The organism is Streptomyces sp. NPDC005752, assembly GCF_040630715.1.
Taxonomy (GTDB): Bacteria; Actinomycetota; Actinomycetes; order Streptomycetales; family Streptomycetaceae; genus Streptomyces.
In genome coordinates, this window is sequence record NZ_JBEXYB010000003.1 from 169,803 (window position 1) to 227,473 (window position 57,671).

The following is a 57,671-nucleotide window of genomic DNA, read 5'->3' on the forward strand; positions in this document are numbered from 1 at the left end:
GAGCAGGAACGGTTCGGTGAAGACCTGCATCGTCGCGATGATCTGCATGAGCAGCAGCAGCGACAGGATGAGCCGGGTCTGCGGGACGGTGACGTGCCAGATCTTGCGGAACAGCCCGGCGCCGTCGAGTTCGGCCGCCTCGTAGAGCTCCCCCGGGATGCCCTGGAGGGCGGCGAGGTAGATCAGCGTGGCCCCTCCCATGTTCATCCAGGTGGAGGCGATGACGACGGAGAGCATGGAGGTGCCGGGGTCCTGGAGCCATTGCTGGGCGGGCAGATGGAGGAATTCCAGGATGCGGTTGAAGAGTCCGTAGCCGGGGTCGTAGAAGTACTTGAAGAGCAGGACCGAGGCGACCGGCGGCAGCATGACGGGCAGGTAGACCAGCAGGCGGAGGTATCCCTGCGCGTGCCGGAACTCGTTGAGCACGACGGCGACGACGAACGGGACCGCGAAGCCCAGCAGGAGCGCCAGGACGGTGAACAGCGCGGTGTTGCGCCATGCCTGCCAGAAGGCCGGGTCGTTGAAGACGTAGCTCAGGTTGGACCAGCCGGCCCAGGTCGTCCTGCCGTCCTCGGTCTTCTGGAAGGCCAGGACGAATTCCCTGACCATGGGATACCAGGAGAAGAAGGAGAAGCAGAGGACGGCTCCGATCAGGAAGCCGTGCGCCGTGATGTTGCGGCGCAGTGCGCGCACGAACTCCTCGCGGGCGGAGCCCGGCCCGGTGGAGTGTGGGGGGTGCCCGGGTGGCGGTGCGCTCGCCTTCCCGGTGGACAGGGTGGGGGCCGACATGGCTTCTCCTCGGTGCCGGTGCGGTCGCTCGCAGACGGACGGGGTGCGGGGCCGGGCGCCCGCCCGGCCCGGCCTCCGCGCGTCCGTTACTGGTTGGCCAGGACCTGGTTGACCTGCTGCTCCGCGGTGTCGAGCAGCTTGTCGATGTCGGCGTCCTTGTTGGTCAGGACCCCGGACATCGCGTTGTCGAGGATCTTGTAGATCTCCTGGGCCTTCGGCGGCTCGGCCTTGCCCTGGACGGGGTTGTCCATGAAGGCCTTGAAGTTCTCGACGGGCATGGTGGCGTTGGCGGCGCGGTCGGCGTCGTCCTTCGTCTTGCTCTCGCCGGTGAAGAAGTTGGGCTGCGGGAGGCCGACGGGCAGCTGGTCGGCCTTGGTGCGCGCCCACTCGAACTGCCCCTTGCCGGGGGTCAGGTTCTTGAAGTTCAGCCAGGCGACGGCCGCCTTGATCATGTCGGGCGAGCTGCCCTTCTTGATCATGTAGTTGTTGCCGCCGAACAGGGTGCCCTGGGCACCGGGAATCGGACCGAGTCCGAAGTTCTCGTACTTCGCCCCGAGCTGCTGCACCATGTAGGCGATGTCGTCGGGCGCGGCCAGGAACATGCCGAGCTTGTCCGTGGCTATCTGCTTCTGCAGGTCGCCCCACTTCAGCAGCTGGGTCCTGCCCATGCTGTCGTCCTCCCAGCGCATGTCGTGCAGCTGCTGGAGGACCTGCTTGCCCTTGTCGTCGTTGAACGCGGCCTTCTTGCCGCTCGCGTCCACGACGTCCCCGCCCAGGGCGTACTGCGTGGCGGTGAAGTGCCAGCCGCCGTTGTTGCCGGCGCTGTACTCGCCGAAGCCCGCGATGCCCTTGCCCAGCCCGGCGATCTTCTTGCTCGCCGTACGGACCTCGTCCCAGCTCGCCGGCGGGGTGTCGGGGTCCAGACCGGCCTGCGTGAACAGCTTCCGGTTGATCATGAGGCCCATGGTGTAGTTGCTCGTCGGCAGCGCGTAGAGCTTGCCGTCCTTGCGGGCGACGTCGAGCACCTGGGGCTGGATGTCCTTCAGCGCCGGGACGGAGGTGTCGTCGACGTACGCGGAGATGTCCTCGGCGCCATCGTTGTCCAGCACCTGCTGCAGGTCGGTGAAGTACGCGTAGAACACGTCCGGCTGCGACTTGCCCTTGAGCATGGCCGTGAAGCGCGGCGGCTCGAGGCACTGACCGGGCGTCGACTTCCCGTCGATCCTGACGTTCGGGTACTTCTTGTTGAAACTCTTGATGTCCTCGTTCCACTCCCGCAGTTCCGCCGCCTTCGCGGCCGGCGGCATGCAGTCGATCGTCAGCGTCACCTTGGTCTTCGGATCGAGCGGCGCCGACGGATCGGACGATCCGCTGCCGGAGTCGTCGTTCCCGTCGCCGCTGCTGCTCGTGCCGCAGGAGGCAAGGGCGGTCAGGGCGAGCGCGGCGACGACGGCGGCAGCGGAGGCACGGCGGGTACGGCGAAACCCAGCACTTCTCATCGGTGGTCCCCTTCGGGCATGAGCGCGGAAGGCCTCGGCCGACTGTCTGCCGGGGCGCGGCACACTCAACCACCGGCAACAAGAGAGCGCAATATCTCGCGCAGTTATCGAAAATGTTTGACAGCGTTCCGTATGTGATGAAGCGCCGAGCCGTTCCGACCCAACACCCCCAAGGAACATCCCTGCGCGGCCCGTACGGAGCGTCGAGGCATGCCACCCCGCCCGGGCCGCCACCGGCGACCCCGCACGGACAGAAGGGCCATCGACGATCCCGTGGGGGAGCTCGGCGCAAGAGTCGAACTTATCGATGCAAGTGGTTACGCGCGGCGGGGTGCCTCCCGGCGCCCTCCCGGGCCACGGGAGGCACCCCGCCGTACAGCCTCCGGGCTCCTCTACGGATTGATCTCGATCTTGAAGGTCGAGGTGGTGTTCTTCACGTCCTGCGCGTTGCCACTGAGCTTCAGACCGTTGAACGTGACCTCACCGACGGCAGGGCCTTGCCCCGACTCCGGCATCTCGTTGGCCCAGAGCCCGAAGCCCGACTTCGCGTCGAAGGCGTCACCGCTCCTGCGCGCGCCCGTGATCGAGATGTCGGTGAGCACCGTGTCCTTGATCGGGAACTGCGGCCGGCCTCCCACGTAGTTCGTCTGGAACATGATCCCGCTGTACGTCGGGTCGACGATGTCCACGTGCGAGATCCTGATGCCCTGGAAGACCTTGGAGGCCGAGAACAGCCAGATCCCGGGGAAGGTCTGCGTTCCCCAGAAGTGACCGCCGGACCGGATGACCGACACGTTCTCGATCTCCGTGGGCCCGGTCCCGAATCCGTTCATCGGATAGCCGAAGTCCAGCGAGCTGACCGTGATCCCGGCGTACACCAGGGTGTCGGCGATGAGGATGTTGCGGAAGGTGTTGTCGTAGCCGCCGTACACAGCCACACCCGCGGCCCGCCAGGTGAGGATGGACGTGAGGTTCTCGTACACGTTGTTCTTCATGTCCGAGCCCCCGGCGTCGATCGCCGAGAACAGCGCGAAGCTGTCGTCGCCCGTGGCCCGTGCCTCGTTGTTGGTCACGTGGTTGTCCGTGGAGCCGTTGGTCATGTTGACGCCGTCGGCGAACATGTTCCGGATCCGGGAGTTCTTGATCGTGACGTTGTCGGTGTTGGCGCCCCAGTAGAGGCACACCATGTGCTCGTTCCAGATGTTGTCGATCACGATGTCGGAGACGTTCGAGAAGTCGAACACCTTGCCCGGCCCGTCGATTCGGGACGTGTAGTTGCCGAAGTACGCGAAGTTCGAGAACGACGAACCCTTCGCACCGGCCTCCGCACGGAACCCGATGTCGGTGTTGTCCTGCGTGGACGGGGCCCGGAACCGGGTGAACCAGGGCCCGGCACCGACGACCTTCACGGCCTTGCCGTAGACCTGGAACTTGCTGGAGGTGGAGTAGTCACCGGCCGGCAGGTAGACACCCACGAGGGCTCCCGTGGTGTCCATACGGACCTTGTCCAGGGCGTTCTGGACGTCCTGGTGGGTGAAACCGGTGGGCACGGTGTAGGCGGCCGGGTCCGGGTTCGCCACCTGGGAGACCTGCTCGAGGCTGACGAAGTCGATGGCGTAGGTGCTGGTGTTGGCCGCGTCCTTCTGCAACCGGATCCTGCTGCCCGCCGGGACGGTCCTGCCCAGCATGACGTTCGCCTCGTCGTAGATGTGCCGCGGCGCTCCGGAGCCCGGGTCGTTGCCCGGTCCGGTCTCGTTCCCGTACAGCCAGGCGTACTTCGAGGTGAGGTCGATCGCCTTGAGGAAGGTGCCGTCCACGTAGACGTTCAGCTTCGACTCGATGCCGCCGCCGCCCGCCGAGTCCGGGATCGAGAACCGGGTGACCAGGGTGTTGGTGGTCGCTCTGGTGGTGAACTCCACGTAGTCGCCGGTGCTGTCGAGGGTGACCGCCTTGCGGCCCGACGCCTCGCCCGCGACGTCGCCGACGGTCCGGTTGGGGCCGACGACCTTCGCGCCGCCGCCGGCGACGCCGTCCTCCGCCTCGTACATGTCGTACGGCATGTTGGCGCCGCGTCCGACGAAGAGCGACTCGGTGCTGGTGTTGTTCGCGCGCTTCACCGGGAGTTCGTTGGCGTCGTCGGCGACCACCAGCTTCACCGTGTACGAGCCGTTGGCTGCCGTCCAGGTCCCGAGGGAGACGGGGGCCGTCGTCGCACCGGCGGCGATGGCTCCGTTGTGCGCTCCCGTGAGGGTCTTCACCGTGGCCCCCTTGGAGTCGAGCAGGCTCAGGGTGACGCCGTGGCCGCCGCCCGACGAGGCCACGGAGCCCTGGTTCCTGATCGCGACCGAGAAGGTGACCGTGTCGCCGTTCGACGGGGCCGACGGTGAGGTCGAGACCGCGCCCGCCACCAGGTCCGAGCTGGAGACCGGCTTCACGACCAGCGGGGAGCCGGCGGTGAAGCGGTTGTCGGTCTCGTTCTGCTCGATGATCTCGTTCCCCGGGTCGACGACCGCGCCCAGCGTGTAGCTGCCCGCGTCGCGGGCTCCGATGGACGCGGTGACCTGGGAGGAGGAGCCCGCGGCGAGAGCGCCCACCGAGGCGGTGGCCACCTTGGAGCCGCCGAGCTCGAAGTCGAGCTTGCCGGCGGGAGAGGCGACGGCGCCGGAGTTCCGTACGGTGGCCGACAGGGTGACGGCGTCCGATTCCACCGGTGCCGCGGGTGAGGCGGCGACCCCCGTGACCTGGAGGTCGGGGTTCGGGGCCGGAGCACCCAGCACCTGGAACTCGGCGACCTGACCGGCGCCGGATCCGGAGTTGGACGTGAACTTCAGCTGGACGTCGGCCACCCGCGCGGTGACCGGGATCGTCACCGTGTTGCCCGTCGCGGGGCTGAACGCGTAGTCCTTGGCGGCGGCCAGACCCGTGAAGGAGGTGGCGTCCTGCTCACGTCCGAGCACCTGGATGTTCTGGGTGCGCGCGCCCCAGATGCTGTCGGGGTTGAGCTTGACGACGACGCTCTCGGTGTCGGCGTTGGCACCCAGCTTGACGGTCAGGGTGTTCGGGTAGCTGCCGCCTGCGCCCTCCCAGTAGGTGGTGAGCGAGTTGTCGTTGGCGTTGGCCGCGACGAACGTGTGGACCACGGAGGAGGCGGTGATCGGCTTGGAGACCGCCAGGTTGGAGGCGGCGCCCGTGGATCCGTTACGCGTCACGGTGTTGCTGGAACCGGATATGTTGCCCGCCGCGTCCCTCGCACGCACCACATAGCTGACGGTGGTGGCGGCGGACTGGGTGTCGGTGTAGGTGGTGAGATCGCCTGCGACGGTCTTGCGGAGCACGTTGTCGGCGTAGACGTCGTAGCCGGTGACGCCCTTGTTGTCGGACGAGGCCGTCCAGGTCAGCTTGATCCGGCCCGTCGACGGCTCGGTGAACGCCAGGGCCGAAGGGGCCGTGGGCGCCTGGGTGTCACCGGAGTCGCCCTCGCGGGTGACCGTGTTGCTGTTGCCGGACACGTTGCCCGCCGCGTCCTTCGCCCGGACGTGGTACGAGACACTCTCGTCGGAGGGCCGGGTGTCGGTGTACGTGGTGACGTTCCCCGCCACGGTGGTCAGCAGTCTGTTCCCGGCGTAGATGTCGTAGCCGGTGACGCCCGTGTCGTCCGACGACGCCTTCCACGTCAGCTTGACCTGTCCGGTGGCCGGTTCGGTGAACGCCAGGCCGGAGGGCGCGGTGGGCGCCTGCATGTCACCGGTCGTGGGACCGTAGACCTCCAGCTCCGACAGCTGGGCCGCGGGCTGGACGGAGTTGGCGGTGACGAGCACCCGGACGTGGCGGGTGGTGGCCGGGTCGAAGGAGATCGTCGTCGACTGGCCGCCCGCGGCGCTGAAGGCGTACGCCTTGGAAGCCGTCAGATCCTGGAACTCCGAGCCGTCGGCACTGCCCTGGATCTTCAGCGTCTGGGTCCGCTGCTCCCAGCCGTCCGGCAACCGGAGCACCACACGGTCGACCCGCACCGAGGAACCCAGATCGGCCTGGAGCCACTGCGGGAGCGCGTTGTTCCTGCTCTCCCAGTAGCTGGCGCGGTTGCCGTCGTTGCCGTGGGCGGCGACATAGGTCTCGGTGAAGCTGCTCGCGGTGAGCGTCCTGCCCGCGGCGAGGTTCACCGACGACTCCCCCGCGGCGCGGACCTCCAGCTCGGACAGCTGAGCGTTCCGCCCACCCGTGTTGGCCGTGATGTCGACCCGCACGAACCGGGTCCGCGCGGCCGGGAAGGCAATCCGCACCTCGTTGGCGGATCCGGGGCCGAAGGTGTACGCGGCGGAGGTCCTGAGGGTGGAGAAGCTGGTGCCGTCGGCGCTTCCCTGGAGCGAGAGGGTCTGCTGCCTGCTCTCCCAGCCCGCGGGAAGCCTCAGCCTCACCTCGTCGACCCGGGCGGTGGAGCCGAGGTCGGTCTGCACCCACTGCGGCAGCTCGTCCCCCGCTCCCTCCCAGTACGTGCCCTGGTTGCCGTCCGTCACGTTGCGGGCGGCGTACTCCCCGTGGGCGCTGCTCGCCGTCGCGGTCCGGCCGACGGCGATGTTGGGGCCGTCGGCCGCCGAGGCGGTGAGCGACGGCCATCCGATCATCAGAAGACTGGTCGTGACCACGGCGGAAAGGGCTCGCCATCTCCAGCGTTGGGCTCTCATAGGTCCCCGATCCTGGGCCTCGGCGCGGCAAGCGCCGAGGACACGGCTCTGTCGGTGCAGCCCTGTGGCACAGCATTCTGCGCACGTCGGGCTGAGATTTGCGCTTGGCCGTCAGAGAGTTGCAGAGAAGATGGAGAGCGTCCACGGTTCCGACAGAAACCGGAACACGACTGAGTGAAACGAGAGAGACGCAAGAAGGCCGCCGGGGAGGCCTTTCGGCACGGAAGGCCGCCCGGCACCGCACCCACGAAGGTGTCGTCACGTGACGCAAGAATTTTGCGTACCGTTGCAAGCGGCCGGAAAGCACCTGCTCCACGGCACGACGAAGAGCGGGGCCCGCAGAACGCGGGCCCCGCTCCGACGAAACCGACCGGGTCAGAGACCGCCGGTGTACAGGAGCCGGTCGGGCGAACCGGAGCCGAGACCCGTCAGGACGTCGGGGGTCGCCTCCCCGGCGAGCCAGTCCGCGACCTCCTGCGGTGCCGCGTCAGGGTTCTGCTCCTTGTAGAGGGCAGCGGCACCGGCGACGTGCGGACTGGCCATGGAGGTTCCGCTCAGCGTCGTGGAGCCGCCACCGAGATGCGCGGACACGATGTCCACACCGGGGGCGTACAGCGACACGCAGGTGCCCCAGTTGCTGAACGCGGCCTGCCGGTCCTGGTCGTCACTGGCCCCTGCGGCAAGCACGCCGTCGGCGCGCGCCGGGGAGACGTCACAGGCGTCCTGGTCCTCGTTGCCCGCCGCGACCACGGGCAGGGTGCCCTCCGCCGCGAGCGCGTCGAACGCGTCGTCGACCGCCGATGACGCGGGCCCGCCGAGGGAGGCGTTGACCACGGCCGGCTGCTCGGCGTTCTGAGCGATCCAGTCGAGGCCGGCGATGATCCCGGCCCACGTGCCCGAACCCTCGCAGTTGAGCACCCGCACCGGCACGAGGGATGCGGCGGGGGCGACACCGTACGTCACGCCCGCCACGGTTCCGGCCACATGCGTCCCGTGACCGTTGCAGTCCTCACCGTCGCGGCCGTCACCGATCGCGTCGTATCCGGCGCCCACCCGGCCCCCGAACTCGCTGTGGGCGGATTCGATGCCGGTGTCGAGGATGTAGGCGGTCACCCCCTGGCCCGTGCCGTCCACGTCATACGTGCCGTCCAGTGGCAGATTCCGCTGGTCGATGCGGTCCTGACCCCAACTCCCGGCCACGGCACGCTTCCCCGCCGACCCGGCGGCGGGCGGGGAGACGGAGGCCTCACTGTTCTCCTCGACGGCCTGGACCCCCGCCGCACCGCGCACCTGGTCCAGCTGCGCGGAGGTGAGCGAGGCCGCGAAGCCGTGCAGGACCTTGCTGTACGTGAAGAGCGTACTGACCCCGAGCTGCTCGGCCATGGCGGCCGGCTTCTGCTCGGGGGCGAGGGTGACGATGTACTGACCGGGCACGGCCCGGGCCGACTTCTGCACCGGCACAAGAGTTTCGCCGGTGTCGGCCGTGGCCGTGGTGGTGCCGATCAGGGGGGCGATCAGCAGCAGGGCGGCCGGTGCCCAGTGGGCGCGCAGGCGCATGCGTTCTCCCTTGAGACGGAGGAGCGGGTCGCGGACCCGTCAGGTCCGCGACGTGCGAACACCTGACCTTTCGTCCACATCCCCGGCGGGCCTGAGCCGCGTCAGCCGGACAGCGCAACGATCGGTACCCGGCACAGGCCCATTCGGCCCAAGTCGTGAAAGGTTTCAACCCCGCCTGCGGGGACGGTAGACCCGCTTCGACAACGGCGTCAATGCCTCGCACCGCAGGCTTGCGAATGGCTTGCCGGAAAGAGCCCATCACGACAGAAACCTTGACAGGGACTGGTCACAACTCTAGCTTCACGAGAACTGAAACGATTCACCCCCACGTCGTTACGGAGCCGCGTTGTGATCAGCAGAAGACGACTGCTCAGCACCACCGCCGCCGGCGCCGCGCTCGCCGCGGTGTCCGCTCCCGCCTCCGCCGCGACCCGCCCGGTGCAGTCGGCAGCGGCAGGGGCCCGCGTCACCGGGCCGACCGTCGAGTACGTACACCGTCCGCTGGGCCTGGACACCCCACGTCCACGGCTGAGCTGGCCCGTAGCGTCGGACAGTCCCGGCACGGCCCAGGCCGCCTACCAGGTGCGTGTGGCCACGGCAGCCGGCGGCCTCGGGAACCCGGACGTCTGGGACAGCGGAAAGATCGAGTCCGCGCAGTCCGTCCTGGTTCCGTACGCGGGGCCCGCGCTGGTCTCCCGCACACGCTACTTCTGGTCCGTGCGGGTCTGGGCCACGGACGGACGGGCGTCCGCGTGGAGCGAGCCGTCCTGGTGGGAGACCGGGCTGCTGGAGGCATCGGACTGGTCGGCGGGATGGATCAAGGCCCCCTCGGCACTGACCGGCACGCCCGCCCTGGACGACGCCTCGTGGATATGGTTCCCCGAAGGTGATCCCACCGTCGAGGCGCCTGCCGCCACTCGGTGGTTCCGCGGCCGGGTGGACGTCCCGGAGGACGTCACACGGGCCCGCCTGGTCATGAGCGCCGACGACGGGTTCACCGCCCGGGTGAACGGCGCGCGGGTGGCACACACGGAGGCTGACGGCCCGGCCGAGAACTGGAAGCGCCCCGTCCTCGTGGATGTGACGGACCGTCTCTCCCCCGGCACCCAGGTGATCGCCGTTTCGGCGACCAATGCCGTCGCCGGTCCGGCCGGGCTCCTCGGAGCGCTGGAGCTGACGACCGCGGACGGTACGACCACCGTCGTCACCGGCGCCGGCTGGCGGACCACCGACACGGAACCCCCGGAAGACTGGCATTCAGCCGCCTACGACGACACCGCCTGGCCCGCCGCGAAGGTGCTGGCCCGGTGGGGCTCCGGCCCCTGGGGCAAGGTGGTCACGGCGTACTCCCCCGCGACCCAGCTGCGCCGGGAGTTCCGGCTGGGCCGCAAACGCGTAGCGCGGGCCAGGCTGTACTCGACGGCCCTCGGCCTGTACGAGGTGTTCCTCAACGGCAAGCGCGTCGGCGAGGACCGGCTGGCCCCGGGCTGGACCGACTACGACAAACGGGTCCAGTACCAGACGTACGACGTGACCGGTCTGCTGGCGCCGGGCGGGAACGCACTCGGGATCACGCTGGCGTCCGGCTGGTACGCGGGGAACATCGCCTGGTTCGGACCGCATCAGTACGGCGAACAGCCCGCCGCTTTGGCCCAGTTGGAGGTGACCTACTCCGACGGTTCGACCGAGCGCGTGGTGTCGGGGGCCGACTGGCGGGCGGCGTCCGGGCCGGTCACCTCGGCGGATCTCATGGCCGGTGAGGACTACGACGCCCGGCTGGAGACCGACGGGTGGACACGCGGCGGCTTCGACGCGTCCGGCTGGCTCACGGCCGACCGCGTGGACGGGGTCAAGGCGGAGCTCGTTGCCGAAGTGGACGGCGCCTGCCGTGTCGAGCGCGAGCTGACGGTCCGCGAGGTGACCGAACCGGAGCCCGGTGTGTTCGTGTTCGACCTCGGCCAGAACATGGTGGGCACCGCGCGCCTCACGGTGTCCGGACCGGCCGGGACGACGGTGCGGCTGCGGCACGCCGAGGTACTCGATCCGGACGGCACCATCTACACGGACAATCTGCGCACGGCCCGCGCGACGGACACGTACACGCTCCGGGGCGGCGGCCGCGAGACCTACGAGCCCCGCTTCACGTTCCACGGGTTCCGCTACGTCGAGGTGACGGGTTACCCGGGCACGCCGGGACCCGACGCGATCGTGGGCCGGGTCATCCATACCTCGGCGCCCTTCACCATGGACTTCACGACCGATGTCCCCATGCTCAACCAGTTGCACAGCAACATCACGTGGGGGCAGCGCGGCAACTTCCTCTCCGTCCCGACGGACACCCCGGCGCGTGACGAGCGCCTCGGATGGACCGGTGACATCAACGTCTTCGCGCCCACCGCCGCGTACACGATGGAGTCGGCGCGCTTCCTCACCAAGTGGCTGTACGACCTGCGCGACGCCCAGACCCCCGATGGCGCCTTCACGCACGTCGCACCCGACCTGCCGAACGTGGGTCACGGCGCGGCCGGCTGGGGGGATGCCGGAGTGACCGTGCCGTGGGCCCTCTACCAGGCGTACGGCGATGTCCGGGTACTGGAGCAGTCCTGGACCCCGATGCTCGACTGGCTGGAGTACCTGGAAGCCCACAGCACCGGGCTGCTGCGCCCGGCCGACGGGTTCGGCGACTGGCTCAACATCGAGGACGAGACGCCCAAGGACGTCATCGCCACGGCCTACTTCGCCCACAGCGCCGATCTCGTGGCGCGGACGGCCGAGGTCCTGGGCAAGGACCCCGGGCCGTACCGCACGCTCTTCGGCCGGGTGCGCGACGCCTTCCGCGGTGCGTACGTCTCGGCGGGCGGACGGGTGAAGGGCGATACGCAGACGGCCTATGTGCTGGCCCTGTCCATGGACCTGCTGGAACAGGACGACCGCGGGCCGGCGGCGGACCGCCTGGTGGCGCTCATCGAGGCGAAGGACTGGCATCTGTCGACGGGGTTCCTCGGCACACCACGGCTGCTGCCCGTGCTGACGGACACCGGACACACGGATGTCGCCTACCGGCTGCTGCTGCGGCGGACGTTCCCGAGCTGGGGCTATCAGATCGACCGCGGGGCCACCACGATGTGGGAACGCTGGGACTCGGTCAGGCCCGACGGCAGCTTCCAGGACGCGGGGATGAACTCCTTCAACCACTACGCGTACGGCTCGGTCGGGGAATGGATGTACGCGAACATCGCGGGCATCGCCCCGGGCGCCCCCGGGTTCCGGAAGGTCGTCGTGCGGCCGCGGCCGGGCGGCGGGGTGACACAGGCCGAGGGCCGGTTCGACTCGCGCTACGGGCCCGTCTCCACCCGCTGGAAGAAAGACGCGGACGGCTTCGCGCTCAGGGTCGCACTGCCCCCGAACACGACCGCCGAGGTCTGGGTGCCGGGCGGTGACGAGCGGAGTTCCGGCCGGGGCCCTGCGGCCTTCCTGCGGCAGGACGACGGGTACGCGGTCTTCACCGTCGGGTCGGGCACCCACCGGTTCACGGCCTCCGCCTGACATGTACGACCCAGGTGCTCCGGGGGACCTCCCGTCCCCCGGAGCGCTGCGCGGCCGGCTACCCGATCGCCCCGGGAACGGCGGTGCGAGCGAAGGGCGTGGCCCCGGACGCCACGCGGAGCACGGCGACCCCACGCGGCGGAAGGACCAGACCGCCCCCGGTGGCCGGCGAGGGCCCTGTGAGAACCTCTCCGTCGACCGCGTCGAACGCGACGGGCTCGTCCGTGCGGTTGACGAGGAACCAGTAGGCCTGCGAGCCGTCGGTCCGTACGGTCAGCTCCACCTGCCCCCGCACAGCTGCGGGCAGTTCGCTGAGCACGCCGGCGCCGGACAGCAGGGACCCGAGCACGTCGGGCAGCCCGTGGCTGCCCAGCCGGGTGGAGACGTAGGCGGCCGAGCCACCCTCCGCCAGGGCACGCCGGGTGACCGCGGGGCGCCCTGCCTGGTCCCCGTCCTCGTAACGTGCGAGCACCGCGACCTCGGGATCGGTCAGGTCGATCCGGTCGGTCCACAGCGTGCCGGTCAGGCCGTTGTCGAGCCGTACCTCCACGTCCTCCAGCAGGGGGCCGAACTCCTCGATGCGGATGCCCAGCAGATCCCGCAGCGCTCCGGGGTATCCGCCGAGGTGGACATGGTCGTTCTCGTCGACGACACCCGAGTAGTAGGTGGTGGCGAGATGACCGCCGCCGCGCACGTAGGCGTCCAGCCGGCCGGCGAGGGCCAGGGGGACGACGTTGAGGATCGGGGCCGCGACGAAGTCGTAGCCGGTGAGGTCGGTCGCGGTCGTGACGACGTCCACCCGGACGCCGAGGGCCAGGAAGGCCGAGTACCAGTCGAGCGCCTCCTGCCGGTAGCGCAGCAGGGAGGACGGCTGGGAGTCGCGTTCGACGGCCCACCAGGATTCCCAGTCGTACACCAGTGCCGCGCGAGCCGGCTGCCGCACGGAGCCGGTCACCGGGGTGAGCGTCTCCAGCGTGCGCCCGAGGGCCGTCACCGCACGGAACAGCTCGCTGTCCGGGCCGGCGTGGGGCACCATCGCGGAGTGGTGCTTCTCGGCGCCCGCCGCCGACTGGCGCCATTGGAAGAAGCAGACCGCGTCGGCTCCGTGGGCGACGTGGACGAGCGAGTCGCGGGCGAGTTCACCCTCGCGCTTGGCGACGTTGACGGGCTGCCAGTTGACCGCGCTCGTCGAGTGCTCCATGAGGAACCACGGCTTGCCCTGAGCGATGGAGTGCGTGAGGGCGGCGGAGAAGGAGAGCTCGTCGAGGCGCTGAGGACCGGGGTGGGCGTAGTGGTCGTTGGAGACGAAGTCGATCTCCTGCGCCCAGTCGGGGTAGTTCATGCCCTTGGTGTCCCCCATCACCATGAAGTTGGTGGTGACGGGGATCTGGGGGGTGATGCGACGCAGGACCTCACGTTCGGCCCGGAGGTAGTCCTTCAGCGCGTCGGAGGAGAAGCGCTTGAAGTCGAGCTGCTGGGTCGGATTGGCGTGGCTCGCGGCCAGTCGCGGCGGCTGGATCTGTGCCCAGTCCCCGTAGTACTGCGACCAGAAGGACGTCGCCCAGGCCCGGTTGAGCTCGTCCAGGGTGCCGTAGCGGCTGCGCAGCCAGTCGCGGAAGGCCTGGGCGGCGTCGTCGGAGTAGTCGTAGATGTTGTGGCAGCCGAGCTCGTTGGAGATGTGCCAGGCGACCACGGCGGGGTGGTCCGCGTAGCGGGTGGCCATGACCTCGACCAGTTTCAGCGCGTATCCGCGGAAGACGGGCGAGGTGGGCCGCCAGTGCTGTCGCGCGCCCTGGGAGAGGGTCTCACCGGTGCGGGTGACCGGAAGGATCTCGGGGTGCAGGGTCGTGAGCCAGGGCGGCGGCGAGGCGGTGGCGGTGGCGAGGTCCACCGCGATCCCGTTGTCGTGCAGCAGATCGAGCACCTCGTCCAGCCAGGCGAAGTCCCAGCGGTCCTCGGCCGGTTGCAGGCGTGCCCAGGAGAAGATGGCGACGGAGACGATGGTGACCCCGGCCTCGCGCATCAGCCGGACGTCTTCCTTCCACACCTCGCGCGGCCACTGCTCCGGGTTGTAGTCGGCCCCGTAGGCGAAGCTCGTGGGGCGGTCGTCGGAGGGCGGGCGCAGCCAGTGGCGCTCGGACGCGGGGGTCATGATGATCCTCTCGGATACGAGGTGCGAGTACGGCATGGGGCGGCCGCCCGTCGGACGGGCGACCGCCCCATGCCGGTTCAGCGGCGGGACGTCACTTGTTGACGCTGAAGCCCTGATCGTTGCCGTAGGTGACGGCGGCCTTCTGCCACTCCTTCAGGCCGTCGGCCAGCTTGGTGTCGGAGACGTACGCCTTGCCGACGGAGTCGTTGAAGATGGAGTTCGCGTACACCTGGAAAGGCAGGTAGGACCAGTCCTCCGGCACCTGGGTGGCGGAGCGGGCGAAGATCTCGTTCGCCTTCTGGCCACCGAAGTACGGGAAGGTGGTCTCGAGGAACGACGGGGAGGACAGGTCGGCCGTGGTGGCGGGGAAGGCGCCGGCCTCGATACGGGCCTGCACGCCGTCCGAGTGGTTCGCGTACTCGTTGAAGGCGTACGCGAGGTCCTTGTTCTTGCCGGCCTTCATCACCGCGAGAGAGCTGCCGCCGTTCTCGGAGCTGACCTCACCGCCCTTCTCCCACTGCGGGAGCGCGGCCGCGCGCCAGTCACCCGAGGCCGACTCGACACCCGAGACGAAGTTGGCGGGCATCCAGGCGCCGGTGGCGAGGGTGGCGATGGTGCCGTCCGAGAGGCCCTTGTACCACTCGTCGCTCCAGGAGGTGACGGGAGCCAGGAGCTTCTCGTCGATGAGCTTCTGCCAGACCTCGGTGAAAGCGGTGACGCCCTTGTCTGCGGTGAGGTCCACCGTCACGTCGGTGTCACGGGTCTTGAAGGGGGTCCCGCCGGCCTGCCAGATCATGCTGGTCGTGAACCCGGCGTCACCGGTGTCGTTGGTGATGTAGGACTTCGGGTCCGCGGCGTGCAGGGCGCGGGCCGCCTCGAGGTACTCGTCCCAGGTGGTCGGCGTGGCGATCTGGTGCTTGTCCAGCACCTTCTTGTTGTAGAAGAGCGCCATCGGGCCGGAGTCCATGGGAAGGGCGTAGACGGCGTCGTCGACGGTGACCGAGTTCCACGGTCCCGGCGAGTAGTCGTTCTTGAACTCTCCGGCGCCGTAGCGGCTGAGGTCCTCGAGGGACTTGCCGAGGGCGAACTGCCCCAGGGCGTAGTACTCGACCTGCGCGACGTCCGGTACTCCGGATCCGGCCTGTACGGCGTTCTGCAGGGCGGTGTACTGGTCGTTGCCGGTACCGGCGTTGACCAGCTTCACCTTGACCTTGGGGTACTGCTTCTGGAAGTCGCTGACCACCTTCTTCAGCGTCGGCTCCCACGCCCACACGGTGATGGAACCGCCCTCCTTGAGGGCCGCCCGGAGATCACTTCCCCTTACGGTCTTTCCCGATGCGGCGTCGTCGTCGGAGGACCCGCACGCGGTGAGGCTCAGCGCGGCCGCGCACAGCAGGCCGACGCCACGCATCGCGCGTCTGGTCATGGTTCTCATAATTGCTTCACTCCGTTGTGGTGAGGGTGGTGCAGGAACCGTGGAACGTCCGCACGGGGGTGCGGGGCTGGAGGGGGGTGGGACGCCGCGTCGGCCGGGGGCCGGGAGGAACGCGCCCCGGTTCGCGGGGATCCGGTGGCCGGCCGGGCCGTGAAGCGGGTCACCCCTTGACGCTGCCCGCCGCCAGTCCTGACTGCCAGTAGCGCTGGAGCAGCAGGAAGGCGATGATCAACGGCACGATCGTCAGCAGTGAGCCCGTGATGACCAGGTTGAAGACCGGCTGGCCGCCGGCGGTGGACGCCTGCTCGTTCCAGGCGTTCAGGCCCAGGGTCAGCGGGTACCAGTCCGGGTTCTTGATCATGATCAGCGGCAGGAAGTAGTTGTTCCAGGTCTGCACCATGGTGAACAGCAGAACCGTCACGATGCCCGGGGTCAGCAGCGGGAGCGCGACGCGGAAGAAGGTCCGCAGCTCGCCGGAGCCGTCCATCCTGGCCGCTTCCAGGAGCTCGGTGGGGACGGCCTCGGCGGCGAACACCCACATGAGGTAGAGACCGAACGGTGAGATCAGGGACGGGATGATGACGGCCCACGGGGTGTTGGTGAGACCCATTTTGCTGAACATGAGGAAGGTGGGGACGGCCAGCGCGGTGGCCGGCACGGCCACCGCCCCGATGACGGTGGCGAAGACGGCGCGCTTGCCCGCGAAGTCGAACTTGGCCAGGCCGTAGCCGCCGAGCACCGCGAGGAAGGTGGCCCCGCCTGCGCCCGCGACCACGTACAGCAGGGTGTTGAGGAACCAGCGGACGAAGATGCCGTCGTCGTAGGTGAGCGTCTGCGAGATGTTGTCCCAGAGGGCGAAGTCACCGCTGAACCAGAGACCGAAGGAGCCGAGGAGGCTCTTCTGCGTCTTGGTGGCGTTGATGACGAGCCAGGCCAGCGGCATGAGCGCGTAGAGGGCGGTCAGGCCCATGAGGACCGTGAGCACCATGCTGCGTCGGGGCCCGCCGGCGGTGTGCCGTCTGCGCGTGGCGCGGCGGGGCGCCGAGGCGCGATGAGTGGTTCGCCGGGGCGTCTGCTCGGCGGTGAAGGAAGGGGCGCTCATCGTTCACGCCTCCTTTCGCATGCCGCGCAGCTGGACCGCGTAGGCGATGATCATCGTGACGATTCCCATGACGAGGGAGACCGTGGCCGCGTAGTTCTGCTGCCGGCCCGAGAAGGACAGCGTGAACGTGTAGAAGTTGGGCGTGAAGTACGTGGTGATCGCGTTGGGCGCCAGGTCCTGCAGGATGCTGGGCTCGTTGAACAGCTGGAAGCTGCCGATCACCGAGAAGATCGTCGCGATCACCAGCGCGCCGCGGATCGCGGGGATCTTGACGGCGGTGATGATCCGCCACTGTCCCGCGCCGTCGATCTCGGCGGCCTCGTAGAGGGACTTGGGGACGACACGCAGCGCCGAGTAGAAGATCAGCATGTTGTAGCCGATGAACTCCCAGGTGACGATGTTGCCGATACTGGCCAGCACCAGGGAGGGGGACAGCGGGTCCGGCAGTGTCACACCGAAGGCGTCGTTGAAATTCCCGACCAGGCCGAAGCGGGTGCCGTAGATGAAGCCCCACATCAGTGTGGCGACCACGGCGGGTACGGCGTACGGCAGGAAGACTGCGATCCGGAAGAAGCTCTTTCCGTAGATCCTGCCGCTGTCGAGGGCCAGGGCCACGAGCAGGGCGAGCCCGAGCATGATGGGCACCTGCACCAGGAGGAAGAGAGTCACCCGGCCGACGGCTGCCCAGAACTGTTCGTCCTCGAAGGCCCGTTGGAAGTTGTCCAGGCCGACGAACGACGTACCGCCGATCAACTGGTCCCTGAAGAAGCTCAGATACAGCGAGTAGGCGATCGGGGCCAGGAAGACCAGGGCGAACACGGCCATGAACGGTCCTACGAAGACCCAGCCGATCCGCCCGCGCCGGCTGCGGGAGCCTCTGGCCGGTGGGCGACGTCCGGTCGTGATCGGCGTAACGGCCGTCATGGGTACTCCTGTTGATCCGGCGTTGAGCATGGCCCCGGCCGGATGGTGACACCGGACATCGTGGAGGCACTGTGCTTGAGAAGACCGATGTTTACGTAAACATTTCTCGGTGAGAGGATGTTCACACGCTCTCCTCCTTACGGTCAAGGCCGGACTCTCATTCACTCGTTCGGGTTTGGGTGATCTCACCACCACCGGTCCGGCCGTCTGGTAAAGGGCGTCACGACGGCACGGCTCGCGCGGTCGGCGCCGGGCAACCGGGGATGGTAGAAATGCCGGTGGCCCGAGCCCTCAGTCCCACGCGATGCGAGCCGGACGCGAAGCGGCCGTAGGAAGCGTCCCCACCGGGTGGTCACCAGGACGCACGCGGCGGAAGACCGCCCACGGCCACAAGAGCACCCCCCACACGGTGAAAGGCTCACTCGACGACGACGGAGGCAGACGGGTGCAGGGACAGGAACGAGCCATGGACAGGCCGCCTCGCAAGGAGGCCTCCATGGCCGACGTCGCGCGCTTGGCCGGGGTCTCCTCGCAGACGGTCTCCCGTGTGTCCAACGGTCACCCCATGGTGTCCGAGGACACCCGCGAACGTGTTCTCGCCGCCATGAAGGAGCTCAACTACCGGCCCAACAGTGCCGCGCGCGCCCTCAAGAGCGGGAGGTTCCGCACGCTGGGCGTCATCCTGTTCACACTGGCCACCACGGGTAACGTCCGGACGCTGGAGGCCATTTCCGCCTCCGCGGCCGACGAGGGCTACGCCATCACCCTGCTGCCCGTCGCCACACCCACCAGCACGGACGTCAGGGGAGCGGTCACCGTGCTCGGCGAACAGGTCGTGGACGGCATCATCGTGATCATGGAAGTCCGCCTGCTGGACGCCGCCATCTCACTGCCGCCGCACACGCATGTCGTGGTGGCCGACTCCGACGCGGGCGACCGGTACAGCGTCGTGGACACCGACCAGTCCGGGGGTTCCGAGGCAGCCGTGCGGCATCTGCTCGACCTCGGACACCGCACCGTGGTGCATGTGGCCGGTCCGTCGGAGTCGTTCGCCGCGCAGCGCCGCGCCCATGCCTGGCGTAAGACCCTCGAGGAGGCGGGACGCCCGGTCCCCACCCCGGTGGCCGGCGACTGGTCGGCGGCGTCCGGATACGCGGCGGGTCTCGACCTGGCGGCGGACCCCACGTGCACCGCGATCTTCGCGGCCAACGACCAGATGGCGCTGGGTGTCCTGAGGGCCCTGCACGAGAGGGGCAGGCGCGTGCCCGAGGACGTCAGCGTGGTGGGGTTCGACGACATCGCCGACTCCGCCTCCTTCCTTCCGCCGCTCACCACCGTCCACCAGGACTTCGCCGAGATCGGGCGGCTGTGCGTGGACGGAGTGCTCCGGCAGATCCGCAACGAGACGACGGAACGCGGTACCACCCTGGTCCCGACACGCCTGGTCGTCCGAGCCAGTACGGCCCCGCCGCCGCGGAGGTGAACGCGTGCCCTCGCGCGCCGGGCGGCCCCCGCGGGCCACGAACAGTCCGGCTGGACCCACCGTGCACGCCGTGACCTCGCCACGGAGAGGGTCCGTCCCGCTCCGTGACCTCGCCAAGGAGAGGGGCGGACGTCGTGACGGCCGAGGCCGACAGGACGGGCACCACTGGCGGAACCCTCCGGCCGCTGCCGCCTCGTCCCGGACGGGCCCTGTCGTCTCAGTTTCTGCGGCGTGCGGCCCAGACGGTGCGTTCGGTGCGAACCACGAGGTCGGTGCGGCGCAGAATGCTGTGGGGGCTGTCCACGTCGAGGAGCCGGTCGAGGGCGGCGAGGTCTTTGGGTACGAGCGATCCGGCGGCGGCACCGCGGATGCGCTGCAGACTGCCCAGGGCGTAGCGGCCGAGCGCCTCGGTCGGTGAATCCTGGATGTCCACCGTGATGGTGCGTTCCCCTTGGCGTGCGAATCCGGCGGCGGTGAGCATCGGCCCCCAGTCGGCACCGCGGTGGGGTACGTGTTCGGCGTGCAGACGGTCCGTCGCGGCGTGGCAGCGCTCCTCCAGACCGGGCCGCTCCTCGGGGGCGTTCTCGGGCAGGAAGCGGGGGAAGCCGGCCAGCTCGACGACGGCGAACAGCCCCCCGGGCTCGAGTACGTCGTGGACGTGCCGCAGCGCGCGGTCCGGGGCGGCCAGGTGGTGCATCGAAGCAGAGGCCCAGATGAGGTCCGGGGCGCCGAGGTCGGGCCAGTCCCTGGAGTCGAGGTCGGCCTGAACGGTGCGCACTCGGTCCCGCACTCCCGCGACGTGCGCCTTCTGCCGCAGGCGCTCCAGGTGCTCGGCCGAGGAGTCGACGGCGGTGACGCGCGCCTCCGGGAAGCGGGCCAGGAGGGCGAAGGTCCCGGCTCCCGTCCCGCAGCCCAGGTCCACGATCTCGTCCGGGGCCGCCTCGACGGGAAGCCATGCGGTGATCGCGGCGATGTGTTCGGCGAGGACTTCGGCGTCCAGGTCGAGGATTTCGGCCTCGACGCCGGCGTCGGCGACGCGCTGAGTGCCGTGGTGCGTGCCGTGGCCGGGAGTGTGCGGGTGCGTGTGTGTCATGCCCCCACGCTAGGACGGCCTTGCGCATACGGCACGATCATTTGCGTGTTCCGCAAGAAATTGACCGCCTCCGGTGCCGCACACGCAATTCGCCTGGAGCGGGAGGTCACCCGCGGGGGCCGTCCGGCTCGAAGGACCCGCCGGCGTCCTTGCTTCCGCCGTCGCGCTGATGTCCGCGCCGGGCGTCACGGTCGAAGATTCCGAGGACCTCACAGGGTCCGCCCTCGGCCCCGAGGGCGTGCGGCAGCATGGTGGGGAACTCCGCAGCCTGGTTGGTCTCGATGCGGAAGCGTCGGTGGCCCAGCATGAGGATCGCGGTGCCGGACAGCACGACGAGCCATTCGTGGCCGGGGTGGGCACGCATCCGCGCGGGGTTGTCGGGCGGCGGCTCGGTCATCCGCTGGCGCACAACGGTCATGCCGGGGTCCGACTTGACCGGCCAGCGCATCCGTCCGTGCGCGCCGTCCACGACCGGGCTGGTGACGACGTCGTCGGGGGCCGCCTCCACCAGCTGGTCCAGGGACGTGTCGAGGGCGCGGGCGAGGACGACCAGCTGATCGAGTGCGAGCCGGCGCTGACCGTTCTCGATGCGGGAGAGGGTGGACTGACTGACGTTGGCGCGGGTGGCCAGCTCCTCCAGGGACCAGCCCTGTGCCACCCGCAGGGCGCGGATCCGCTTGCGCACCAGACCGTCCAACTCGTCGGCTCCTTGCGTCATGGGCAGCATCGTATGCCTTCTGCGCATCCCCGGTGCGGGGAGAGGCCGCGGGCGACGCGGGCAGTGGCGTGCGCATCCCCTTTACGGACCTGTCATGCACCGGTAACTTCCTGCCTGAAAGAGATTGCAGAAAGGTTCTGACAGAAGTTGCTGTCAGTGCGCACTGCTCGCCCGAACCCCGAGGCGCGTCCGGGTTCTCCGGCGGGATCCTCGCAGCCGCTCACGGAGCGGCTGCGCTGTCGGCAGCCGCGGCCCACCCGCCCGTGGCCCTCCCCTGGAGACAGACGAATGAGACGCTCCCCTGTCCGGCTGCTCGGACGCCCAGCCGCGGCGGCCGTCGCGGCGACGGTGATGCTGGGCCTCCTGACCCCGGCACCCGGCCCCTCCGCCCCGGGGGCGGCCGTGCCCGCGGCCTCCTCGGAGTCGACCGCCACCGTCTTCTACTACACGAAGACCAAGAACTGGTCCGCCTACCGGCTGCACTACGCCCCCGACGGGGGATCGTGGACCACCTCGCCAGGTGTGGCCATGGAAGCAGCATGCACGGACTGGGTGAAACAGACCGTCCCCCTCCGGAACGCGTCCGGCATGGCCGCGACGTTCAACAACGGTTCCGGTGTCTGGGACAACAACGCCGGAAAGAACTACGCCTTGGGCACAGGCGACGTAGCCGTGAAGGACGGGGTGGTGGCCCACAGCGACCCCTGCCCGGAGACCGGTACGGAGCCCGGGGAGGCCCACAGCGCCTCGGTCTACTACTCGACCGCCACCGTCGGCTGGACGACCACCAATCTCCACTACCAGCCGGCGGGAGGCGCCTGGACGACCGTCCCCGGGGTGGGCATGGAAAGTGCCTGCACCGGCTGGGTGAGGAGGACGGTGGACCTCGGCACGGCCACATCGATGCAAGCCACCTTCAACAACGGCAACGGGGTGTGGGACAACAACAACGGCGGCAACTACACCGTCCCCGCCGGCCTCACCACGGTGAAGGACAAGAAGGTCACGGCGGGCGCCGAGGATCCCTGTGCCGCCGAGACCCCGGACACCCGGGCCCCCACCGCCCCGACGGAGGTGTCCGCGAGCGCGGACGGATGGTCGGTCGTGCTGACCTGGGCCCCGTCGACGGACGACCGGGGCGTGACGAAGTACCAGGTCACCCGGACCGGAGGCACCAAGGGCACGCTGGTCGCCGACGTCGGCTCCACGGTGTTCTCGGACACCGGCCTGGAGGCGAGGACGGACTACAGCTACACCGTCAGGGCCGCCGACGCCGCGGGGAACGTCTCGGCGGCCTCCGCCGCGGCGACCGCGACCACCGGGGAGAAGCCGACGGCCCCGGCGACCGGGAAGCCGCTCGGGACCGATCCGCGGAAGGACCCGATCTACTTCGTGCTCACCGCGCGCTTCAACGACGGTGACACCGCGAACGACCGGGGCGGCAGCCAGCACGTCACGTCGGGCAACGCGGCCAACGACGACCCGATGTTCCGCGGCGACTTCAAGGGTCTCGTCGACAAGCTCGACTACATCAAGGGCCTCGGCATGTCGGCCGTCTGGATCACCCCCGTCGTCCTGAACCGGTCCGACTACGACTACCACGGCTATCACGGCTACGACTTCTACGAGGTCGACTCCCGGCTCGAGTCCGCCGGCGCCTCGTACCAGGACCTGATCGACGCGGCCCACGCCAAGGGCATGAAGATCTACCAGGACGTCGTCTACAACCACTCCTCACGCTGGGGCGCGAAGGGCCTGTTCACCCCGAAGACGTACGGGGTCCGCGACACCCAGTGGAGCTGGTACTACGACGAGAAGAACGACGGCTTCGAGTACGACGGTCTGACCGTCGAGACCAAGTCCGGGAAGTCGTACTACAACGGTGACCTGTGGTCCACGGCCGAGCCTTCGGGAAACACCTGTGTCAACTGGGGCACCCCCACCCAGTACACCTCGCCGGAGGGCTACCGGATCTACAACTGCCAGTGGCCGAACCCGACATCGGGGATGTTCCCCAAGGCTTATTACCACAACTGCTGGATCGGCAACTGGGAGGGCGAGGACTCCCGTTCCTGCTGGCTGCACGACGACCTCGCCGACTTCAACACCGAGAGCGCGCCCGTGCAGAACTATCTGATCGGCGCCTACGACAAGTACATCGACATGGGGGTCGACGGCTTCCGCGTCGACACCGCCGTGCACATCCCCCGCACCACCTGGAACCGCCGTTTCCTGCCGGCCATCCAGGAACGCGTCACCCAGCGGTTCGGCACCGAGGCCGCGAAGAACTTCTTCGTCTTCGGCGAGGTCGCCGCCTTCGTCAACGACAAGTGGAACCGCGGCTCGGTGAACCACTCCGCGCAGTTCTACACCTGGAAGGAGCGCAAGGAGTACAGCGCGGACGACGGGAGAGCCGCTCTGGAGATGTACGACTACGAGCAGCAGCAGGGCACGGGCTCGCAGCCGACCTCCACCAACGCCTTCCTGAACGGAAACTCCTACCACGCCCCGGACCACAGCGAGTTCTCCGGTATGAACGTCATCGACATGCGCATGCACATGAACTTCGGTGACGCGAACAACGCCTACAACAACGGCAGGGACTCCGACGACAGTTACAACGACGCCACCTACAACGTCGTGTACGTCGACAGTCACGACTACGGTCCCAACAAGAGCAGCGAACGGTACGCGGGAGGAACGGACGCCTGGGCCGAGAACATGTCGTTGATGTGGACCTTCCGGGGCATCCCCACGCTGTACTACGGCTCCGAGATCGAGTTCCAGGCCGGAAAGAAGATCGACTGCGGGCCCACCTGCCCGCTGGCGTCGACCGGCCGGGCGTACTACGGCGCCCATCTCGCCGGAGACGTCAAGGCGTCGGACTTCGGCACCGTCGACTCGGCGGCCGGGGCCGTCGCCGACACCCTGGCGAAGCCGCTGGTCAAGCACGTGCAGCGGCTCAACCTGATACGTCGTGCGGTGCCCGCCCTGCAGATGGGGCAGTACTCCACGGAGGGCATCACGGGCTCGATGGCGTACAAGCGCCGCTACACCGACGCGGCGAGCGGCACGGACAGCTTCGCTCTGGTGACGGTCTCCGGCGGCGCCACGTACACGGGTGTCCCCAACGGCACCTACAAGGACGCCGTCACCGGCGACACCGAGGTCGTGACGGGCGGCACGCTGGCCGTCGCGGCACCGGGCAAGGGCAATCTGCGGGTGTACGTCCTCGACCTCGGCGGCAGGAACGCGGCCCCGGGGAAGGTCGGGACGGCGGGTGCCTACCTGAAGTGACGCGTGACGTGGCGGGCGCGCGGCGCGCGTCCGCCACACCAGCCCGCTCTCATCCCGCCGTCCGCCCGATGCGGGGTCCGCAGAAGACGGTCCCGCGGTCCGGCGGATCGTGGAAGGGCCCGGTCGCGGCGTGCTGTCCCGGGACACAGCGCGGCCCCGCGGGGAGTCGGACTCCGCGGGGCCGGACGCTGGGGTCCTGGACGACGTCAGTCGGTCAGGGTGTCCTTGATCTTCTCCTTGGCCTGCCGGGCGTCGCCCTTGGTCTGGTCGGCGCGGCCCTCGGCGGTGAGTCGCTCGTTGCCGACGGTGCGCCCGGCGGCTTCCTTGATCTTGCCCTTGGCCTGGTCGGTCTTGGCCTGGGTCTTCTCGTCAGCAGCCATGTCACTCACACCTTGCTGTTCTCGACATCGTGGTCATCCACCGGGTGACCGTCTTCGCCCCGTTCAAACCGGTCGGTTCGCACCGAGTCCGCGGGGGACCGCGGGGAGGGGCCATGCGGTGCAGCGTCGTCGCTGCAGGAGCCGTGAGAGGCAGAGGCACGGCGGCTCGTAGGCGATGCCGCTCAGGTGCCGGTCCCACTGGCTCCGGGTGATCGGCGGACCCGCGTGGTCGCAGGCCCGGTCGACCAGTCGGGCCGTGCGCCCCCCGGGGCTGCGCACCGGGCACGTCGTGGTTCTGCGGCCTCCCGGTGACCGGGCACCGGCGGGGCCCGGCGGGTCGGTCGGCCTGCCCGTCATCAGCGGGTGGCCGCACTGCCCGGTGAGGCCGTTCCCCCCTCCTTCCGCAGCCGGACGCCCGAGGCACAGGGGATCACCGGAACGGTCCCGGACGGAAGCGTGCTGGTGCTGGGAGACAACGCGGACAGCAGCATCGACTCGAGGGACTACGGCTACGTGGCGTTGGGCGCCGTTGCGGGCAGGGTGCTCAGAGGACTTCACTCAGGCGTGGCGGGGGCTCCGAGCACGGATGCCCGTCCGCCCGCCGACGGGGCCGGCGGTACGGGGCGGTCCGTGGACACCGCTCCCCCGGCGGAGGGCGGCGTGCCGTGACGGACGTCCACCACCGCGGCCCGTAGGAGCGGGCGCGGACGGCCGGGCTGCCGTTGCCGCCAGAGCGCCGGCGGCAGCGGGAGGCAGGTGCCGCGGACACGCGGGGCAGACCGGAAGGCTGTTTCCTCCTGTGCGGCGAGGCTAGTTCCGCAGATGCGGGAAGCGCAGTTCGGTGCGGCTGCGCGCGGTGTCCCCGGGGCGCAGCACCGCGCTCGGCAGGTCCGGCCGGTTGGGTGAGTCGGGCAGGTGCTGGGTCTCCAGGCAGACCGCGCCGTGCCGTTCATGGCGGCGGCCCGTGCCGTCGGTGAAGGAGCCGTCGAGCTGGTTGGCGGTGTAGACCTGGATGCCGGGCTCCGTCGTCCACACCTCCAGGACCCGCGCCGCGTCCGGGGCGGTGAGGCGTGCGGCGCGGCGCAGGCCGCCTCCGGAGTCCCGCAGGACCCAGCAGTGGTCGTAGCCGCCCGCCGCGCGCAGTTGTCCGTCCTCGGTGCCGAGGCGTTCCCCCAGGACCTGGGGCGCGGTCAGGTCGAAGGGGGTTCCGCGGACGTCGGCCGGCGGTCCCAGGGGGATGCCGTCGTCGTCCACCGGCAGATAGGAGTCGGCGTCGACCTCCAGGCTGTGGCCGAGGACGTCGTCCTGTCCGGCCAGGTCGAAGTAGGCGTGGTTGGTGAGGTTGACGACCGTGGGGCGGTCGGTCACCGAGGCGTAGTCGACGGCCAGGGTGCCCGCCGTGTCGAGGGTGTACGTGACGGTGGCGTCCAGTGCCCCGGGGAAGCCCATGTCTCCGTCGGGGCTGTGCAGGGTGAGCCGCACGGACACGCTGTCGTCGGTCTGTTCCGAGGCCGCTTCCCAGACCTTGGCGTGGAAGCCTTCGGGCCCTCCGTGCAGGGCGTGGCCCCGGTCGTTGGCGGGGATGCGGTGCTCGGTGCCGTCCAGGACGAACCGGCCGTGCGCGATGCGGTTGGCGTAACGGCCGACGACGGCGCCGAAGTAGGGGTGTTCGGCCGTGTAGTCGTCGAGGGTCGTGAGCGACCGGACGACGGAGGCCGCGGCGCCGGTGGTGTCCGGCACGGTGAGGCGATGCAGGGAAGCACCGTAGGTCAGGACCTCGGCACGGACTCCCGTACCGCTGTCGAGGGTCCACAGGTCGGTCGTGGTTCCCCGGGAGGATCCGAACGGGGTGCGGTGCACGGTGGGGCGCGGCATCAGAGGTCCTCGGTGTGGCCGGAGTCGGGCCCGGGCGTGGTGGATTCGCGGACGACGAGGCGGTAGCCGGGGCGTGGCCGGCGCGGTTCGGCGACGGGTTCGCCCGCGAGCTGTGCGACCAGGCTGTCGACGGCGAGGCGGGCGATGGCTTCCTTGTCGGGGGCGATGGTGGTGAGCGTGATGGTGGTGTAGCGGCTCTCCTCGATGTCGTCGAAGCCGACGACGGCGATGTCGTCCGGGATCCGCAGGCCGCGTTCGGTGATGGCCCGCATCGCGCCGATGGCGATGAGGTCGTTGTACGCGAACACGGCGTCGGGCCGGTCCTCCCGGTCCAGGAGCCGCGCCATGCCGGAGGCGCCGTCCTCGCGGCCGTAGCCGTCGGTGACCACGACGAGGGATTCGTCGGGTGTGACGCCGGAAGCCGCGAGTTCCTCGCGCCAGCCCCTCAGGCGCAGGTGCGCGGGCTGGCGTTCCTGGCCGGTGCGTGATCCGAGGAAGGCGATGCGCCGGTTGCCCTGGGCGACGAGGTGGCGCACGGCCGCGCGGGCCGCCGCCACGTTGTCGATGGCGATGTGGTCGTAGGGCGCCTCGTACTCCCGCTCGCCCAGGAGGACCAGCGGCGCGGTCTCGGTGCGCGCCATGAGGTCCTCGGTCTCCAGGTGGATGGGGCTGAGGATGAGACCGTCGATCACATGGGACCGGAAGCCCTGACTGACCAGGAGCTCCTTCTCCCTGAGCCCGGCGGTGTGGTCGACCAGGACGGTGTAGTCGTGCCGGGCGGCCGCGTCGATGACCGCTCCGGCGAGCTCGGCGAAGTACGGGTTGCCGAACTCGGGGACGGCGAGGGCGATGATGCCGGTACGGCCCTTGCGCAGATGCCGGGCGGTGAGGTTCGGCCGGTAGCCGAGCTCGTCGATCGCGTGCTGCACCTTGGCGCGCATGGCGGGTGTGACGTGCTGGTAGTTGTTCACCACGTTCGACACGGTCTTGATGGACACGCCCGCCCGTTGCGCAACGTCCTTGAGGCTGACGCCCACGGCACTCCTTGGTTCGGCTCGGCTTGGCTCGGTGTCCGGCCGGGACGGGCCGGCTCGTCGTCAGGTGCTTCTGCGACTGCGCGCGAGATAGCGCTGGGCCACCACGACAACGATAAGGAAGCCGCCGCTGACCACCGACTGGTAGGAGGAGTTGAGCGAGCCGATCTGGTTGATCAGGTTCTGGATGACGGCCAGCAGCAGGACGCCCCAGAGCGTGCCGCTGATGGAACCGGCGCCTCCGACGAGGAGTGTTCCGCCGATGACGACGGCGGAGATCGCGTCGAGTTCCATGCCCACGCCGACGATGGTGACGCCGGAGGACAGCCGAGCCGCGTTGAGGGCGCCGGCGAGCCCGGCGAGCAGGCCGCTGAGCGTGTAGACGAGGATCTTCGTACGGGCGACGGGGAGGCCCATCAGGGTGGCCGCGTCGCTGCTGCCGCCCACCGCGAAGAGTGTCTGCCCGAACGACGTGCGCTGCAGGACGAGTCCGCCGGCCCCGAAGAGCACCAGGGCGATGAGGATCGGGTGGCCGAAGCCCCAGACGCTGCCTTGGCCGAGCTCGCCGAAGGCGGAGTCCTTGGGCACCAGGTAGGTGGTGGCGCCCTCGTCGGTGAGGGCGAGCAGCAGGCCGCGGGCGCCCAGCAGGGTGGCGAGGGTGACGATGAAGGGCGCCATGTTGCCACGGGCGATCAGGAGACCGTTGAGCAGGCCGATCCCGCCGCACACCACGAGGGGGAGCAGGAGGGCGGCGAGGAACCCGTACTGCGAGGCCCAGGCGGCGAGGACTCCCCCGAGGGCGAACACCGATCCGACGGACAGATCGATGCCGCCGGTGATGATGACCATCGTCATGCCGAGTGCGACCACGGCGAGGAAGGACGCCTGGATGGTCACACCGCGGGCGTTGTCCAGGGAGGCGAACGTCGGGTAGATGAACGAGGCGGCGATCACGACGGTGAGCAGGACCGCCAGGACGCCCTGGCGTTGGAGGAGTTCGGCGGCGCGCTGACGGCCGGTCTGTTCGGGCCCGGCGGCGGGGCGGGCCGCGGGCGCTTTCGTCGGCACCGGGGCAGGGGCGGCGGTGGCGTGCTTGGTTTCGTTCATCGGGACCGACGCTCCCGGGCGACGTAGACGGCGGCGATGATGATGGCCGCCTGGGCGATCTGGGCGGTGGAGTCGGGCAGGTCGTGCTTGACGAGCGTGGCACGCAGGAGCTGCATGAGCAGGGCGCCCGCGACGGTGCCGAGCACCCGGACGGAGCCCCCGTTGAGTGGGGTGCCGCCGACCACGACCGCCGTGATGGCGGAGAGTTCCATGAGCGTGCCGAGCGAGGACGGGTCGCTCGCGGTGAGCCTGGCGGTGGCGAGGATGCCGGCGAGGGCCGCGAGTACCCCGCAGATCACGTACACGCCGATGAGGACCCGTTTCACGGGCAGCCCGGCGAGCGCGGCGGCGGAGCGGTTGCCGCCGACGGCGACGACCTGCCTGCCGAAGGTGGTGCGCTGCACCAGGAACGCCACGGCGACGGCGAGGAGTCCGGCGATCCAGACGACGAGTGGGATGCCGAGGAAGGATCCGGTGCCCAGCGACAGCAGGTCGGGGTTGACGATCTGCTTGAGCTGTCCGTCGGCCATGACGAGGGCCAGTCCGCGGCCTCCGACGAAGAGGGCGAGCGTGGCCACGATGGGCTGCAGCCCGACGAGGGACACGAGGGCGCCGTTGACGGCTCCGACGACGGCTCCTGCCAGGAGGGAGACGACGAGCGCGGGTACGAGCCCGTAGCCGAGGTAGAGCGGGAGGAAGGCGGCGGCGAGCGCCATGGTCGAGCCGACCGAGAGGTCGACGCCCTCGGTGCCGATGACCAGGGCCATGCCCAGGGCGACGATGACGATGGGCGCGACCTGCACGAGCTGGGTGCGGAAGTTGTCCGCGGTCATGAAGTGTTCGGTGAACAGCGCGTTGAAGAGCAGTACCACCGCAACGGCGACGTAGACGCCGTACCGCTGGTACCAGGCGGGGTCACGTAGCCGGGCAAGCGGGCTCGCGGGCTTCGGTGGCTGGTCGCCCTTCGCGGGCGGGGCGACGGCGGTCTGGGTCATCGGGGTTCCTCCTGGGCGGCCGGTGCCGTGTCCGCCGGCTCAGGTGCGTGGTCGGCGAGCACTTCGAGCAGCCGGTCCTCTGCCACGTCGTCGCCCGACAGCTCACCGGCGACGGCTCCGCCACGCAGGACGACGATGCGGTCGGCGCCCTCGATGAGTTCCTCGATGTCGGAGGAGATGAGCAGGACGGCGAGGCCCTCGCCGGCGAGGTCGTCGATGAGGCTCTGCACCTCGGCCTTGGCTCCGACGTCGATGCCCCGGGTGGGTTCGTCGAGCAGGAGGACCTTGGGTTCCAGGCAGAGCCAGCGGGCCAGCAGTACCTTCTGCTGGTTGCCGCCGGAGAGTTCTCCGACCTTCTGCTCGGGGCTCGACGCCTTGATCCGCAGGCGCTTCATGAAGATGTCGACGATCCGGTCCTGCTTGGCCCGCGAGACGACACCGCCCCGGGAGAGACGGGGCATGGCGGCGAGCACGATGTTCTCTCGGACGGAGAGACCGGGCACGATGCCTTCGGCCTTGCGGTCCTCGGGGAGCAGACTGATGCCGGCCCGGATCGCGGCCGCCGGGGTGAGGCGCTTCAGCGTGGTGCCGTCGACGGTGAGTTCACCCGCGTCCAGTCGCAGTGCGCCGGACAGCGCCTTGGCCGTCTCGCTGCGGCCGGAGCCGAGGAGACCGCCGAGGCCGAGCACCTCTCCCGCGTACAGCGACACGGATATGTCGTGGAGCTGGAGGCGGCTGGAGAGACCGGTCGCCGTGAGTACGGGGGTGCGGGCGGCTTCGTGTCCCTCCGCGGCGAAGCTGGTGACACCGGAGCGGCGGACCTCGGAGAGGTCGCGGCCGAGCATCATCGACACGAGCTGCATCCGGTCGAGGTCGGCGAGTTCGCCGGTGTGGATGTGGCGTCCGTCGCGCAGGACGGTGACCCGGTCGCAGATCCGGTAGAGCTCGTCCATGCGGTGGCTGACGTAGAGGACGGCGATGCCCTTGTCCCGCAGGTTCCCGATGACGCGGAACAGGGTCTCCACCTCGCGCGGTTCGAGCGAGGAGGTGGGTTCGTCCATGATGACGACCTGGGCGTTGACGGACACCGCCCGTGCGAGGGCGACCATCTGCTGGGTGCCGACCCCGAGGGTGTGCAGGGGGCGCCGTGGATCGACGCGTACGCCGAATCCGTCGAGCAGATCGCCGGTCTCCCGGTGCATGCGGGCGAAGTCGATGAGCCCGAAGCGGTTCCTGGGCTCCCGGCCCAGGAAGATGTTGCGCGCCACACTCATCAGCGGGACGAGGTTGACCTCCTGGTAGATCGTGGAGATCCCGGCCTGCTGCGCCTCGAACGGCCGATTGAACCGGACCGGTTCACCCGTCATCCGCAGTTCGCCCCCGTCCGGCCGGTACACACCGGTCAGCACCTTGATGAGGGTGGACTTGCCCGCGCCGTTCTCCCCGACCAGCGCGTGGGTCTCCCCCGCGCGCAGGGAGAAGGTGACGTCGTCGAGGGCGACGACGCCGGGGAACCGTTTGCTCACCGAGCGGGCTTCGAGCACGGCGGAGGCCGCGCGCCCGGCCGCCTCCGGTGCCTGAGGTACTGCTTCGGGTGGTGCCATGGGTGTTCTTGGCCTTCCGCTGTCCAAAGGGCGAGGGCCCGGGGGCCGCCGGGGCGCGGTGCGAGCGCCACGGCGGCCGGGCCACTGGGTTCAGAAGCGGATCAGTACGCCCCGCCGAGCGATTCCTTGGCGTTGGTCTCGTCGTAGGCGCGGTCGGTGATGATCACGTTCTCGGGGATCTCCTCGCCGCCGTAGAACTTGCTCGCGGTCGCGAAGGCGAGCGGCCCGAAGCGCGGGTTGGACTCGATGACGGCGTTGTACTCGCCGTTGACGAGGGCCTGGACGGCGTTGCGGGTGCCGTCGACCGAGACGATCTTGACGTCCTTGCCCGGCTTCTTGCCGGCGGCCTTCAGCGCGGTCACGGCGCCGAGTCCCATCTCGTCGTTCTCCGCGTAGACGGCGGTGATGTCGGGCTTGGACTGGATGAGCTGCTCCATGACCTGCTGGCCCTTGTCGCGGGCGAACTCGCCGGTCTGCTGGGCGACGATCTCGATACCGGGCGCCTCGGCCTTGATCTGGTCGACGAAGCCCTTGGTCCGGTCCGTGGTCACGTTGTTGCCGGAGGCGCCGAGGAGGATGGCCACCTTGCCCTTGCCGTCGGTCGCCTTGATCATGGCGTCGGCGGCCCGCTTGCCCTGCTCGACGAAGTCGGAGCCGAGGAAGGCCACGTAGTCCTTGCAGGCCGTGGAGTTGACCTTGCGGTCGATGGTGAGGACGGGCACCTTCTTCGCCGCCGCGGCCTTGAGTGCCGGCTCCAGGCCGTCGGAGTTCAGCGGCGCGATGATGAGGAACTGGGCACCCTGGGAGAGCATGTCCTGGATGTCGCTGATCTGCTTGGACAGCTGCGACTGCGCGTTGGTGGTGAGCAGCTTCTTGACGCCGATCTTGGCTGCCTCGTCCTTGATCGACTGGGTCTCGGCGATCCGGAACGGGTTGGCCTCCTTCTCCGACTGGGAGAAGCCGACCACCGCGTCCTTGAGGTCGATCTTGGGTGCGCCGTAGCTCTGGAGCGAACAGCCGGGACCCGAGGCGGCCTCGGGGGACTTGGCCTCCTGTGCTCCCTGGGTGCTGTCACCGCCCGCGTTGTCCGAGGTCTCCGACTTCGAGCAGCCGGACACGGCCAGCGTGGCGGTTGCGGCGAGCAGGCAGGCCGCGGCGAGGGTACGGGATCGACGCTGGGTCATCATGCGCGGGACGCTCCTTGGCGAGGTGACGGCACGCCGTGCGGCGTGCCGTCGGGCATGGCGGGACGGTGCGTCAGCCGCTCGTGGGCGGATGACGCGGTATCCCTCACGACCCCGCTTCGAACTGCGGAAACTGCGGTCGCGAGGGCTTGTGAGGCCTCTCGGCGGCTCGGTTTACAACGTTATATAGGCGAGGCGCCGCAGGCGGCAAGAGAGTTGTCGATGCGTTTCCAAAATGTGTCGCCCCGGGGTGCGGACCTCCACGGACCGGCCGCCGAGGAGCCGCCGCACCAGGTGTTGCGCCACCTCTGGACACCGGCTTGACCGCGTGCTGTCATACCGCCGACATCAGTTTTCCAACGTTGCAGACCAGTTGTCGCGCCTCCGGGTCCGGACGCGACGGCCACCTTCGCCATGCGCCGGCCTGCCCGGGCCGGTCACCCACCCTGTCCGGCAGAGCAGAAGCGGAGTCCCCCACGATGCCCCTGAACCGCAGACAACTCGTGACCGGTGCTCTGGCCACCGTCGCCGCGACCACCGCGGCCGGCCGCTGGGCCACCACGGCGACGGCCGCCGGGGGCGTGATGGCCGCCGCGCGCGGCGGCCACTACTCCCCCAACGCCGCCCCGCTGCACCCGACGGCATTCCTGAAGCTGCCGCCCGGGCGGGTCACCGCCAAGGGCTGGCTCGCGGGCCAGCTCCGGCTGCAGCTCGACGGTCTCTGCGGCCGTTACGAGGAGTTCTCGCACTTCCTCGGCTTCGAGGCCTCCGGCTGGGTCCGCCCCGACCGGGCAGGCTGGGAGGAAGTCCCCTACTGGCTGCGCGGATACACGGACCTGGCGATCGTCACCGGTGACGCGACGGCACTGACCACCGCACGCCGCTGGATCGACGCGGTCCTCACCACCCAGCAGTCCGACGGCTTCTTCGGCCCGAAGGCCCTGCGCACCTCGCTGAACGGCGGCCCCGACTTCTGGCCCTTCCTGCCCCTCATCCAGGCGCTGCGCTCCTGGCAGGAGTACGACGGGGACAACCGGATCATCCCGTTCCTCAGCAGGTTCTTCCGGTACATGAACGCGCAGGGCCCCGGCGCCTTCGACACCAGCTGGATCGCCCTGCGCTGGGGCGACGGCCTCGACAGCGTCTACTGGCTGTTCAACCGCACCGGCGACACCTTCCTGCTCGATCTCGCCGACAAGATCCACCGGTACGGCGCGGACTGGGGTGACAACCTCGTCAACCCGCACAACGTCAACATCGCGCAGGGCTTCCGTGAACCCGCCCAGTACGCACTGCGCAGCGGCTCGCGGCAGGACACCCGGGACACCTACGGGACATACGCCAAGGCCATGAACCTGTACGGGCAGTTCCCCGGCGGCGGCTTCGCCGGCGACGAGAACGCCCGCCCGGGCCACGGAGACCCCCGGCAGGGATTCGAGACCTGCGGGATCGTCGAGTTCATGGCCAGCCACCAGTTGCTGACCCGGATCACGGGCGACCCGCTCTGGGCGGACCGGTGCGAGGAGCTGGCCTTCAACTCGCTGCCCGCGTCGCTCGACCCGTCCGGCAGGGCGATCCACTACGTCACCAGCGCCAACAGCGTCGACCTGGACGACGTGCCCAAGCGGGACCGGCAGTTCCAGAACGCCTTCGCCATGCAGGCGTACCTGCCGGGGGTCGACCAGTACCGCTGCTGCCCGCACAACTACGGCATGGGCTGGCCGTACTTCGTCGAGGAGCTCTGGCTCGCCACCCCGGACGGCGGCCTGGCGGCGGCGATGTACGCCGCCAGCGAGGTCACCGCGAAGGTCGCCGACGGCACCGAGGTCACCTTCACGGAGGAGACCGACTACCCCTTCACGGACACGGTCACGCTCTCCCTCACGTCCCCGAAACCGCTGCGCTTCCCCCTGGTGCTGCGCGTACCCGCCTGGTGCGCCGAGCCGGACATCCGGGTCAACGGTCAGCGGGTCACAGCCCCGGCCGGCCCCGCCTTCACCCGCGTCGAGCGGACCTGGGCGGACGGCGACAAGGTCACCCTGCGCCTCCCCCAGCGGACCGCCGTGCGCACCTGGACGGACAACCACGGCTCGGTGAGCGTGGACCACGGGCCGCTGACCTACTCCCTGCGCATCGGGGAGTCGTACGAGCGCATCGGCGGCACCGAACAGTTCCCGGAGTACGCCGTCCACGCCACCACCCCGTGGAACTACGGTCTCGTCCTGGACGGGGCGCGGCCGGCGTACTCGCTGCGCCGCCGGTCCACCGGCCGTGCCCCCGGCGACAACCCGTTCACCCTGGACGGCACCCCGCTCGTCATGACCGCCCGGGCCCGCCGGATCCCCGAGTGGAGCGCCGACGACGAGCACGTGGTGGCGCCCCTCCAGCCGAGCCCCGCCCGCAGCACCGCCCCGGTCGAGGAGGTCACGCTCGTCCCGATGGGGGCGGCACGGCTGCGCATCACGTCCTTCCCGACCGCGAGCCCGGACGGGACACCCTGGCTGGCCGACGGCTGGTACCGGATCGCCAACCGCAACTCCGGCAAGGTGCTGGGCGTGGACCTCATGTCGACCGCGAACAGCGCCCATGTCGTCCAGTTCGGCGACACCGGGACCGCGGACCACCTGTGGCGGCTCGTGCCCAACGGCGACGGCTGGTACCGCATCCGCAACCAGCACTCCGGCAAGGTGCTCGGCGTGGACCTCATGTCCACCGCGAACAGCGCCCACGTCGTCCAGTTCGACGACAACGACACCGCCGACCACCTGTGGCAGCTCGTGCCGGACGGAGGCGGCTGGTACCGCATCCGCAACCGCAACTCGGACAAGGTGCTCGGCGTGGACCTGATGTCCACCGCCGACAGCGCCCACGTCGTGCAGTACGACGACAACGGAACCGCCGACCATCTCTGGCAACTGCTCCGGTGAGCAGCTGCTTCCGGTACCGCTCCCCGCACCGCTCCGGCGCGGGGAGTCCTTCCCTCCATCGAGGAGATCCGGGAATGAAGTCAGCACCCGCACCACGCCGTCGCACCTTATGGAGACGGTTGACCGCCGGCACCGGCCTGCTGGCCCTGCTCGCCACCGCGCTGGTGGGTGCGAGCACGGCGCCGGCAGCCGCGGCACCCGCGGCCTGGACGCCGAAGCCGGCGCCCATGACGACGCCCTGGACCAACCAGGTGTCCGTCGACAACCCTCTGCCCGAGTACCCGCGCCCCCAGCTGACCCGCCCCGACTGGGCGAACCTCAACGGCATCTGGGACTTCGCGGTGACCGGCCGGGACGCCGGGCAGCCCGCGGCGTTCTCCGAGCAGATCAGGGTTCCGTTCGTCGCGGAGTCCTCGCTCTCGGGCATCAAGCGCAGGATCACCCAGAACGACAAGCTCTGGTACAAGCGCACCTTCACCGTGCCGTCGAACTGGAACGGCCGCCGGGTCGTGCTCAACTTCGGGGCCTCCGACTGGCAGAGCACCGTCTGGGTCAACGGCACCCAGGTCGGCGCCCACAAGGGCGGATTCGACGCGTTCTCGTACGACATCACGCCGCAGCTGGGCGGCGGCACGAACACCGTCGTCGTCTCCGTGTACGACCCGACGCAGACCGGCGGCCAGGCCGTCGGGAAGCAGCGGATCAACGACGTGAACCCGCACCCGGGCGGAGGGATCTTCTACACCGCCGCCTCCGGCATCTGGCAGACGGTCTGGCTGGAACCCGTCGCGGCCTCGCACGTCACGCGGCTGGACATGACGCCCGACCTCGGCAACAGCAGGCTGCGGGTGAAGGTCCAGGCGGCTTCCGCCGGCGGCCGGACCGCGCGGGTGACCGTCTCCAGCGGCGGCACCGTCGTGGGTACGGCGACCGGGGCGCCGGGCACCGACGTCTCCGTACCCCTACCGAATCCCCGGCTGTGGAGTCCGGACGACCCGTTCCTGTACGACGTGCGCGCCGATCTGCTCGACGGTACGACGGTGGTCGACACGGTGGGCAGCTACGCGGGCATGCGGTCCATCGCCGTCGCGAAGGTCGACAACATCCTGCGCCCGGTCCTGAACGGGAAGTTCGTCTTCCAGACCGGCACGCTCGACCAGGGCTACTGGCCCGACGGCATCTACACGGCGCCCACCGACGCCGCTCTCCGGTCCGACCTCCAGGCGCACAAGGACCTCGGGTTCAACATGGTCCGCAAGCACATCAAGGTCGAACCGCAGCGCTGGTTCTACTGGGCGGACAAGCTGGGCCTTCTCGTCTGGCAGGACATGCCCGCGATGGACACCGGGAAGACGCCCGACGGCGCGGCGAGGACACAGTGGGAGGCCGAGTACCACGCGGTCATCGACCAGCACCGGAGCTCGCCGTCGGTGGTCATGTGGGTCAACCAGAACGAGGGGTGGGGCCAGTACGACCAGGCCAGGATCGCCGACGAGGTGAAGGCCTACGACCCGTCCCGGCTGGTGAACAACATGAGCGGGGTCAACTGCTGCGGCTCCGTGGACGGCGGCAACGGGGACGTGGTCGACAACCACGTCTACGTCGGCCCCGGCAACACCGCCCCCACCGCGACACGGGCCGCCGTCCTCGGCGAGTTCGGCGGACTGGGGTACAAGGTTCCGGGCCACGAGTGGTATCCGGGCGGCGGCTTCAGTTACGAGGACCAGGCGAGCCTCGGCGCACTGAACAACCGGTTCGTGGGGCTCCTGGACGCCATCCGCGTCGGCCAACTGCCGGCCGGGCTCTCGGCCTCCGTCTACACCGAGATCACGGACGTCGAGAACGAGGCGAACGGGCTGCTCACCTACGACCGCCAGGTGGTCAAGGTGGACACCGCACGGGTGAAGGCGGCGAACCAGGCCCTCATCCAGGCGTCCAGGACACCCGCCCCGCCCGTCAGCCTGCCCACCGGCCAGTACAAGTCGCTCCGGGTCACCACACCGGGGCACACGACCAAGTACCTGCGGCACTCGCAGGAACTCGCGTACACGGCGGTCGTCGACGGTGGCAGCAGCGCGCTGCTGAAGAACGACGCCACCTGGAAGGTCGTCACGGGCCTGGCGAACGGCAACTGCTATTCGTTCGAGTCCCGCAACTACCCCGGTGAGTACCTGCGTCACCGGGACTTCCGTGTCAGGCGCGACGCGAGCGACGGATCGGCGCTCTTCAAGGCCGACGCCACGTGGTGCGCGGTCGCGGGTCAGGGCGGGGTGCGGCTGTCGAGCGCCAATCTGCCCGGCAGCTACATGCGCCACATCGACTCGGAGGTGTGGCTGGCCACTCCCGGCGGCGGTCATGCCTGGGACGACGCGGCCACCTTCACCGAGGACACCACGTGGGCCGTGGACGGCCCCTGGGCTCCCTGAGGTGCCGCCCCGGGCCCGGAGCCGGCCTCGTAACGGCCGGCTCCGGGCTCGGCGGGCGTCATGCGTCGCCCATGACCAGCCCCTCGATGGTGTGTTTCTGGACGATGGGGGTCAGTTCCTCCACCACCGGGCAGAGCAGATGGGCCCGGACCCGCCCGGGCAGGGAAGCCCAGTACGAACGGGTCACCTCCATGGCGTGCTGCGCGTCGTTGCCCGCGCCCGGCGCGTCGACACCCAGCACCAGGACCGGCCGGGAGTCGGGCGAGTCGTTGGCCGTGCCCCGGTGGACGGTCAGGGCGGAGCGGGCCGAGATGTCGCCGCGCCGCGGAAACTTGCGCTCGGCGAGCCCCGCGTAGCGCGGATAGGTGTCGCGCGGCGGGAACATCGCGTGGCCGAAGCGGGTGTCGTCGTCCCACTGGGTGCCCGGTGCGATCTCGAACGGTCCCATGTCCTCGCGCGTGTCCACGGCGGTGAGGTTGAAGGCGAGAGACGTCAGCCGGCGCCGGTGCCGGGTGGCGTCCGGCATGGGGAAGTCCCGGTGCCAGGGCTGGTTCACCGCACCCGCGAGAGGGACGTCGAAGCCCAGCTCGACGATGCGGTAGTCGGGCCCCAGGACGGCCTCGCACACTCCCCGGACCCAGGGATGGTCCACGAGCTCCACGAAGCCCCGCATCTGCTCGGGGTGTATCTCCACGTAGTACCGGTGGGGTCCTCTGCCGACCGCTCCGCCCTCCCGGCCGAGCGCTTCGGCGAAGGCCTTCTCGATGTCCTCACGCATCGCGTCCGCCCACTGCGGGCTGAAGGCGCCCCGGAGCGCGGTGATTCCGGCCGTGTACAGGTCCTGGGCGGCCGTGTCGGGGTGCGGGTCGAGGGCGGCCTCGGGCATGGCGGTGGTCCCTTCATCGACAGACGGGGCAGCAGGCGCGCGGCAGGTGGGTGTCCCACCTCCGCAGCCCTGCCGACGCACCTATGTTGCAACGTTGCAAGCAACGTGGCAATAGGTAGCACGCCCCGCGGTACGACAGGGCTGTTACGGTGCACAGCGCAGGGTCAGGTCCGCCGGACGTGCCCGTGTTCAGAGGGACAGGAGCTCACCGACCGTGGCAGCGAGACTCAAGGACGTCGCGGCGCTCGCCGGCGTGTCCGTCCGGACCGTCTCCAACGTCGTGAGCAACGCCGCGGCCGTCGCCCCCTCCACACGCGCCCGGGTGATGGCGGCCGTGGAGGAGCTGGGATACCGCCCCAACCTCGCCGCCCGCAACCTCCGGCAGGGACGTACGGGCCTCATCGGGGTGGTCGTGCCCGAGATCCACTCCCCCTACTTCGGTGCGTTGACGGGTCTCCTGATCGACGCGGCGCAGGAACGCGGTTGGACGGTGCTCCTGGAGCGGACCGGAGGGCGTGCGGACCTGGAGCGGCGGCTCCTCGACGGGTCCGGGGGACATCAGGTGGACGGGATGATCGTCAGCCCGTGGTCGACGTCCCCTTCCGAGCTGGCCTCGCTCGCGGGCGGCCTGCCTCTCGTCGTCCTGGGTGAGCTGGAACCTGACGGGGCCATCGACCACGTGGCCCTGGACAACGTGGGGGCCGCGCGGGACGCGGCTCGTCATCTCGTCGCCACGGGCCGCAGGCGTATCGCGGTGATCGGCCTGCAGTCCGGCCTGGGGCACGGCACGGCGGAACTGCGCGCCGAGGGCTTCCGGCAGGGCCTGCGGGAAGCCGGCCTGAGTCCGGTGGCCGAGGTGGAGGTGGAAGATCTGCACCGGGCGGAGGGGGCACGGGCTCTGCGTGAACTGCTGGTGGTGCCCGGATCCGTCGACGCCGTCTTCTGCTTCAGCGACGAACTCGCCCTCGGCGCACTGCGCGTGGCGACCGAGCAGGGCGTGCGGGTGCCGGAGGATCTGGCGCTGATGGGGTTCGACGACATCGAGGACGGCCGCTTCGCCACTCCGTCCCTCACCACGATCGCCCCGGACCGCCAGCAGATCGCGGAGCGTGCCGTGCAGTGCCTCACCGAACGCGTCCTGGGCCGGCTCGAGGCACTGCCCGGCCGCCGCGTCGTGGTCCCGCACCGTGTGCTGGCCCGGGAGAGCACCGGGGGCGCGGTCGCCCCGGTGTGAGGGCCGGCGCGCGTTTCGCGAGGGGTCAGCCGTACCGGCGGAGGAGCGCGTGGAGGTAGTCCTCCAGCCGGCTCGTGAGCAGGGCCGTCGTCAGGTGGGTGTGTCCCAGCTCGCGCCAGGGCCGGGCGACCTTCTCGACGTTCGAGAAGGCCAGGGCATCCAGGACCCGCCAGTACAGATGAGCCGAAGGATCACTGCTCAGGACGCCTCCGGCGGCCACGTACAGCTCGGCGAGCCGCATCGCTTCCTCCGGGCCGTGCAGGAGAGCCAGGGCCGTGGAGCAGTGCGCCACGTCGAGGTCCGCCGGCCCCCAGGACGTCTCGACCCAGTCGACGACCCCGGTGATCCGTGTGTCGGCGCCGTGTCCGCTGAAGAGCACGTTGCCGGGGTGGAAGTCGCGGTGCAGGAAGCAGGCCCGGTGGTCCGGCGGATCACGGCGGATGACGTCGACGGCACGCTGCCACAGGTGCAACCGTTCCGTCGCTCCGGGCGGGCTCACACGCTCCGGTGAGGTCCAGGGCTCGTAGGCACGCGGCCGGGCGTCGGCCGGGACGCTCACCCGGTGGATGCCGACGAGTTGGCGCGCCAGGAGCTCCGTCCGCAGTCCCGCGTCCTGCTCGCCCAGGCGCACTGTGCCGGGCAGCAGCGTCATCAGCAACGACGGGTGGTCGCAGTACCGCGCGGTCGCGTCCACGGCCCGGAACCCGGCCACCGGCACATCACTCCGCGCGAGGAGCCGCAGGACGTCCGCCTCCCGCGTGAGGAGGGCCTCCGCGTGGCGGACGAAGAAGGGTTCGACGAAGGACCGCAGCACGAACCACCGTGGAGCGCCCGGTCCGCCGACGCGCAGGCGGCGCATCTCGGAGGTCCATCCGCCACGCAGCCGTTCGGCCGCGTCCACGGGCCGGCCGTCACCCACCTGCTCCTCGGCCCACATGCGCGTGCGGGACCAGCCCCGGTCGTCGACGCCGGGCTCCACGAAGGCAACGTGTTCGTCCATGCCCACAACCTATCGGCGACCGCAGTCCGGGGCGGGTCCGCGGGAGATGGGGGAGGTGACCGGACAGCGCGGAGCTCCCGGCAGCGTGGCGCGTGCGCACACTGCCGGGAGCGGCCCTGCGGAGTGCTCCCTACGGCTGGTCGCCGTCGTGGAGTGCGGTCACCTCCTGATCGGTGAGCGCCTTGTCGTACACCTTCACCTGGTCGACGGAACCGTTCCAGAAGTCGACGTCGTTCCCGGACCACTTGGCGCGGCCGACGGACAGCGAGCCGGTGCTGACGTCGGCGCTTCCGGCCGCCGCGGTGGAGGCCAGCTCGCCGTCGACGTACAGCTTGATCTCGTCACCGCTGCGTACGCCGACCAGGTGGTACCACTGCCCGAGTTCGGGCTTCATCTCCGCCCGGGCCCGGTGGGCACCCGGGGTGGAGAAGGCGAACCCGCCCTGCCCGTACTGGAGGTAGAACGGGTTCTCCTGGCGTCGGCCGTCCTGGCTGACGACGGTGGCGTAGTTGCCCGGCAGCGCGTCGAGCGACGCCCAGGCCGACACGGTGTAGTCGCCGGTGGTGTCGACGACCGGGCCGTCCGTCTCGGCGTACTGGCCCGCACCGTCGAACTTCAGTGCCGAACCCTGGACTCCGGGCGCCCAGGACGTGCCCTCGGAGAGGGTGAGGTCCTTGGCGTTCGGGCCGCTGTCGGCGGCCTCGGTGCCCTGGTTCTCGTCGAGGGACCAGGAAGCGCCCCCCTTGATCTCGTCCCGCTCGCCTGCGGCGGCACCGGCCGCGATGACCTCCTGGTTGATCTTCCGCACCTTGGCGGCGTCGACCTTGATCTCGCGGCGGTCGTACGTCCAGAGCCCGTTGAGCTCGTTCTCCAGGTCGGTCACCTGGGTGTAGATGGAACCGGAGAGTTCGGCGCCGGCCGCCTCGAGGTAGTACCTGCGGGTGTTGTCGACGTACTTGGCGGTCAGGGCGTCCTTGTCGGCGACACCGCTGTAGATCGCGGTGGGGGCACCGGGCCACATGCGGCCGGGGATCCGCAGGGTGAAGCCGCCGTGCTCACCGTCGATCGCCGCCCGCGTCTCGTCGGGGAAGGCCGGATCGGTGTTGTTGTAGTCGTGGTGGTCGATGATGTCGCCCTTGCCGGAGTCACCCTTGCTGTTGCAGCAGTTGACACCGCTGTGGGCGCTGACGACACGCGAGGGGTCGGCCGCCTGGACCTTCTCGGTGATCTTGCCGGTCTCGGTGCGGTCCCACTCGCCCCAGCCCTCGTTGAAGACGATCCAGGCGCCGATCGAGGGGTAGTTGTGCATCTGCTCCATCATCTCGGCACCCTGGTCGAGGAAGGCCTTCTGGCCCTTCTCGCCGGTGATGTTGCCGGAGACGAAGTCCTGCCACACCAGGAGACCCAGCTGGTCGGCGTGGTAGTACCAGCGGGCGGGCTCCACCTTGATGTGCTTGCGGACGGAGTTGAAGCCGAGGTCCTTCTGCGCCTTCAGGTCGAAGACCAGGGCCGCGTCACTGGGCGCGGTGTTCAGGCCGTCGGGGTAGAAGCCCTGGTCGAGCTGGGCGAGGGAGAAGAAGGGCTTCCCGTTGAGCACCAGCTTCTGGTAGCCGCCGACCTCGGCGACGCCGAAGGAGCGCATGCCGAAGTAGCTGTCGACGGTGTCCTTGGAGCGGCCGTCCTTGAGGGTGACCTCGAGGTCGTACAGATACGGGTCGTCCGGCGTCCACAGGTGCTGCTTGGCGACCGGCAGGCTCAGCTCGCTGTTGGCAGGGCCGGTGACGGTGCCGACGACCTTGCCCTTCTTGTCGCGGGCCACGGCGGTGACACGGGCGGACTTCGAGGCTTCCTCGGAGTTGACCGTCAGGGCGAGCCGGCCCTTGTCGATGTCCGGCGTCGTCTTCAGGGAGTCGACGGCGGCCGGAGCGACGGGCTCCATCCAGACGGTCTGCCAGATGCCGGAGGACGCGGTGTAGAAGATGCCGCTGGGGTTGGCGGACTGCTTGCCCGTGGGCTGGTCGGCGCCCGTGGTGTCGGTGACCGCGACCACGATCTCCTGAGGGCCGCTGCCCTTGAGTGCGTCGGTGATGTCGGCGCTGAAGGCGGTGTATCCGCCGGTGTGCTCGGCGACCTGCTTGCCGTTGACCCAGACCCGTGCCTGGTAGTCGACGGCGCCGAAGTTGAGCTTCAGCCGGTCGTCACTGCTCCGCTTGCCGACCGACCACTTCTTGGGCACCGTGACGAGCTTGCGGTAGAACATGTGGTCTTCGTGGCGCTCGAGTCCGGAGAGCTGCGACTCGACGGGGTACGGCACGGTGATGCGCTCGTCCAGCGACTTGCCGAAGACCGGCTGCTCCCCGGCGGTGGCTCCCGCGAACTCCCACGGTCCGTTGAGGTTCTTCCAGTCGTCACGCACCTGCTGCGGGCGGGGGTACTCGGGGAGCGGGTTCTTGTGGTCGGCCTTCTCGCCCCACGGCGTCAGCAGCCGGTGGGTGGAGAGGTTCTTCGCCCTGCGGCTGATCTCGGGGACGGACTCGCCGCCGTTCTTCAGGCCGCCCTCACCGTCGTAGACGAACTTGACCTGCTGGCCCTTCTGGACGGCTGCGCCCAGGGTCACGACGAGCGCCTTGCGGTTGCCGGGAGCCCTGGTGACGGACTTCACGGGCATCGGCGTGGTGTCCGCCTCGACGGCGAGGTGGTTCTTCACGTCCTCGACGCCGGCGACCTCGTGGTCGAACGCCGCCTGCAGCTTCAGCCCGTTCTCGGCGACGCTGAGCCCGACCGGGTAGACCTCGAAGTCGGCCGGCGGGGTGAAGGCGGACTCGGGAACGATCTGCTTGGCGAGCTTCGCGCTCGACCAGCGCAGGAACATGTTCGCCCCGCCGGTGTCCTGGAACATCTCCAGCCGGAACGTGTGCTGCTCACCGGCCTTCAGCGTGACCGGAGCACTGGTCTGCTCCTTGTCCCAGTCCGGCTCCCAGTGGTCGATGACGGCCTTGTCGTCGATGAAGAGCCGGAAGCCGTTGTCGCCGATGGCGGAGAACGTGTAGTCGCCGTCCTCCGGAGCCTCGATCTGCCCCGTCCAGCGGGCGGTGGTGTGCTCGGTCTTTCCGGTGGCCGACTCGAAGGCGCCGGTCAGCCCCGGGAAGTTGATGTCCGGGTCGAGCGCGGTGGCGCCGAGCTTCGCGAAGTCACGAGCGCCCGGGGCGGACATCGCGAAGTACTCGCCCTTGAGGCCGTGCACCTCGGTGGAGGGGTTCTCCGCCGTCACCGCGGAGGCGGTGGAGGCGCCCGCAGCGGGGGCCGCGGCAGCGGCCGGGACCAGGGTGGCCCCCAGCGGGAGCAGCAGTGCCGCCGTACAGGCGAGCGTTCTGAAAATCGTACGCGGGCGGGCTGGTTGTCGTATCAAGGCGTCGTCCTCGTCGAAGAAGCCGGAGTGCTCCGAACCGCGAAGCACTGCACATAGTCGAACATTGAGCCACAGCCCCCAACACCTGACAACGGTCGTGCACGCAGAATTTTCAACGATAGAAAATTGGTCCCCTCCTGGCCCGTGGCTTCGGGCAGGCGAGACCCGGCAGGCGGCATGACGCCGCCCACCGGGTCTCAACGCAGGGCCAGTTGCTCCGCTACTGCGGGAGATCCGCAGGTCCCGTGGCCCAGGAGGTGTTCGGCCGGTCGGCGAGCCGGTAGGTCAGCGACCCCCCTCGGGTGACCAGCCGGGCGTCCGTCCAGGACCTGTCCGTCTCCCGTCCGTCCACCCGCAACCCGTCGATGTACGGATGTGTCGCATCGGCCTGCGGGGCGCTGATGCGGATGTCTCCGCCCTGCGGCCGGTCCAGCACCGCGGACGGGAAGAGCGGCGCCCCGAGCAGCATGGTGGCGCTGCCGGGCGTCTGGGGGTAGATGCCCAGGGCCGAGAAGACGTACCAGGCCGACATCGTGCCGAGGTCGTCGTTGCCGGGCAGGCCGCGCGGGCCGGTCCCGTAGACCGTGTCGACGATCTCACGCACGGTCTCCTGGGTCTTCCACGGCTGCCCCAGCGCGTTGTAGAGCCAAGGGGCGTGGATTCCGGGCTCGTTGGTGGGGTCGTAGCGCAGCGCGTCGCCGCCCCTGACCGACCAGGAGCCGTCCGCCTTGTGGAAGAAGGCGTCCAGCCGCTCCGCCGCGGTCTCGCGTCCGCCCATGGCCTCCGCCAGACCCTGCACGTCCTGGGGGACCATCCAGGTGTACGTGGCGCTGGTGCCCTGGGCGAAGCCCTTGTCACTGCCGGGGCTGAAGGGGGTCACCCACGAGCCGTCGAGGTTGCGTGCCTGGATGTATCCCGTCGTCCCGGCGCCGTCACCGGCTTGGGGGTTGAAGACGTTGCGCCACCACAGGCCGCGCTCCTCGAAGGCGTCGGCCTCCTCGTCACGTCCGAGGAGGCGGGCCCATCGGCCCAGCGCGTGGTCGGCGACCGCGTCCTCCAGGGTCTCGGCGGCGCCGCCCCAGCAGTGGCAGACGTCCTGGGGTGCGTAGTGGGACTCCAGGTACTGCGCCAGGTTGGGCCGCTGGCCGGTGCACTGGCCGGGGCATCCGGCGTCCGAGAGGCCGTCGGGGTGGGGCACCGTGGCCTGGCGCGCCAGGGACTCGTAGGCGCCCTCGTAGTCGAAGTTGCGTACGCCCATGGCGTAGAACGTGGCGAGGGTGGCGGCCGTGGGATCGCCCGTCATCACGTGCGTGGCACCGTTGACGTGCACCCAGCGGTCCCAGACGCCGCCGTTCTGCCGGGCGAAGTTGTAGAGCGACTGGGCGAAGTCCCCGGCGATCCTCGGTTTGAGGAGGGCCAGGAGCTGGATCTGGGCGCGGTACTGGTCCCAGCCTGAGAAGTTGCTGTACTGGGCCTTCTGTCCGCGCGTTACGCGGTGCGGCTTCCCGTCCGTGCCGGGGTAGCGGCCGTCGGTGTCGCTGATCAGGTTCGGCTGCATCAGCGAGTGGTACAGCGCGGTGTAGAAGGAGGTGCGCTGCGCGTCGCTGCCGCCACCGGTGCGCACGGAGGAGAGCTCCCGGTCCCAGGCGGCGGACCCCGCCCGGGCGACGTCGTCGACGCTCGCCCTCGGGGTGATCTCCTCGCGGAGGTTGGCCTCGGCGCCGGCCTGGCTGACGTAGGAGATCCCGATCCGCATACGGACGTCGTCGTCGGCCGTGGTGTCGAAGCCGACCCAGCCGCCGGAACCCCGTCCCGCGCGGTCGGCTCCGGTGGCGTATCCCTCGCCGCCGCTCGCGCTCGTCGCGCCCGGAGAGAGGGTGCCGTCCTTCCACGTGCCGGTCGAGGAGAAGGCTCGGTCGAAGGACGCGCTGAAGTAGAGCCGGTAGTAACTCTTGCGGTTGTTGGTCCCGCCGTTGGCACGCCGGCCGCAGAACGCACCGGTGAGCACGGAGCCGGTCACCTTTCGGTGCGCGGTGTCGATCTCGACCTCGGCGTCCTCGCTGCCGTTGAGGGAGTTGGACACCCGGAAGAGCAGGTTGGCGGGCTTGCCCGCCGGGAAGCTGAAGTCGGCCACGCCCGCACGCTCGCTCACCGCGAGGTCGGCGGTGGCGCCGGAGTCCAGTCCGACGGTGTAGCGGCCCGGCACGGCACGCTCGTTGTCGTGGGAGAAGCCGGACGCGTAGACGGCGTCCTTCGTATCGGCGGACGGCGAGGAGGTGACATCGCCGACGAACGGCATGACCGGTACATCACCCGCGGCGCCCGGGTTGCATCCGGCACCGTTGACGTGGGTGAGGCTCAGGCCGCGCATGCGGGTGACCCCGTACTCGTAACCGTTGGCCGCCCCGGTGCTCGTCTGGTCGCCCGTGGTGCTCGTCGGCGACCAGGCGATCATGCCGTACGGGCGGACCGCTCCGGGATAGGTGTTGCCACCGTTCGCTGTGCCGATCATGGGGTCCACATGGGCGGTGGGACGCGTGACGAGCGCCTCGGCCTGGGCGGCCGGCGGCATGACGGCGCCGGCGAGCGCGCCGGTGAGGACGATCGCGGCGGAGCGCGCGGCGAGGCGCCGGGCCGCGGACGGTCTGGAGGGCATGTTCTCGGATACCTCCGACAGGAATGGACAACGTTGTCAACTTCGCTCGGACCACGTGGCGGACAGCGTTGATCGGTGCGGCCGAGCGTAGATCCCCACGGGCTGCGAGGGAATGCCACGGACGGATCCGGCCGGTGAACGAGTCGTGAACGGGTGTACCGGCCCGAGGGCCCGAGCACGACGTGCGCCGCAGGGATTCGCCAGGCCAGTGGCCCCGACAGCACGACAGTTGCCTGGTGACACACCGAGCCGCAGCACGGCATCCGCCGCCTCACCGGCCGCGATTGGGTGACGGGCACATGGCTGCGGATGCGGCGGTCGGTCGTACACGCGCCCCATCACCCGCGAGCAGGCCCGGGCCGCACCCGGTGAAGGTGTGCGGCCTGCGTCCATCGCCGTCCGGACACCGCGCTCGGCGTGCTGTGACTGGCCAGGAACCGCACGCTGGACAGATGAGCGCGCCAATCGTCATCCATCGCCCCTCCCCCACCGGCGGCCGACGGGTCACCATCCGCGGGCAGATCGCCGGACTTGCCCACGACGATCACGACGTCGTCGAGTTCCTTCGGCGGGCCGGGCTCCCGGACGCCGAGCAACTGCTCGACCAACCCGAGTGGGTGGAGTGGCGGGGCGGGCGGGCGCATCAGTACGCGGCGGCGTAGCAAAAGACGGCATGTCGCACGAGTGAGTCGACTTCTACAGTTGGATGACCGGCGTGAATATGACCGTAGCCGCGCACAAGAGCCGCGACGTCGGGGACCGTATCGGCTGGGACGTGAGCGAGGGGTGGGGCATGACGGTTGCCGCTCTCGTCGCCGGTTATTCGCCTTGGCTGCAGGGCAGCGTTGCCTACGAGGCCCTGTTCTCGTATAGCTACGGCCAGGTGGCGTGTAGCGCTGAGTGACTACACGGGGCTGCGGTCACACTGCTGAAGGACGGCGAAGTCGGCGTGTGCCGTCTGGAGTGCCTCCGGATACACCTGGGTCTTCTCGTGCTCGGCGAGCGCCCGGTAGATACTCGCGACCGAGGGGTTCTGTCCCTTGCGCTTGCCGGTGGGGATGATCAGGTCGGGCTGGATCTGCTCGACGGACTCGCCGAGCGCCTTGCGCCGCAGCACGGTGTGCAGCATGTCGTCGGTGATGACCGGGGGCCGGCCGCCGTACTTGCCCTTGCGGGCCGCGGTCTCCAGCCCTTCCAAGGTTGATTCGCGGAGGTTCTCCCGCTCCGTCTCCGCCATCGCGGCGAAGAAGCCGAACAGCAGCTTGCCGGGGCCGGTGGGGCCGCGCTCGGCAGACTGGGATCGACGGCCGCGGGCACCGCCTTGCCGGGCCGCCAGGGCTGCCCCGGCCCTCGGTTGGCCGGAGTCGGCACCCGCAGCTCTTTCGCCAGCTTCGGCACTTTGGTGAAGCGGCCGGTGTGGTAGGGCCTGTTGCGAAAGTGGCGCGGTCACCCGAAGGGCGGCCACGCGGCAGGCACCGCTTCGTATCAGGCTCCGGAGGACCGCTGTCCCTGGGAGCCGTGGGCCGCGAGCGGAAGACTGCGCAGCGACAGTGCGCTCGGCGCTGGCAGCGCTCCGTGGGCCGTCTCGGCGCGGAACGACTGGAGCAAGTACGCCACCAGACGCCGGGACGCGGCACGGTCATCCGGCAATGCGGTGACCAGACCGCAGTGGGACAACAGGGCCACGGCAAAGTCGGAGGGGTGGAAGTCGGCCCGCAGCACGCCCGCCGCCTGAGCCCTGCGGACCAGGGTCATGAAGTCCCGCTCGGCCTGTTCCCGTACCCGCGCGTGTTCTCGCGTGCTGTCCGGAAAGGCCGCGACGAACGCGGCCGGGAAGCCCCGTTCCTCCCGTTGTAGTTCGCAGACCGTCTCGACCAGTCGCTGGAAGCCCTGCCACGGATCGGGGTCGGCCAGCGCCTCGGTGAGCGCCCGAGCGCAGGTGTCCATCTGGTGCGCGAACGCGGCCCGCACCAGTGCGTCCCGCGTCGGGAAACGCCGGTACAGCGTCGCCACGCCGACCCCCGCCCGCCGGGCCACGGTCGCCATGGGCGCGTCGATGCCGTGCTCGGCGAAGACCACGCGGGCAGCCGAAAGGATGCGCCGCCGGTTGCGCCGGGCGTCCGCCCGCAGACTGTCCTGCCTCGCGATCCGAGAGGATTCCCCCACCGCTGTCTCTCACCTCCGGTCAAATGGACGATCTCGTCCGCTTGCCAGCCTACGCTCGGCGCCACGATCCCCCGCACGGCCACTGGTGGCGAAGGTGAGAACGCAACGATGGACGACCGCACGATGAAAGCCGTACTGTTCGACCGCTTCGGCGGCCCCGAGGTGCTGTATGTGGGCCGGGTGCCACGTCCCGGACCGGCACCCGGCGAGATCCTCGTGCGCGTGCGCGCGTTCAGCGTGAACGGCGGCGAACTGGCGGCCCGTTCCGGTCGGGCCCGCCTCATCACCGGCCGGAAGTTCCCGCAGCGCATCGGGCTGGACTTCACTGGCGAGATCGCCGCACTCGGCACCGGCGCGACCGGCGTAGCGGTCGGCGACCAGGTGTGGGGCGTCCTGGGCCGCAGCTCCGGATTCGGCAGCGCCGCCGAGTACGTGACGGTACGGCCCGAGCGGCTCGGCCGGGTCCCGGACGGACTGGACCTCGTAGCCGCTGCCGCGCTGCCGGTGGCCACCACGGCCGTCACGGCCCTCCGCGACAAGGCCGCACTGCGCCCCGGCGAACGGCTGCTTGTACGGGGCGCGGCGGGCGGCGTCGGCAACGCCGCCGTCCAGCTGGGACAGGCGTACGGTGCCGAGGTCACGGCCCTGGCCCGCGCTGCCAACCTCGACTTCGTCCGTACGCTCGGTGCCCACCACGCCGTCGACCACCGGACCGTGTCCCCTGCGGAACTGGGGCTGTTCGACGTGGTCCTCGACACGGCGGGCACCGACCTGCGTACCGTACGGCGGATGCTGAAGCCGGGCGGACGCATGGTCACCATCGCCTTCGACCTGACGCGGCCCGCCGCCTCGCTGGGCTACATCGCGGCCAGCGCCGTCCACGGACGCGGCCGGGTGCGCTTCTTCAGCGGCAACCCCGAACGTGCGCTCTTCGACGACCTCGCCCGCCAGGTGACAGAGGGGAAGCTGCGGCCGGCGGTGGACACGGTCTTCCCGCTGGAAGAGACAGCGGCCGCACACCGGGCGCTGGAGGCGGGAGGGGTGCAGGGCAAGTACGTGGTCAGGGTCGACTAGGGTTTGTTGCGAAAGTGCTGGTCAAAGCCACTCGTTGATGGCTGCGACCAGCACTGTCGCCTCGTAGCGCACGGCCAACTTGTCGTATCTCGTGGCCACCGCTCGGTGCCGTTTCAGTCGGTTGATCCCGCACTCCACCGCGTGGCGTTCCTTGTAGTCCTCCTTGTCGAAGGCCGGTGACCGTCCGCCTCGGGAGCCGAGCTTCTTGCGGTTGCGGACCTGGTCGGCCTTCTCCGGGATGGTGCATGCGATCCGGCGTTTGCGCAGGTAGGAGCGGTTCGCGCGAGAGCCGTAGGCTTTGTCGGCACGAACTCTGGACGGTTTGGTGCGCGGTCGTCCGGGACCGGTGCGGGGGACGCGGATGCGTTCGAGGACAGGCTGGAACTGCGGACTGTCGTGCCGGTGCCCGGCAGTGATCAGCAGCGACAGCGGCTTCTGCCCCTGCTCGGTCGCGAGGTGGATCTTCGTGGTCAGGCCACCTCGGGAGCATCCGAGGCCATGGTCGTCCGGCTCGCCGTCGATCCCGCCGGGCGGCTCGCGCTGCAGATCCCCTTTTTAGGCGCGCCGGCAGCGTGCTGATGGGCACGGCAGACAGTCGAATCCACGCTCACATCCCAGGTGATCAGCCCCTGCGCGTCAGCCCGGACCTGCAGTTGCTCCAGGATCCGCTTCCAGGTGCCGTCGCGCTGCCACCGGCGGAACAGGTCGTAGACACGGTCCCACGGACCGTATCGCTCGGGGACGTCCCGCCATGGGGTACCCGCTCGGGTGCGCCACCGTATCCCGTCGATCAGCTGCCGACGCGTCCACGTCCGCGGCCTGCCCGCCTTCTTCCCCATCGGCAGCAACGGCTCCAGCTGAGCCCACTGCTGGTCTGTCAGATCCCCTCGCGCCACACCATGATCATCGCAATTCAAGATCCACTTTCGCAACAGACCCTAGTTCCCGACCCCTCCCGCACGACCGAGACCGGCCCCAATCCTTCGATCGGGGCCGGTCTCGGTGCGTCAACCGGCGACGGTGGTCAGGTTGCCGGGCACGTAGGATCCACCCTGGTTGTTGAGGATGACGCCGAGCCGGTTGGTCGCGTTGATCATGGCGACGAGGGAGACGAGAGCGATAGCCTGCTCCTCGTCGTAGTGCTTGCGCACCTGGGCCCAGGTCTCGTCAGTGACCCCTACATGTCCGTCGATGATGCGGGTGCCCTCCTCGGTGAGGGCCAGCGCGGCCCGCTCGGCGTCGGTGAACACGGTGGAGTGCCGCCAGGTGGCGACGAGGCTGAGCCGGGCCGCGTCCTCGCCGGCCGCGGCGGCGTCCTTGCTGTGGATGTCGACGCAGAAGCCGCACCCGTTGATCTGGCTGGCTCGCAGCTGCACCAACTCCTGGGTGGATTTGGGCAGCGGCGACTGCTGGATGACCTGGCTGACGGCGTAGATCCGCTTCCCGACCTTCGTGCCGAGCTCGGTGTCGAACAGGTTCATACGGGTTTCCATCGGGGCTTCCTCACTCGCGGAATCGTGTGGCTGATGCCCATGAGGCGCCGGGGGCCGCGCTCCTGTGACACGGGGCGGATGTGATGTGGGCCACAGGGCGCGGCTGTCACAGAACTGGGGTTAGCGGCGTCCTGTGTACGACACGCACCACACGTAGCGCGACAGAAGTCGGGAGCTGACGATGGCGGACCGGGATGCCGGTACCGATGCGGGGGCGGCCACGACCACGGCCACGGATACCTTCGTCGCCCACCGCAATCTGCTGTTCACGGTGGCCTACGAGATGCTGGGCTCGGCGGCCGACGCGGAGGACGTCCTCCAGGAGACGTGGCTGCGCTGGTCGGGCGTCGAGCACACCGCAATCCGCGACCCACGCGCCTTCCTGGTCCGCATCACCACCCGCCAGTCCCTGACCCGCCTTCGCACACTCCGCCGCCGCAAGGAGTCCTACGTCGGCCCGTGGCTTCCCGAGCCGCTGCTTATCGCGCCCGACGTGGCCGAGGACGTCGAGCTCGCGGACAGCGTCTCCATGGCGATGCTCCTCGTGCTGGAGACCCTCACGCCGACCGAGCGTGCCGTGTTCGTGCTGCGGGACGTCTTCGACCTGGACTATGACGAGATCGCGCAGGCCGTCGACAAGACCCCGCCCGCCGTCCGCCAGATCGCGCACCGCGCCCGCACCCACGTCACCGCGCGCCGCCCTTGCGAGACGGTCTCCCCGTCCCAGATCCGCGACGCGCTCGTGGCCTTCCAGCAAGCGGTGGAAACAGGTGACTTGACCCGGCTCCTCAACATGATCGCCCCAGACGTCGTCCTCCTGACGGACGGCGGCGGAGTCGTCCGGGCCGCCGTGGAACCGGTGGTGGGCGTGGCCGACGTGACCGAGGTCCTGGCCAGGCTCAGCGGCGCCCTGCTGCAACCGGCCCTGGTGAACGGCCACCCGGCCCTGATCATCCGCCGCGACGGCCGGATCGACACGATCGTGGCCCTCCGCCTGGACGCTGGCCTCATCACCGGCCTCTACGCCGTCCGCAATCCAGAGAAGCTGTCACGCATGAACCGCGAGACGGCGATGGGCCGCTGACGCCGGGACCGCCCCCTGGGCCGGCGCCGCAACGGGCAACGGGCGTGTCACCGCGGAATCGGAGGTCCGGTGCGGTCCGTTGGTACGCGCATGGGAACAGCATCAGCCCGTCCGCGTCGGCCTGCAGCGCGGTCAGGATCCGCTTCCACATGCCATCCCGCTGCCAGTGACGGAACAGGTCGTACAGCCGGGCCACGGACCGTACCGCTTGGGCACGTCCCGCCACGGCACACCCGCCTGCGTCCGGAAACCGTATCCCGTTGATGAGGTCCTATAACTACCAGCCGCCCAGGAAGTGATGGCCTCCGGGCCAGCCTTACCTGTCGGCAAACGATCGTTTGCCGACAGAGGACCGGGGCGTCCAATGAACCCGTGCAATCAGGGGGTCCGGGGCGGCGCGAAACCAATCAGATCCGATGGCGATTGCTGACAGGGTTTGACGACAGATAGGGTCCGATCCTTCGTACGGAAGGGGCCCCCGAGTGGCGAACCTGGTCTACAAGCGCGGCTCGACCGACCGGCAGTCGACGGCCCGGCAGAACCTCGTTCTGGAGGAGGCCGGGATCGAGGAACCGGTCGTCTTCGAGGAGGACCCGGGCACTTCCAGTCGCCTCCACCCCCTCCAGCGGCCGAAGTATGGCGAGCTGCTGGCATACGCGCGGCCGGGCGACATCGTGCACATCTCCGAGATGTTCCGCCTAGTGCGCGGCACCGGGCATATCCTCGACGTGCTCGATGTCCTGCACCAGGGCCGCCTCGCCCTGCGTATCCACGACGGCGCGTTCTCCGCGATGGACCTCACCGCCCGCCACCCTCGCACCGGCGAGCTGCTGTCCACCGTCGGTGGAGTTCAGTAACTCCACCAGGGTGTCGGTGATCTCCCGCTGCCGCTGGTAGAGCAGCGCTGTGAGCAGGACGTGCCGTACGGGATCGTCGAAACGCCGCAGGTGGCTCGGGGAGGCGGCCGACGCTCTCGCCCGCCAGGCGTTGATGACCTGCACGCCGATGCCGGTGAACACGCTGGCCGGGACGCCTACGGCGCCGACCTGCTTGAGCTTCTTGACCTCGTCCAGGAGCGAGTTGAGGCTGACGTTGCCCGGATGGGACTTGATGTCGGAGAGCACCGACTCCATATCGTCTTCGTCCTGCTCACCCTCGCCCTCGTTGTCCACGGTCTCGGCACCGGTATCGGTATCCTGCTCGCTGTCCCCGGTCGGATCGGTGAAGACCAACGCGTATAGCCGGCGGGGACAGTCCTCTTTCCGGGCGAGGCGTGTGGCGACCTCGGCAACGGCCCGCTCGTCGGCCTGGTGCAGCGCGGACCGGATGATCGCGTCGACCTGGGCAGCGGTCGGCGGCTCGACCAGGTCCACTCGCATCTGCCGCAGCAGTTCGGCGCGTACCTGTTCCTCGCGGCGCTCGTCGTGCCAGATCACGTCCACCAGCTGCGAGATGAGCTTGACCTGGTCGGTCAGGCTGCACTCGTGCCACCCGGTCAGATCCCGCAGCTCGCTGCGGTGCCGCTTCGCGGCGCGGGAGGTGAAGTCATAGAACCCCAGCTCGGACGCGGCGACGCCCACCTGCTTGGCGACATGCTCGACCGCATCGGGCGGCAGCTCCAGACGCATCTTGGGAAACCTGCCGCGCCAGGTCAAAAACTTGAGCTGAACGGCGAAGCCGAGCCTCGTGGCCCCGGTCTTGTTCCGTAACCAGCCCGCCTCGTCGCCGGACAGAGTGAAGTGGTCCACCACCCCGTCCAGACCCAGATCCCGCCCCACTGACAGCCCTTCCTCACGCCCCGTGATCAGCATTCGGGCTGGACGGTAGGGGCGCTGGCGTACGGCGGGCGCGGGTATCGGCGAAGCGCCCGGGAGGGACGGGGTGACCTGGTACAGCTACCGGCTTTGCCGCAGGGACGGCGTCCACGTCGCCGGTGCAGACGAAAACCGGCGCGGCCTGACCGTGCTGTTCTGGTCGAACGTCAACCCGTACGGGACGTTCCGGCTCGGACAAGCGGCTCGACCTGGTGCCCGTGGCAGCTCCCCGACCCTGATAATTCGGTGCAGCTGACACGGCACGCGCGAGGCGATAAGCGCCCTGAGTGTCAGACGACCTGTCGGGGGCGGGCGGTGCAGAGGCGTTCCCAGAGGCCGACCAGATGCGCATGGAGGACTTCCTCGGCTTCCTCTGCGGTCAAGTGGCCTATGAGCACATGGGTGGTGAGGCCGTCGGTGAGGGCGAGCAGGGTGCGAGCCTCGACCTGCGGGTTGGGCGGTGCAGTGCCTTCGTCGGCCGGGCCGTTCTCAGTGGCCTCCGCGATGAGGCGGGCGAGGAGGTTCTGGAGGGCCGCGTAGCTGCTTCTCAGCGGGCCGGCGAGTGGCTCGTTGACGGTGGCCTGGGCGACGAATGCGAGCCAGATCCGTGCTTCGGCGCGGTGTTCTTCGCGGAGCAAGGCGATCTCGTTGGTCGCGTGGCCCAGGGCGGTGGCGGCCGACTGGGCCGGGCTTGCGGCCAGGCGTGCCCTCACGCGTTCGGTGATGCGGTCGCCGACGTGGTCGACGGCGAACAGGAGCATCTCCTCCTTGCTGCGGAAGCAGCGCTGAACGGCGCCCAGGGAGACCTGCGCGCGGGCGGCGACGTCGCGCATGCTCACTCCCTCCGGTCCGTGTTCGTCGGCGAGGAGGCAGACGGCCTCGGCGATCCGGCGGCGTCGGCTTTCGTAGTCCACCTGCTTGGGCATGCTCGGTCAGCCTCCTTATTCCGATACGATCGTATCGCTTCCGGGCTAGGGTTCGGACACAAGCACTTCGGCATGTGGATGGGAAGCGCGATGATCAGGCAGAACGCCCTGTGGGCGATGACGGCCGCCGCCCAGGCGGAGGCGGTCCGAGGCGGAGAGATATCGGCGGTCGAACTGGTCGACAGCCACCTGGAACGCATCGCCGAGGTCAATCCACAGGTCAACGCGGTCACACAGCTGTTGGCCGAGCGAGCCCGCGAGGCCGCGGCACGCACGGACCAGCGGCGGGCAGCGGGCGAAGAACTCGGGCCGCTGGCCGGCGTGCCGTTCACGGTGAAGGAGTCAACCGCTGTCGAAGGCGTGCCGACCACACTCGGAACGGCGCGCTTCCGCGACTTGGTGGCTCTGGCCGACGCGCCCCCTGTGGCCCGGCTCCGCGCGGCGGGAGCCATACCGATCGGCCACAGCAACATGCCCACCCTGGTCCTGGCCGGGATGCACACCCGCAGCGAGTTGTTCGGCGACACCGTCAACCCGTGGAACCGGAGCCGGACCCCGGGTGGCAGCAGTGGCGGTGACGGAGTGGCCGTAGCCACCGGCATGGCCGCGCTCGGACTCGGCAACGATTCCGGCGGATCAGTACGGATCCCAGCCTCGTTCTGCGGCGTGGCCGGGCTGAAGCCGACCACCGGGCGGTTCCCCGCCGACCACCGCATCCTCGGCCCGGACGACCCGGGGCCAGCATCACAGATGCTGGTCACCGATGGCCCTCTGGCCCGTACGGTCGCCGATCTGCGGCTGGCATACGAGGCGCTGGCCGGGACCGACCCGCAGGACCCGCGGGCCGTGCCGGTGCCCCTCTACGGCAAGCCGCTGCCGGGGCCGGTCAAGGTCGCGGTCGTGGCCGACCCCGGCAGCCACGGCGTTCATCCCACGGTCCGCGCGGCTGTCACGGCCGCGGCCGACGCGTTGCGCGACGCCGGGTACGACGTGCGGGAGATGGCGGATGTTCCGCGGTTGGATGAGGCCCTGGAGGCGTACGGCCGGATCACCGTGACCGAATTCGCGCCGACCTGGCCGGTGGTGCGGAAACTGCTCGGCGAAGGCGGAGACCGCTACATCCAGATGGCCATGGAGAAGACTCCGCCTGCGAACGCCGCAGAGCTCACGAGGCTGATGGGGACGTGGCTCGGCATCCGCCGCTCCTGGGCGGAGTTCCTGGACGAGTTCCCGCTGCTGCTCGGACCGGTGTTCACCGAGCCGCCCGTCGAGCCGGGACTGGAGTCACGCGACGAAGCGGGACGGGAACGGGTCACCGAGGGCATGCGCCTGTGCACGGTGACCAGCTTTGTGGGCGTGCCCGCGGTCGCCGTACCGACCGGAGTCAGAGACGGACTGCCGTCCGGCGTACAGATCATCGGGCGTGCGTTCCGGGAAGACCTGTGCCTGGCAGCCGCCCAGGAGATCGAGGACCGCCTCGGCGTGCTCGCGCCGATCAACCCTCGCCCGGAAGTCCCGGCTGCCGCGCGGTAGGCGGTGCTACGACAGAGGGCGGAGAGAAGGCCAGGGGTCGACAGGCGGAGTGGAGGAGACAGCATCCGCGCCGCGCCGATCGCGGGCCTCTTCCCCCTCGAAGTGTCGGCAAACGACCGTCTGTCGACACTCGCCGCCGTGATCAAGAACCCGCAGGTGGGCACTGTCGGCAACCCGCGTCGGAAATCAACGTCGGAGAACGGTTCTTCGGGTAGTTTCCGACGACGCTCATTGGCTACTGCCGCACATCGACGGCCGACCAGAACCCCGATCATCAGATCGACGCACTTCTCCGCCACGGCGTCGACCGCGACAACATCCACGTCGACGTCGCCAGCGGCGCGAAGGCGTCCCGCCCGAAGCTCGATCTCGTCCTGCAGCTGCTGCGCGAGGGCGACACGTTGAAGGTGACCCGGCTCGACCGGCTCTCCCGCTCCGTGCTGCACCTGGTGACCCTCGGCGCCGAGCACGTCCGCAAACAGGTCCGCGGGCAGCTCCAGCCGCCTCACGCGCTGGAGCTTGTTCACCTCCGCCAGCAGACTCTCCAGGCCCGGGGCGGCCGGGTCGGTCTTCAGCTCGGCGAAGTG

The 57,671-nt window shown here is 69.7% G+C and carries 38 protein-coding genes and 3 pseudogenes (1 of these 41 only partly in view); 14 read left to right on the forward strand and 27 right to left on the reverse strand.

Features of this window, described 5'->3' with window-relative positions; genetic code table 11:
- The 4 genes from ABZ441_RS03945 to ABZ441_RS03960 form a co-directional block, all read right to left on the reverse strand.
- On the reverse strand, nt 1–789 hold the 5' portion of the coding sequence (locus ABZ441_RS03945) for a sugar ABC transporter permease (RefSeq protein ID WP_358967972.1). The gene continues 174 nt to the left of window position 1, outside the view; only the first 789 of its 963 coding nucleotides appear in the window; it begins with the start codon at nt 787–789; its stop codon lies beyond the left edge, outside the window.
- Nucleotides 790–875: 86 nt separating this feature from the next.
- Nucleotides 876–2,288 (reverse strand): extracellular solute-binding protein, encoded by a 1,413-nt coding sequence (locus ABZ441_RS03950; RefSeq protein WP_358967975.1) that lies wholly within the window; start codon nt 2,286–2,288, stop codon nt 876–878.
- A gap of 392 nt (nt 2,289–2,680) precedes the next feature.
- On the reverse strand, nt 2,681–6,970 hold the full coding sequence (locus ABZ441_RS03955; RefSeq protein WP_358967977.1) for a discoidin domain-containing protein: 4,290 nt from the start codon (nt 6,968–6,970) through the stop codon (nt 2,681–2,683).
- A gap of 375 nt (nt 6,971–7,345) precedes the next feature.
- Complete coding sequence (locus ABZ441_RS03960; protein ID WP_358967979.1) at nt 7,346–8,527, reverse strand: S8 family serine peptidase; 1,182 nt, start codon at nt 8,525–8,527, stop codon at nt 7,346–7,348.
- A gap of 348 nt (nt 8,528–8,875) precedes the next feature.
- Here ABZ441_RS03960 and ABZ441_RS03965 point away from each other — a divergent pair, with 348 nt between their 5' ends.
- Nucleotides 8,876–12,073, forward strand: a complete 3,198-nt coding sequence (locus ABZ441_RS03965) for an alpha-L-rhamnosidase (RefSeq protein WP_358967982.1) — start codon at nt 8,876–8,878, stop codon at nt 12,071–12,073.
- Nucleotides 12,074–12,131: 58 nt separating this feature from the next.
- Here ABZ441_RS03965 and ABZ441_RS03970 read toward each other — a convergent pair whose 3' ends face one another.
- The 4 genes from ABZ441_RS03970 to ABZ441_RS03985 form a co-directional block, all read right to left on the reverse strand.
- Complete coding sequence (locus ABZ441_RS03970; RefSeq protein ID WP_358967985.1) at nt 12,132–14,225, reverse strand: beta-galactosidase; 2,094 nt, start codon at nt 14,223–14,225, stop codon at nt 12,132–12,134.
- Between the two features lie 91 nt (nt 14,226–14,316).
- Complete coding sequence (locus tag ABZ441_RS03975; protein ID WP_358967987.1) at nt 14,317–15,660, reverse strand: extracellular solute-binding protein; 1,344 nt, start codon at nt 15,658–15,660, stop codon at nt 14,317–14,319.
- Between the two features lie 160 nt (nt 15,661–15,820).
- Nucleotides 15,821–16,762, reverse strand: a complete 942-nt coding sequence (locus ABZ441_RS03980; protein WP_358967990.1) for a carbohydrate ABC transporter permease — start codon at nt 16,760–16,762, stop codon at nt 15,821–15,823.
- A 3-nt stretch (nt 16,763–16,765) separates the two neighbouring features.
- Nucleotides 16,766–17,686, reverse strand: a complete 921-nt coding sequence (locus ABZ441_RS03985; RefSeq protein WP_358967992.1) for a sugar ABC transporter permease — start codon at nt 17,684–17,686, stop codon at nt 16,766–16,768.
- 466 nt (nt 17,687–18,152) lie between these two features.
- Between ABZ441_RS03985 and ABZ441_RS03990 the strand changes: the two genes are divergently transcribed.
- Nucleotides 18,153–19,169 carry a LacI family DNA-binding transcriptional regulator gene (locus tag ABZ441_RS03990; RefSeq protein WP_358967995.1) on the forward strand — a complete coding sequence of 339 codons (1,017 nt, stop codon included), beginning with the start codon at nt 18,153–18,155 and terminating at the stop codon, nt 19,167–19,169.
- Between the two features lie 217 nt (nt 19,170–19,386).
- Here the strand turns inward: ABZ441_RS03990 and ABZ441_RS03995 are convergent, their stop codons facing one another.
- Complete coding sequence (locus tag ABZ441_RS03995) at nt 19,387–20,262, reverse strand: class I SAM-dependent methyltransferase (protein ID WP_358967997.1); 876 nt, start codon at nt 20,260–20,262, stop codon at nt 19,387–19,389.
- A gap of 106 nt (nt 20,263–20,368) precedes the next feature.
- On the reverse strand, nt 20,369–20,989 hold the full coding sequence (locus ABZ441_RS04000) for an XRE family transcriptional regulator (RefSeq protein ID WP_358968000.1): 621 nt from the start codon (nt 20,987–20,989) through the stop codon (nt 20,369–20,371).
- A 279-nt stretch (nt 20,990–21,268) separates the two neighbouring features.
- Here ABZ441_RS04000 and ABZ441_RS04005 point away from each other — a divergent pair, with 279 nt between their 5' ends.
- A complete protein-coding gene (locus tag ABZ441_RS04005) occupies nt 21,269–24,277 on the forward strand; it encodes a carbohydrate binding domain-containing protein (RefSeq protein ID WP_358968002.1) in 3,009 nt (1,002 codons plus the stop codon).
- 206 nt (nt 24,278–24,483) lie between these two features.
- On the opposite strand, the gene ABZ441_RS04010 is transcribed toward ABZ441_RS04005, so the two are convergent.
- Nucleotides 24,484–24,657 (reverse strand): CsbD family protein, encoded by a 174-nt coding sequence (locus ABZ441_RS04010; protein ID WP_205020713.1) that lies wholly within the window; start codon nt 24,655–24,657, stop codon nt 24,484–24,486.
- Nucleotides 24,658–25,020: 363 nt separating this feature from the next.
- Between ABZ441_RS04010 and ABZ441_RS04015 the strand changes: the two genes are divergently transcribed.
- Nucleotides 25,021–25,326: a S26 family signal peptidase gene (locus ABZ441_RS04015; protein WP_358968007.1), complete on the forward strand. Its 306-nt coding sequence runs from the start codon at nt 25,021–25,023 to the stop codon at nt 25,324–25,326.
- A gap of 141 nt (nt 25,327–25,467) precedes the next feature.
- On the opposite strand, the gene ABZ441_RS04020 is transcribed toward ABZ441_RS04015, so the two are convergent.
- The 6 genes from ABZ441_RS04020 to ABZ441_RS04045 form a co-directional block, all read right to left on the reverse strand.
- Entirely contained in the window at nt 25,468–26,532 is a 1,065-nt protein-coding gene (locus ABZ441_RS04020; RefSeq protein WP_358968010.1) for an aldose epimerase family protein, read from the reverse strand.
- Nucleotides 26,532–27,569, reverse strand: coding sequence for a LacI family DNA-binding transcriptional regulator (locus tag ABZ441_RS04025; protein ID WP_358968012.1), 1,038 nt, complete (start codon nt 27,567–27,569; stop codon nt 26,532–26,534). The genes ABZ441_RS04020 and ABZ441_RS04025 overlap by 1 nt, the downstream gene beginning before the upstream one ends.
- Nucleotides 27,570–27,629: 60 nt before the next feature.
- A complete protein-coding gene (locus tag ABZ441_RS04030) occupies nt 27,630–28,673 on the reverse strand; it encodes an ABC transporter permease (RefSeq protein WP_358968015.1) in 1,044 nt (347 codons plus the stop codon).
- Nucleotides 28,670–29,668 (reverse strand): ABC transporter permease, encoded by a 999-nt coding sequence (locus ABZ441_RS04035; protein WP_358968018.1) that lies wholly within the window; start codon nt 29,666–29,668, stop codon nt 28,670–28,672. Before ABZ441_RS04035 ends, ABZ441_RS04030 begins: the two co-directional genes overlap by 4 nt.
- Nucleotides 29,665–31,272 (reverse strand): sugar ABC transporter ATP-binding protein, encoded by a 1,608-nt coding sequence (locus ABZ441_RS04040; protein WP_358968021.1) that lies wholly within the window; start codon nt 31,270–31,272, stop codon nt 29,665–29,667. The genes ABZ441_RS04035 and ABZ441_RS04040 overlap by 4 nt, the downstream gene beginning before the upstream one ends.
- A 101-nt stretch (nt 31,273–31,373) precedes the next feature.
- Nucleotides 31,374–32,459: an ABC transporter substrate-binding protein gene (locus tag ABZ441_RS04045; protein WP_358968024.1), complete on the reverse strand. Its 1,086-nt coding sequence runs from the start codon at nt 32,457–32,459 to the stop codon at nt 31,374–31,376.
- A gap of 476 nt (nt 32,460–32,935) precedes the next feature.
- Here ABZ441_RS04045 and ABZ441_RS04050 point away from each other — a divergent pair, with 476 nt between their 5' ends.
- Together ABZ441_RS04050 and ABZ441_RS04055 are read left to right on the forward strand one after the other, a co-directional pair.
- Nucleotides 32,936–35,383 (forward strand): beta-L-arabinofuranosidase domain-containing protein, encoded by a 2,448-nt coding sequence (locus ABZ441_RS04050; RefSeq protein WP_358968027.1) that lies wholly within the window; start codon nt 32,936–32,938, stop codon nt 35,381–35,383.
- Nucleotides 35,384–35,457: 74 nt separating this feature from the next.
- Nucleotides 35,458–37,809, forward strand: coding sequence for an AbfB domain-containing protein (locus tag ABZ441_RS04055; RefSeq protein ID WP_358968030.1), 2,352 nt, complete (start codon nt 35,458–35,460; stop codon nt 37,807–37,809).
- 58 nt (nt 37,810–37,867) lie between these two features.
- Here the strand turns inward: ABZ441_RS04055 and ABZ441_RS04060 are convergent, their stop codons facing one another.
- Nucleotides 37,868–38,695 (reverse strand): phytanoyl-CoA dioxygenase family protein, encoded by an 828-nt coding sequence (locus tag ABZ441_RS04060; RefSeq protein WP_358968033.1) that lies wholly within the window; start codon nt 38,693–38,695, stop codon nt 37,868–37,870.
- 214 nt (nt 38,696–38,909) lie between these two features.
- On the opposite strand from ABZ441_RS04060, the gene ABZ441_RS04065 reads away from it, so the two are divergent.
- Nucleotides 38,910–39,929 carry a LacI family DNA-binding transcriptional regulator gene (locus tag ABZ441_RS04065; protein WP_358968036.1) on the forward strand — a complete coding sequence of 340 codons (1,020 nt, stop codon included), beginning with the start codon at nt 38,910–38,912 and terminating at the stop codon, nt 39,927–39,929.
- 25 nt (nt 39,930–39,954) lie between these two features.
- On the opposite strand, the gene ABZ441_RS04070 is transcribed toward ABZ441_RS04065, so the two are convergent.
- The 3 genes from ABZ441_RS04070 to ABZ441_RS04080 form a co-directional block, all read right to left on the reverse strand.
- A complete protein-coding gene (locus ABZ441_RS04070; protein WP_358968039.1) occupies nt 39,955–40,929 on the reverse strand; it encodes a phosphotransferase in 975 nt (324 codons plus the stop codon).
- A 130-nt stretch (nt 40,930–41,059) separates the two neighbouring features.
- Nucleotides 41,060–44,386 (reverse strand): LamG-like jellyroll fold domain-containing protein, encoded by a 3,327-nt coding sequence (locus tag ABZ441_RS04075; protein ID WP_358968041.1) that lies wholly within the window; start codon nt 44,384–44,386, stop codon nt 41,060–41,062.
- Nucleotides 44,387–44,558: 172 nt separating this feature from the next.
- Nucleotides 44,559–46,994, reverse strand: coding sequence for a GH92 family glycosyl hydrolase (locus tag ABZ441_RS04080; RefSeq protein WP_358968044.1), 2,436 nt, complete (start codon nt 46,992–46,994; stop codon nt 44,559–44,561).
- Between the two features lie 452 nt (nt 46,995–47,446).
- Between ABZ441_RS04080 and ABZ441_RS04085 the strand changes: the two genes are divergently transcribed.
- Nucleotides 47,447–47,656 carry a hypothetical protein gene (locus tag ABZ441_RS04085; protein WP_358968046.1) on the forward strand — a complete coding sequence of 70 codons (210 nt, stop codon included), beginning with the start codon at nt 47,447–47,449 and terminating at the stop codon, nt 47,654–47,656.
- A gap of 44 nt (nt 47,657–47,700) precedes the next feature.
- Complete coding sequence (locus ABZ441_RS04090; RefSeq protein ID WP_358968049.1) at nt 47,701–47,898, forward strand: hypothetical protein; 198 nt, start codon at nt 47,701–47,703, stop codon at nt 47,896–47,898.
- Here the strand turns inward: ABZ441_RS04090 and ABZ441_RS04095 are convergent, their stop codons facing one another.
- Nucleotides 47,899–48,231 carry a hypothetical protein gene (locus ABZ441_RS04095; protein ID WP_358968051.1) on the reverse strand — a complete coding sequence of 111 codons (333 nt, stop codon included), beginning with the start codon at nt 48,229–48,231 and terminating at the stop codon, nt 47,899–47,901.
- Between the two features lie 248 nt (nt 48,232–48,479).
- Nucleotides 48,480–49,160, reverse strand: a complete 681-nt coding sequence (locus tag ABZ441_RS04100; protein WP_358968053.1) for a helix-turn-helix domain-containing protein — start codon at nt 49,158–49,160, stop codon at nt 48,480–48,482.
- A gap of 108 nt (nt 49,161–49,268) precedes the next feature.
- Here ABZ441_RS04100 and ABZ441_RS04105 point away from each other — a divergent pair, with 108 nt between their 5' ends.
- Nucleotides 49,269–50,234, forward strand: a complete 966-nt coding sequence (locus ABZ441_RS04105; RefSeq protein ID WP_358968056.1) for an NAD(P)-dependent alcohol dehydrogenase — start codon at nt 49,269–49,271, stop codon at nt 50,232–50,234.
- Between the two features lie 21 nt (nt 50,235–50,255).
- On the opposite strand, the gene ABZ441_RS04110 is transcribed toward ABZ441_RS04105, so the two are convergent.
- Nucleotides 50,256–51,130, reverse strand: a protein-coding gene (locus ABZ441_RS04110; RefSeq protein WP_358968057.1) for an IS5 family transposase whose coding sequence is annotated in 2 segments (ribosomal slippage) — nt 50,256–50,740 and nt 50,740–51,130 — 876 coding nt in all. Because the reading frame shifts where the segments join, the coding sequence is not laid out codon by codon here.
- 111 nt (nt 51,131–51,241) lie between these two features.
- Nucleotides 51,242–51,727 carry a carboxymuconolactone decarboxylase family protein gene (locus tag ABZ441_RS04115; protein ID WP_358968060.1) on the reverse strand — a complete coding sequence of 162 codons (486 nt, stop codon included), beginning with the start codon at nt 51,725–51,727 and terminating at the stop codon, nt 51,242–51,244.
- Between the two features lie 181 nt (nt 51,728–51,908).
- Here ABZ441_RS04115 and ABZ441_RS04120 point away from each other — a divergent pair, with 181 nt between their 5' ends.
- Entirely contained in the window at nt 51,909–52,811 is a 903-nt protein-coding gene (locus ABZ441_RS04120) for an RNA polymerase sigma-70 factor (protein WP_358968063.1), read from the forward strand.
- A 482-nt stretch (nt 52,812–53,293) separates the two neighbouring features.
- A pseudogene (locus ABZ441_RS04125) lies at nt 53,294–53,653 on the forward strand (recombinase family protein); the annotation flags it as partial.
- Nucleotides 53,654–54,142: 489 nt separating this feature from the next.
- On the opposite strand, the pseudogene ABZ441_RS04130 reads toward ABZ441_RS04125, so the two are convergent.
- Both ABZ441_RS04130 and ABZ441_RS04135 read right to left on the reverse strand, forming a co-directional pair.
- Nucleotides 54,143–54,622: pseudogene (locus tag ABZ441_RS04130) on the reverse strand (DUF4158 domain-containing protein); the annotation flags it as partial.
- A 293-nt stretch (nt 54,623–54,915) separates the two neighbouring features.
- A complete protein-coding gene (locus ABZ441_RS04135; RefSeq protein WP_358968066.1) occupies nt 54,916–55,551 on the reverse strand; it encodes a TetR family transcriptional regulator C-terminal domain-containing protein in 636 nt (211 codons plus the stop codon).
- A 90-nt stretch (nt 55,552–55,641) separates the two neighbouring features.
- Here ABZ441_RS04135 and ABZ441_RS04140 point away from each other — a divergent pair, with 90 nt between their 5' ends.
- Both ABZ441_RS04140 and ABZ441_RS04145 read left to right on the forward strand, forming a co-directional pair.
- On the forward strand, nt 55,642–57,084 hold the full coding sequence (locus ABZ441_RS04140) for an amidase (RefSeq protein ID WP_358968068.1): 1,443 nt from the start codon (nt 55,642–55,644) through the stop codon (nt 57,082–57,084).
- Nucleotides 57,085–57,314: 230 nt separating this feature from the next.
- Nucleotides 57,315–57,557: pseudogene (locus tag ABZ441_RS04145) on the forward strand (recombinase family protein); the annotation flags it as partial.
- Between the last annotated feature and the right edge of the window lie 114 nt (nt 57,558–57,671).

Bases quoted from the DNA above. Each gene is read 5' to 3' on its own strand.
- ABZ441_RS03950 (WP_358967975.1), bottom strand. From the start codon at position 2,288: ATGAGAAGTGCTGGGTTTCGCCGTACCCGCCGTGCCTCCGCTGCCGCC.
- ABZ441_RS03955 (WP_358967977.1), bottom strand. From the start codon at position 6,970: ATGAGAGCCCAACGCTGGAGATGGCGAGCCCTTTCCGCCGTGGTCACG.
- ABZ441_RS03960 (WP_358967979.1), bottom strand. From the start codon at position 8,527: ATGCGCCTGCGCGCCCACTGGGCACCGGCCGCCCTGCTGCTGATCGCC.
- ABZ441_RS03970 (WP_358967985.1), bottom strand. From the start codon at position 14,225: ATGACCCCCGCGTCCGAGCGCCACTGGCTGCGCCCGCCCTCCGACGAC.
- ABZ441_RS03975 (WP_358967987.1), bottom strand. From the start codon at position 15,660: ATGAGAACCATGACCAGACGCGCGATGCGTGGCGTCGGCCTGCTGTGC.
- ABZ441_RS03980 (WP_358967990.1), bottom strand. From the start codon at position 16,762: ATGAGCGCCCCTTCCTTCACCGCCGAGCAGACGCCCCGGCGAACCACT.
- ABZ441_RS03985 (WP_358967992.1), bottom strand. From the start codon at position 17,686: ATGACGGCCGTTACGCCGATCACGACCGGACGTCGCCCACCGGCCAGA.
- ABZ441_RS03990 (WP_358967995.1), top strand. From the start codon at position 18,153: ATGGACAGGCCGCCTCGCAAGGAGGCCTCCATGGCCGACGTCGCGCGC.
- ABZ441_RS03995 (WP_358967997.1), bottom strand. From the start codon at position 20,262: ATGACACACACGCACCCGCACACTCCCGGCCACGGCACGCACCACGGC.
- ABZ441_RS04000 (WP_358968000.1), bottom strand. From the start codon at position 20,989: ATGCTGCCCATGACGCAAGGAGCCGACGAGTTGGACGGTCTGGTGCGC.
- ABZ441_RS04005 (WP_358968002.1), top strand. From the start codon at position 21,269: ATGAGACGCTCCCCTGTCCGGCTGCTCGGACGCCCAGCCGCGGCGGCC.
- ABZ441_RS04010 (WP_205020713.1), bottom strand. From the start codon at position 24,657: ATGGCTGCTGACGAGAAGACCCAGGCCAAGACCGACCAGGCCAAGGGC.
- ABZ441_RS04020 (WP_358968010.1), bottom strand. From the start codon at position 26,532: ATGCCGCGCCCCACCGTGCACCGCACCCCGTTCGGATCCTCCCGGGGA.
- ABZ441_RS04030 (WP_358968015.1), bottom strand. From the start codon at position 28,673: ATGAACGAAACCAAGCACGCCACCGCCGCCCCTGCCCCGGTGCCGACG.
- ABZ441_RS04035 (WP_358968018.1), bottom strand. From the start codon at position 29,668: ATGACCCAGACCGCCGTCGCCCCGCCCGCGAAGGGCGACCAGCCACCG.
- ABZ441_RS04040 (WP_358968021.1), bottom strand. From the start codon at position 31,272: ATGGCACCACCCGAAGCAGTACCTCAGGCACCGGAGGCGGCCGGGCGC.
- ABZ441_RS04045 (WP_358968024.1), bottom strand. From the start codon at position 32,459: ATGATGACCCAGCGTCGATCCCGTACCCTCGCCGCGGCCTGCCTGCTC.
- ABZ441_RS04050 (WP_358968027.1), top strand. From the start codon at position 32,936: ATGCCCCTGAACCGCAGACAACTCGTGACCGGTGCTCTGGCCACCGTC.
- ABZ441_RS04055 (WP_358968030.1), top strand. From the start codon at position 35,458: ATGAAGTCAGCACCCGCACCACGCCGTCGCACCTTATGGAGACGGTTG.
- ABZ441_RS04060 (WP_358968033.1), bottom strand. From the start codon at position 38,695: ATGCCCGAGGCCGCCCTCGACCCGCACCCCGACACGGCCGCCCAGGAC.
- ABZ441_RS04070 (WP_358968039.1), bottom strand. From the start codon at position 40,929: ATGGACGAACACGTTGCCTTCGTGGAGCCCGGCGTCGACGACCGGGGC.
- ABZ441_RS04080 (WP_358968044.1), bottom strand. From the start codon at position 46,994: ATGCCCTCCAGACCGTCCGCGGCCCGGCGCCTCGCCGCGCGCTCCGCC.
- ABZ441_RS04085 (WP_358968046.1), top strand. From the start codon at position 47,447: ATGAGCGCGCCAATCGTCATCCATCGCCCCTCCCCCACCGGCGGCCGA.
- ABZ441_RS04090 (WP_358968049.1), top strand. From the start codon at position 47,701: ATGACCGGCGTGAATATGACCGTAGCCGCGCACAAGAGCCGCGACGTC.
- ABZ441_RS04095 (WP_358968051.1), bottom strand. From the start codon at position 48,231: ATGGCGGAGACGGAGCGGGAGAACCTCCGCGAATCAACCTTGGAAGGG.
- ABZ441_RS04105 (WP_358968056.1), top strand. From the start codon at position 49,269: ATGGACGACCGCACGATGAAAGCCGTACTGTTCGACCGCTTCGGCGGC.
- ABZ441_RS04115 (WP_358968060.1), bottom strand. From the start codon at position 51,727: ATGGAAACCCGTATGAACCTGTTCGACACCGAGCTCGGCACGAAGGTC.
- ABZ441_RS04120 (WP_358968063.1), top strand. From the start codon at position 51,909: ATGGCGGACCGGGATGCCGGTACCGATGCGGGGGCGGCCACGACCACG.
- ABZ441_RS04135 (WP_358968066.1), bottom strand. From the start codon at position 55,551: ATGCCCAAGCAGGTGGACTACGAAAGCCGACGCCGCCGGATCGCCGAG.
- ABZ441_RS04140 (WP_358968068.1), top strand. From the start codon at position 55,642: ATGATCAGGCAGAACGCCCTGTGGGCGATGACGGCCGCCGCCCAGGCG.